Here is a 56,283-nt window from a genome sequence, read left to right on the forward strand (position 1 = left end):
TCCGACCACAGTTTATGCCTTCATGCAGGCAATGGGTCTCGTCAACGATCACGTCGAAGGTTGCTACTGTCGCGCCGAGGTGGAAGCGATGCGCGATGCGCTGGTGCGCCCATGAAGGGGCTCGCGGCAACCGTCGCGTTGTGCCTGCTGGCGTCCGCTGCGTTCGCGCAGTCACCTGAGCTGCAGCCTGGCGAACGACTGGAGAAACTGCAGTTTCCGGCCGCCACTATGGAACTCAAGGGCTGGACGAAATTCGGCAACGGACGCGTCTACACGCTTCCCGTCAAGGCTGGCCAGCATGTGAAGATCAGCTTCTCGACCAAGAGCAAATTTGCTTTCCTCTCGATCTTTAATCTCGCGACACCCGATGAGGAGGCGATCTTCGGGACGGACGAGGATGGCGAAAGCTATAATATCACCGTGAAGGACAGCACCACCTGGCTGCTGCGGCCCTACTACTCCAAGGTCTCGCCACGCAGGGGGCTAGGCGCGCCCTACAGCATTCTCGTCGAGCCTCAGGCGGCAGCACCGCCACCGGCTGCTCCCGCCGACAAGCAATCGCCGTCGCCGCTCTTTCCTCCAAGGTGACAGCAGGTTAGCCGAGGCCTTCGATCAGGCCGCGCAGTTCCCCCAGATGTTCGATCTTGCGGAAGCGCGGCGCATCTTTCGGCTCCTCGACATGCTCGACCACCCAGGTGAGCTCGTGCGGCACGAAGACGCCGTAGCTGCCGGCGGCGATCGCCGGGACGATGTCTGATTTCAGCGAATTGCCGACCATCATCGCCCGTTCCGGGCCACCCCCGACCTTGGAGAAGATCCGGCGGTAGGTTACAGCAGTCTTGTCGGAAACAATCTCGACCGCGTGAAAGAAATCGCCGAGCCCGGATTGCGCCAACTTGCGCTCCTGATCGAACAGGTCGCCCTTGGTGATCATCACCAGCAGGTAGTTCTCCGAGAGTGCCGCCAGCGTCTCCTGAACGTGCGGCAGGGTCTCGACCGGGTGGGAAAGCAGGTCTCGGCCGGTGTCGAGAATGCTGGCAATGACGCTGGCAGGGACCTTGCCTTCAGTGACTTCGATCGCCGTCTCGATCATCGACAAGGTAAATCCCTTGATGCCGAAGCCGTAGTGGCGGAGATTGCGCTTCTCGGCCTCGAGCAGTCGCTCCGACACCCTCGGGCCGTCTGCAAAATCAGCCAGCAGTTCGGTGAAATGCGCCTCGGTCAGCCGATAATATTGCTCGTTCTGCCAGAGCGTGTCGTCGGCATCGAAGCCGATGGTTGTCAGCGCGCGGGTCGTCATCCGTCATCTCCGAGTCATCAAGTAGAATTTATTGGAGGCCGGGCGCGAAACAAGGGGATGCGAATGGTCGGATGGTAACGGACACGTTGAAATACCGTCGGTTCGCCTTACATCGATAGGGCCTCTCGCACAGCCGCATTTTGGCTGTTCCTGTCTCGACCAGGCCAATAACCAAAAATCAATTCAACCGTCTTTAGGTCGCGCTCGCGGCCGTCACAAGGAAATCTCCGACCATGCGTTACAATCAACTTGGAAATACTGGACTGTTCGTCTCGGAAATCTGCCTCGGCACGATGACATTCGGTGCCGCCGGCGAAAACAATCTCTGGGGTTCCATCGCTGACGTCGACCAGAAGGCTGCCGATCAAATCGTCGAAAAGTCGCTGGCATCAGGGGTCAACTTCATCGATACGGCAGATGTCTACTCCTTCGGTGAGTCCGAAAAACTGCTCGGCCAGGCACTGAAAAACCTCGGCGTTCCCCGCAAGGACGTCGTGATTGCCACGAAGGTCTATGGCACCATGGGCGACAAGCCGAATGATCGTGGCGCTTCGCGCGGGCACATCATGGATTCGGTCGAGGCCAGCCTGAAGCGTCTTCAGACCGATCATATCGACCTTTATCAGATCCACGCCACCGACACGGTCACGCCGATCGACGAGACGCTGCGCGCCTTCGACGATCTCGTTTCTCGTGGTTTGGTGCGCTATGTCGGCGTTTCCAACTGGCAGGCATGGCGCATTGCCAAGGCGCTTGGCATCTCCGAGCGTCGCGGCTTCGCTCGGTTCGAGACGGTGCAGGCCTATTATTCCATCGCCGGCCGCGATCTGGAACGCGACATCGTGCCGATGATGCAGGAGGAGAAGCTCGGCCTGATGGTCTGGTCGCCACTGGCGGGCGGCCTACTCTCCGGCAAGTATGGGCCGGGAGCGCCTGGCAACGGCGAAGGTCGCCGCGCTGCGTTTGACTTCCCGCCAGTCGACAAGAATCGCGCCTGGGCCTGCGTTGCCGTGATGCGCGAGATCGCCGAAAAGCACGGCACGAGCGTCGCTACTGTCGCGCTTGCCTACATTCTCGCGAAGCCGTTCGTGACAACCGTCATCATCGGCGCCAAGCGGGTCGAGCAGCTCGACCAGAACCTGGCGGCGGTCAACCTGAAACTCGATGCGGACGATTTGAAGAAACTCGATGAGGTCAGCGAGCTTGCGCCTGAATATCCGGGTTGGATGCTTTCGCGACAGGGTGCCGGCCGTCGGCCGGAGCCATTCCAGCCGAAGGCCTGATTGAAGTTTCGTGAAACGGACGCCGGGGCTTGCTGCTCCGGCGTCCTTGGCTATTACTTGCCGTGCGCCTTCAGCCAGGCCTGCATGTCGGCGATTTCGGCCTCCTGGGCCTTGATCACGGCTTCCGCCAGCTTGCGGATTTCCGGATCCTTGCCGTATTGCAATTCGATCTTCGCCATGTCGATCGCGCCCTGATGGTGCGGGATCATGCCCCGGACGAAGTCGACGTCGGTATCGCCGCTATATTTGAGCATCATGTCCTTGTGCATCTTCGCGTTCGCCTCCGCGAACGCGTGGCTCGATGCACTGTGATCGCCCATCGGCTTGCTCATGTCCATCGGCGCATCCTCCGCGAAGAGGGGCGTGGCAGAGAGGGCAAGCGTTGCAGCAAGAGCGAGAGTTTTCAGAGACATGGGATTACCTTCCTCTGTCTGATACTGGGGTTCAATGCGCGGCCGAAGCCGCGGCGTTTCATGAAAACCGGTCAGACAAGCCGGGGAGGCGGCGCCAGGGGCTGAGGGCGTGCATCCCGCATCGCATCGGCCGGTCCAGGGGCAGGATAGGAAAATACGTGCTTTCCGGCTGCCGCGAACACCATCGGCGGCGGCACGACGAGACAGGCTGAGCAGAAGGGCATGTGCACCATGCCGCTGGCTGAACACGGATCCTGTTGCGCAGGCGCGGATTTCGCGTTCTCGCCCATGTCCATTCCGGCCACATGATGGTGTTCGACACTGGAGGTCGCTGCGACGGTCTGCATCGACAGGCATGTCGGACAGCCAGCCCAGGCGGACATGGTGCCGTAGGCCATCCAGGCAAGTGCCATCGCGATGATTGCAAAAAAGCGCATGCCGTCAAAATAGGAACACGACGCAAAGAAGCCAAGCTGCATTTTGCGGATTTGGCAGACACTGGTCGCGTGGGCCACATCGGCCCGAGGCGAACATCAGATGGCGGTCCGAAAGACATCGGAGGATGCGCGGCCTTGAAGGCCACTCCTTCCGGCAGGGCCACCCACCAAGCACGGCGAGCTGACACTAGTTCCTGTATTGGTAGACTCTCCCGAAGCGATTGGGCATCAGGAATATTTGTTCAGCTTCGGAGAACCCGGCTTCACGGCCCATCGCCTTCCATGTGTCGGCCTTTTCCGGGAAGTCGGCGAGCCTCATATGCGCGTCCATCGCCGCAAATTCTTCGTCCGTTAATGCAGCCCACACATTACGATAGGCCGAGAACCGATCAAAATGTTCTTCCCGGTTTTCCTCGTCGAGAAGGGTGGGTTCCCAGATCAAAAACAGGCCGTCACGGCTCAATGTATCGCGCACATCTTTCATCAATCGGACCTTTCCGTCCGGCTGGAGATGATGCAGCGACATGCCAATCCATACGAAGTCCACGGTGTCGGACCAGTCGGCCATTGCTTCGGCAAAATCGCCACACCGCAGGTCGATAGGGCACGGCAAGTCCTTCAGCGATTCCCTCGCGAGATCCAACGACTGCGGAGAGAGGTCGATCCCGTAATAGTGGCCGATGGCACTCCCCTTCAACGCACCCGCCGAGGCAACTGCATCCCCGCAAGCGATATCGAGAAATTTGAACGGCTTGGGCATCTCCTGGGACAACAGTGTGCGCAGCAAGCCATAGACCTCGCGGTGAAACATGAGGTTTTCGCCGACGATCTTCCGGTAAGTTGCCAGATGTTTATTGAACATGGCTTGTGCATCGTCGGTGGCCGCCGAAGCAGTGCCTTCAGCCTGATTTCGCAAGGTCTCCATTCGTTTCCCTCCCAGAAAAGCCGTCAGCCGTGGAGTTGAGTGTACCCTTCGCGTAGAGATGCAGCGCGCGATAAACCGCCGTGTGTGATGGCGTCGGTATGCCAAGGCCGTTCCCAAGCGCGTGCATTCGCCCTGAAAGCCAGGCAAGTTCCAGTGGTTTTCCGTTCAAGAGATCATTGGCCATCGATGAGCACGTATCGGGCGGCAGGTTCTGCCAGATCGATTCAGCGTACGCTTCATATTCGTCCTGCATCGGGTGACCGGCTGCCTTCGCCACCGCCATGCCCTCATCCCGCAACTGGGCAAGCAATGTGCGAGACTCAGGATCTGTCAGGATCGATCCAATTCCGGATCGAATTAAGCTGGTCGCACCCGAGAACGCGCAGAGCGTCACGAACTTGGTCCAGAGCGTCTGATCGATATCTTCGACCGTCTGCAGCCCAATGTCTCCGGCCTGGATGGATGCCGCGAGCAACGCACTGATCACCGGGTCACGATGCCCGCCGATATAGAACTGCCCTGCACCACCGAGATGCACGATCAGGCCGGGCTGTTTTATGTATCCCGAAATGTAGGCAGCGCCGCCGACAACCTGTGACGGCGGCACCAGCCGACCCAGGGTCTCGACGCTGTCGATGCCGTTTTGCAACGTCACCACTCTCGTTTCCGGCCCGACCATCGGCACGATTGCCGCAGCCGCCGTGTCGCTGTCATAGAGCTTAACGGCGAAGAAAACGATGTCGACATGGCCGACCTCGCCGGGCGTCGCAGTCGCCTTCACATGTGGCAGGCTGAGATTGCCGAGCGGACTTTCAAGCTGCAGTCCGTTGCTTCGCATTGCCTCGAGGTGGGGCCCCCGGGCAATAAAAGTGACATCATGGCCCGCGACAGCGAGCCGTGCACCAAGATAGCCGCCGATGGCGCCCGACCCCATGATCGCGATCCGCATGGCCGCCCCCTCCGACGACAAACCTGTGGCTGCAAAATCAATATAGCCATTGCTACCTTAGACCACAATCAAGTGGTTCGCATGACAGCGTCGCAGGGACGCTGCTGGCTCAAGATGGTCTTCCCTTTCGAAGTCGCTCTTCGCACCGTCCGCCCAAGCGCCCATCCTCCCAAATAGACGGGCCGTACGCTTCGCTCCGCATTTGATATCAATCGGGCACATGCTCCATGATGATTTGCGTGTGCAGCATCGGTGCCGCCTCCGCTCCGAAATAGCTTTCCAGCAGCGGCAGAAAATCGTCTGACAGGTAGAAAGCCGTCAAGGCACGATCGGCCAGCAAGCGGAAGTCGGCGTCGTCGCGACGCAGCCCTATCGCATAGGGTTCGTGCGTAAACAGGCGATCGCCGATCTCAAGCGAGGACGGATCGCGCGCCCGCGAAGCCAGGCTGGCGAGCAGCGCCTGATCCGCGATATAGGCATCGATCTTGCGATCCTCGAGTGCGGCGAGCCCGTCCTCATGCGTCTGGAAATCGGCAAGCTTGGTCTTCGATACCTGGGTTGCCAGCGCCTCGCGCAGTGTCACTCCCGTCGTCGTATTGGCACGCACGCCGATGACGCGCGTCGAGGCGACATGCTCGCTAACGGCGCGAACAGCAGGCTTCTCGAGAAAAAGCGTTTGCAGATAGTTGGGCGAATCCTTGCGGAGCAGTGCAGTCGCCCCGGTCAGGAAGATGGGCTGCGAGAAGTCGACTATTTCGCGCCGCTTCAAATTGACGGTGATCGCGCCGCAAAGCAGATCGACCTCTCCATTTTTCACCGCGTCGAAGCCGCTGGCGAGAGTCGTCTCGATGTATTCGCGCTTCAGCTGCGGAACCTGGTGTTCTATTTCATCGGCGATCTTGCCACAGAGGTCGATGGCGTATCCCGTCGGATTGGCGCCCGCCTTGCTGGAGGAAAAGGGCGCTTCGTCGGCGATGTAGCCGATGCGCACGCTGCTGCGCTCAGTGATCGTATCGAGCGTCGCAGCGGCCGCCGCGAAAGCCGTAAGGCAAAGAGCAAGATGCGCTAGCAGAAACCGTCTCATGCACTTCGTCATAGGCATGATCCTCATCCTCGAGCGGTTGCGATTTCAAAGGCGTACACGCAGACTATGGGCTGCCTGCCATTTGTCAACCAAGGACACGTCGGCGGTGCTCGAACTGGCGACATCGCCCCGAGCGAGACCCGGGCTCGGACGAGCCGACGCTCAATATGCCGCAACAACCTTGTGCACGATCTGATAGTCGGCGCTTTCCTCGCCGATCGGCGCCACGGGCCATGTCCAGTCGGCTTGAACCGATCGCAGCGACACACCATGCAGCAAGTCGGCCTCTTCATGGACCTTCCCGGTGCGGTCGATGACGGCATAGGAGACATCGGTGATCAGGCAAGTCTTGCAAGGCGCCGCTTCCAATGCCGACCGGTGCGCCTGGATCAGCTGTGCGACAGTATCGGCGGGCAGGGCGCCTTCCTGCTCCGCCTCGAAGCGTCGTTTCACGCCTCGACCGATCTGCGAGAGGAGATTGGCCGAGACCACGAAGTCGAGATACGGAACGGTTCTCAGGAAGGCGAGGGGTTCCGGCTGCCTGCCCGCCGCGAGGTCGTCATAGCCTGAAAGGTCGCGCTCAATCAGCCGAACGTTCTTGTAGCCTTTCCGCCGCAGCCACAAGCGTGTCGAGGCGAGATGCACGAGATCGACGAGCACGACAGTATCAAACGTCTGGGCCAGCTCCTCGATCGGTACGTCGCGCAGCAAGCCGGATCCCAGGATGACCGCCGTTCTCCTCTGCCGCAGGCCGGTCATGGCGCTCCTTATGGCGTCCTTGCTCCTCTCCTCGTGCTCTGCCCATTGCCGGCTGCAGCGGCCGGCGCGGGACCAGAGATTGACGGAGTATCGGATGAACCGGCGATGCGCCTTCAGCGTCACCGGAACGGTCGCGGCATAGAGAAGCGCCTCCGCGATCATGATAGAGCTCCTGCCATTCGATCCATTCCTACTCGTTCAATCGATTCTGTGTTCCGGATCAAGGGCCTTCGCCCTTGCCGCATCCGGCCCTTTCCGCTAGGAAACCGCCACTGTCACAGCGAGCGGAATACCTTGGAAATGAACGACAAGCAGAAGAAACCACAAAAGCTCAAGGCCAGACTTCCCCGCGGCTTCGTCGATCGTTCGGCAGCCGACATTCGCGCCGTCAACGAAATGACCGCGAAGATCCGGGAAGTCTATGAGCACTATGGTTTCGATCCTGTCGAAACCCCGCTCTTCGAATACACCGATGCGCTCGGCAAGTTCCTGCCCGATGCCGACCGGCCGAACGAAGGCGTCTTCTCGCTGCAGGATGACGACGAGCAGTGGATGTCGCTCCGCTACGACCTGACGGCGCCGCTCGCCCGTCATGTCGCCGAGAATTTCAACGAGATCCAGCTGCCGTACCGCACCTATCGCGCCGGCTACGTTTTCCGCAACGAGAAGCCAGGCCCAGGTCGCTTCCGCCAGTTCATGCAGTTCGACGCCGATACCGTCGGTGCTCCCGGCGTGCAGGCCGATGCCGAAATGTGCATGATGATGGCCGATACGCTGGAAGCCCTCGGCATCAAGCGCGGCGATTACGTCATCCGCGTCAACAACCGCAAGGTTCTCGACGGCGTTCTCGAAGCGATCGGTCTCGGAGGTGATGACAAGGTCGGCCAGCGCCTCAACGTGCTGCGCGCCATCGACAAGCTCGACAAGTTCGGTCCTGAGGGCGTGGCACTCCTGCTCGGCCCCGGCCGCAAGGATGAGTCCGGCGATTTCACCAAGGGCGCAGGCCTCGACCAGAGCCAGATCGACAAGGTCCTCTTCTTTGTCGGCATCAAGGATTATGCCGAAAGCGCAGCCCAGTTGGCGGAACTCGTTGCCGGCACATCCAAGGGTGCTGAAGGCGTTGAAGAGCTGAATTTCATTGGCGCATTGGTCAGAAGCGCGGGCTACCAGTCCGACCGCGTCAAGATCGATCCGTCGGTCGTGCGCGGCCTCGAATATTACACCGGCCCCGTCTACGAAGCCGAGCTTCTGTTCGATGTCACCAACGAGAAGGGCGAGAAGGTCGTCTTCGGTTCCGTTGGCGGTGGTGGTCGCTACGACGGCCTCGTCTCCCGCTTCATGGGCCAGCCGGTGCCGGCTACCGGCTTCTCCATCGGTGTTTCCCGCCTGATGACGGCGTTGAAGAACCTTGGCAAGCTCGGCCAGGCCGAGGCCATCGAGCCGGTTCTGGTCACGGTCATGGACGGCGATGTCGACGCGATGGGCCGCTACCAGCGCATGACGCAGGACTTGCGCTCCGCCGGCATCCGCGCCGAAATGTTCCAGGGCAACTGGAAGAAGTTCGGCAACCAGTTGAAATATGCCGACCGCCGCGGCTGCCCTGTCGCCATCATCCAGGGAGGTGACGAGCGGGCGCAGGGCGTCGTGCAGATCAAGGACCTGATCGAGGGCAAGCGCCTGTCGGGCGAGATCGAGGACAATGCCAGCTGGCGTGAGGCCCGTGTTGCCCAGGAAACGGTTGCGGAAGGCGACCTCGTCGCCAAGGTGAAGGCAATTCTGGCGGCGCAGGCCGAAGACCGGAATAGGGCGGGCTGAGATGGCCCTGATCAATCTGCCGGACTTTTCCGGCGAGCTTCTCTCAGAGTTTGCGGCGCGAAAGACGGAGCGGGTGGATACGCCCGTCATCCAGCCGGCCGAACCGTTTCTTGATATTGCCGGTGAGGATCTTCGCCGGCGTATCTTCATGACCGAAAACGAGACGGGCGCCAGTCTTTGCCTGCGGCCGGAGTTCACGATCCCTGTCTGTCTGCGCCATATCGAGAGCGCCACCGGCACGCCGAAGCGCTATTCCTATCTCGGTGAAGTTTTCCGCCAACGGCGCGAAGGCGGGAGCGAATTCTATCAGGCCGGGATCGAGGATCTTGGCGACATCAACATAGCCGCTGCTGATGCACGGGCGATCGGTGACGCGATCGGCGTCTTGGAGCGCGTCGTTCCCGGCAAGTATCTTTCGGTTACGCTGGGCGACCAGGCCGTCTTTGAGGCAGTCGTACAGGCGCTTGGTCTGCCGCTCGGGTGGCAGAAACGGCTGATCCATGCCTTCGGCAACATGAGTCAGCTCGAAGCTCTGCTGGCGAGCCTCGTCAGCCCTCAGTTCGTGACCGGGCTCAGTGACGAGATCGCGCGTCTGATTGCCGCCGACAATGAAGCAGCGCTTGTTGCACACATCGATGCGACGATGCAGGCGACCGGCTATTCGACGAATGCGAGCCGCTCGCCGCTGGAGATCGCGCGCCGCTTGAAGGAGAAGCTGATCCTCTCCGAAACGCGCCTTGATGATGCGGCCTTCCGCGTGCTGGAGGAGTTCCTGTCGCTGAACGTGCCGCTGATCAATGCCTCGGCCGCGCTGGCCGGTTTTGCCGATGCCGCGGGCCTCAAGCTTGGCAACGCCCTTGCGCGCTTCGACGGCCGTGTGGCCGCTCTGGCCAATGCCGGCGTCGATCTGGCGCTGATCGACTACCGCGCAGCCTTTGGGCGTCCACTGGATTACTACACCGGTCTGGTTTTCGAGATCGGCGTGCAGGGCACTTCGGCCGTTCTCGCCGGTGGCGGTCGTTTTGACCGGTTGATGACCTTCTTGGGCGCCAAGGAACGCATTCCCGCCGTTGGCTTCTCGCTCTGGCTGGATCGCATCGAAGCGGAGAGGGCTGCCTGATGACGATTACCATCGCATTGCCTTCCAAAGGCCGGATGAAGGACGATGCCTCGGCGATCTTCGAACGCGCCGGCATCAGGATCACCGCTGTCGGCAACGATCGCTCCTATCGCGGACGCGTCGAAGGCTGGGACGACGTCGAAGTCGCCTTCCTCTCGGCTTCGGAGATTTCTCGCGAGCTTGGCAACGGCACCGTCGATTTCGGCGTCACCGGCGAAGACCTCGTTCGCGAAGGTTTGGCGGAGGCTGACAAGCGCGTCGAGGTCTGCGCGCGGCTCGGCTTCGGCCATGCCGATGTCGTGGTTGCCGTTCCCGAAATCTGGCTCGATGTCGACACCATGGCCGATCTCGGCGACGTTGCATCCGATTTTCGCGCCCGTCACGGCCGCCGTCTGGCGATCGCCACGAAATATTGGCGGCTGACGCAGCAATTCTTCTCCAGCCAGCACGGCATCCAGCTGTACCGGATTGTCGAGAGCCTGGGGGCAACCGAAGGGGCGCCTGCCTCGGGATCAGCCGATATCATCGTCGACATCACCTCGACCGGCTCTACCCTTCGCGCGAATAATCTGAAGGTCCTGTCCGACGGCGTCATCCTTCGCTCGGAGGCCTGCTTCGTCCGGGCGCGCAAGGAAACCCACGCTGGCGATGCGACTGTTCAGCGGCTGATCGACGCCGTTCGTTCGGCACTCTGAGCGATCGTCAGACCGAAACGTAAAAAAACCCGCCGTCAGCTGACGGCGGGTTTTTTATGCTTGGGAGGAGCCTGATGGCTTAGGCGACTGCGTAGACGCCGCGGCGTGCGTCGAGCGAATAGAGGCCGGGGCCGACGATCGCGAGGAAGATGTAAGCGCCGGCCAGCGTGAAGTTCTTCATGACCATGATCTGGTTCAGGGCATTGATCCAGCCGAGGGCAGCAGCCGGGAAGTCCGGAACGTTGACCGTAGGCAGGTGGAAGACAATGGCGGTGAATGCACAGAACGCGGCCAGCAGCCAGCCGATGATCTTGGTCTGGTAGCCGACGAGGACGGCAAGACCGGTCACGAATTCAAAGGCACCTGCGAGATAGGCAAGCGCGCTGGAGGCCGGAAGACCAGCACCGGCGATCATGCCGGCCGTGCCAGCCGGATCGGTCAGCTTGCCGAAGCCGGCATAGATGAACATGAAGGAGAGGAGAATACGAGCAACAAGAATGATGGCGTTATTGGTATTCGACATGGGACAAAGTCTCCGTTTGTGAATGACGTTTGAGGTCTCTGTGCCCCCGGCACGGTTTCAACCTCGGATGCCGTTTTGTCGCCTTTTTTTGCCGTCGTGAAAAGATAGACGGAAGCGGACGCTTTGTTCTCTATTATTGAACGACGCATCGGTCGCGATGGCGGCTTGCCATTGGCAATAACCCTCTTCTATGGTCGGCCACCCAAGATGGAGACCCCAATGGCAGATCTTTCCGCTTTTCCGATCACGACGCGCTGGCCGGCAGCGAACCCCGACGTTATCCAGCTCTATTCGTTGCCGACGCCGAACGGCGTGAAGATATCGATCGCGCTTGAAGAACTCGGCTTGTCCTACGAGCCGCACCTGATCTCGTTCAACACCAATGACCAGAAATCGCCTGAGTTCGTGTCGCTCAATCCGAACGGCCGCATTCCGGCGATCATCGATCCCAATGGTCCGGACGGAAAGCCGATCGGCATTTTCGAGTCCGGCGCGATCCTGCTCTATCTCGCCGAGAAGACCGGCAAGCTCATTCCATCAGACGCAGCAGGGCGCTACGAGACGATCCAGTGGGTCTTCTTCCAGATGGCTGGTATCGGACCGATGTTCGGGCAATTCGGGCACTTCTACAAGTTTGCGGCCGACAAGGTCGCCAACAACTCCTACCCGATGGAGCGCTATCGCGACGAATCCAAGCGCTTGCTGAGCGTGCTGGAAGCGCGCCTCCAGGGCCGCCAGTGGATCATGGGCGATCTCTATACCATCGCCGATATCGCGACCTTCCCATGGCTGCGCGGCGCCGACATTTTCTATGGCGGACGCGAAGTGCTTGACTACAAGAGCTTTCCGGCGGTCGTGGACTGGCTCGACCGCTGCATCGCCAGGCCGGCATCGGAGAAGGGATTCAACATCCCGGCGCGCCCGGCATAAGCCGAAACATGGCAACGACAAAAGCCGGCCTTTCAGGGGCCGGCTTTTTTGTGCGCGGAAGGTATTACTGGCGCCGCGCGAACTCGCTGCCGGTGTTGGTTTTGAATCGCGGAAAGACAAAAACGCCGAGCAAGCTGCCATGGGAGGCGTCATCATGACCGTTCGACTCGCCCATACAGAACAAGGGCTGGCGGAAGCCATTCGGCATCATGATCGTGGTCGAGAAGCAGAACGATGAAGAGAGAGTCGCGGCCTGCTCGAAGAGGTCCAGGATGTGATCGTGATCCTTCGGGTCGTAGCAGCGCATAAGGCTGACAAGGCCGCATTCACGCGCCGGCAGCCCGTGCAGCATCGCGCTCCATTCCTTCAGGTGGATGATGCCCGTGGAAAAATCTCCGACCCAGGTCTCGGAAATGGAAAACTGCGCCAGCAGGTCAGGGTCGTGATTGCTGACGTCGAGTGAACCCGGCATGAGCGGTGCCGCGGTGGTGGTTTTAGCAATTTTGAACAAATTTTTCCCCAGCTTAGGTACAGCTTCCCCCGCTGCACGTCCGGCAAGAATGGGCAGGTTCATGCTGCGCCGCGCATCATGCTCGGCCACCTGCGAAATGGGGTCTGGATGTCGGCACTGCTAACGGAGCCGCTTCCAATTCCGCGGGAAAAACGCACAACTTATGGTATATTTTCGGGAGGGGTTTTTCCCGAGCTCGCCCTCGCGTTCCCGTGGTCGGCAGCGAATTGGATCGCGACCGTCGGCGGATGAACGCGCGCCGAATGCAGCGCGGATTTATAGGCGCTTTTATGCAAACGGCAATCTGCTTTTTGCATAGTGCCGGTCTCCACTGTGAGTGGAAAAACGGCAGGAAAACTGCTCGAGGGGCGCAGAAAGCACCAAAGGTGGACAATTTTCTGAGGTGTAAGCGGTTTCACCTGCCATTTGTGTGAAAAAACATGCACGAAATTGCGTCAGCGAGGAAAGCAGTCCGCGGTAGAAAAAATGCAAGCGCGCAAGCCTTGCGAAAGCCTCGAATAACGCGAGGCATGCTCACATCGCTGCTTAAACGTTTTTTCTGAGGATTGAAAAACGAACACAGTTGCTGTTCCGCGAATCGCACGCCCAAACCAAAAAGGGCGGTCCGAAGACCGCCCTTCCTGTTCCGGGGAAACCGGAGATAGATCGGTGAAGCTTTATGGACGCTTCAGCGATAGGCTTGCGCCTATCACATCATGTCCATGCCGCCCATGCCGCCCATGCCGCCCGGCATGCCGCCAGGAGCATCCTTCTTCGGCAGCTCGGCGATCATGGCTTCGGTGGTGATCAGCAGCGAAGCAACCGAAGCTGCGTTCTGCAGAGCCGTACGAACAACCTTGACCGGGTCGACGATACCCATGGCGATCATGTCGCCATATTCGGACGTCTGGGCGTTGTAGCCGTAGTTGTCTTCGTTCTTGTCGAGGACCTTGCCGACAACGATCGAAGCTTCGTCGCCTGCGTTTTCAGCGATCTGGCGAACCAGAGCCTGCAGGGCGCGGCGAACGATGTTGATGCCAGCTTCCTGGTCGTCGTTTGCACCCTTTGCAGCGATCTTCGTGGAAGAACGGAGCAGGGCGATACCGCCGCCGGGGACGATGCCTTCCTGAACAGCAGCGCGCGTCGCGTTGAGCGCGTCGTCGATGCGGTCCTTCTTTTCCTTGACTTCGACTTCCGTGGAGCCGCCAACGCGGATGACGGCAACGCCGCCAGCGAGCTTGGCAAGGCGTTCCTGCAGCTTTTCGCGGTCATAGTCCGAAGTGGTTTCTTCGATCTGAGCCTTGATCTGTGCAACGCGGCCTTCGATGTCGGACTTGGCGCCAGCGCCGTCGACGATCGTGGTGTTTTCCTTGGAGATCGAAACCTTCTTCGAACGGCCGAGCATGTCGAGCGTTACGGATTCGAGCTTGATGCCGAGGTCTTCGGAAATGACGGTGCCGCCAGTGAGGATAGCGATGTCTTCGAGCATGGCCTTGCGGCGATCGCCGAAGCCAGGAGCCTTGACAGCAGCGATCTTCAGGCCGCCGCGCAGCTTGTTGACGACGAGCGTAGCAAGCGCTTCGCCTTCGACGTCTTCAGCGATGATGAGGAGCGGCTTGCCGGTCTGAACGACAGCTTCGAGAACCGGCAGCATGGCCTGGAGGTTCGAGAGCTTCTTCTCGTGCAGGAGGATGAAGGCGTCTTCGAGGTCCGCAATCATCTTTTCCGGGTTGGTCACGAAGTACGGGCTGAGGTAGCCGCGGTCGAACTGCATGCCTTCGACGACTTCGAGTTCGGTTTCAGCGGTCTTGGCTTCTTCGACGGTGATGACACCTTCGTTGCCGACCTTCTGCATGGCCTCGGCAATATCGAGACCGACCTGCTTTTCGCCGTTTGCGGAGATCGTGCCGACCTGTGCGACTTCTTCCGACGTGTTGATCTTCTTGGCCTTGGCCTGGAGATCCTTGACGACTTCAGCGACAGCGAGGTCGATGCCGCGCTTCAGGTCCATCGGGTTCATGCCGGCAGCAACTGCCTTGGCGCCTTCGCGAACGATCGCCTGGGCCAGAACCGTTGCGGTCGTCGTGCCGTCGCCGGCGATGTCGTTGGTCTTCGAAGCAACTTCGCGGACCATCTGGGCGCCCATGTTTTCGAACTTGTCTTCGAGTTCGATTTCCTTGGCGACCGAAACGCCGTCCTTGGTGATGCGCGGAGCGCCGAAGGACTTGTCGATGATGACGTTACGACCCTTCGGGCCGAGCGTTACCTTCACTGCGTCAGCGAGAATGTCGACGCCCTTGAGCATCTTTTCGCGCGCTGTGCGGCCAAACTTGATTTCTTTAGCTGCCATGATTGAAACTCCTGAATTCGAGTTGTCCGGGCTTTGGGCCCGTGGCTAAAATCGGAAAGGGAAAACGGCTGATTAGCCGATGATGCCCATGATGTCGGCTTCCTTCATGATCAGAAGGTCTTCGCCGTTGATCTTGACTTCGGTGCCGGACCACTTGCCGAACAGAACGCGATCGCCAGCCTTGACGTCGAGAGCGACGACCTTGCCGGACTCGTCACGAGCGCCGGAACCGACGGCGACGATTTCGCCTTCCTGCGGCTTTTCCTTGGCGGTGTCCGGAATGATGATGCCGCCCTTGGTCTTTTCTTCGGACTCAACGCGGCGAACGACGACGCGATCGTGAAGGGGGCGGAAGTTGGTGCTTGCCATTGTCTAATCCCTCGATCAAATGACACTCGCAGGCCGAGAGCGGCCCGCACGGATGGGTGTTAGCACTCGCCATTGGGGAGTGCTAGCGAGGCAGCATTTAGGAGTGGCCCATCGGGGAGTCAAGGACGGCCTGAATTTTTCTTCGCCGTCTTCTCAAGCAGGCTTAACAGCATATCCTTGTCGGAAGTGCGACAGGCAGTGCGGTGACCACCGTTCCCTAAGCTTCTTTCCTCGAAAGAGATCACTGCCGTCCACCTGTCGCTAGGATTGTCGTAAGGACGTGCCAATGATATCGAGCGCCTTGGGGCAAGAGGGGCGGCAACCGTGAATAAGGCGATCGCGGCAGAAGACATCGTGGCGGCACCAGCGCTGCGAGAGGCGGTTCGCGTCTGGGCGTGGATCGGCTGCCTGAGCTTCGGCGGGCCGGCCGGTCAGATCGCCCTCATGCACAAGACCATTGTCGACGAGAAGCGCTGGATCTCTGAGGAACGCTTCCTGCACGCGCTTAATTTCTGCATGCTGCTGCCCGGCCCCGAAGCCCAGCAACTGGCCACATATATCGGCTGGCTGATGCACGGTGTCCGTGGCGGGCTGATTGCCGGCCTGCTGTTCATACTACCGGGCTTTCTGCTCATCCTGATCCTGTCGAGCCTTTACGCCGTCTTTCAGGAAGCGGCCTGGCTTCCCGCGCTTTTCTTCGGAGTGAAAGCTGCGGTCCTGGCCATCGTCATCGAGGCCTTGCTCCGGGTGAGCCGCCGGGCTCTGAAGGAGCGCTTTCACTACTATGTGGCCGGCGCCTCGTTCCTGGCGCTTTTCATGCTGAACCTGCCGTTTCCTCTCATCATTGTCCTCGCCGGCGCAGCAGGACTGCTGTGGATGAAGTATCGCCAGCGTGGGTTGGCAACGCCGATGCCGCAAACCGCCCGCCGCGGACGACTTCCTGCAGTCACGCCGCATGCGATCGCAAGGCCGCTCGTGGTATTGGTGTTCTGGATCCTCGTCTGGCAGTCACCGCTCTTCTTCATTCGTGGCCTCGACGCGCCGATGGACCTGATCGCCGAAACGTTGAGCGGCGAAACCAATGTATTCGGCGCCGTCTTCATCTTCTTCTCCAAGATGGCCGTCATCACTTTCGGAGGCGCATACGCCGTGCTTTCCTATGTCGCGCAGGTTGCCGTCGGCCACTACGCGTGGCTTCAGCCCGGCGAGATGCTCGATGGACTGGCGCTTGCCGAGACGACGCCTGGGCCGCTTGTCCTCGTCCTCTGTTTCGTCGGTTTCCTCGCTGGCTATCGCAATCCCATTGCGATGGCGCCCCTTGCCGGTGGCGTTCTCGGCGCCTTCCTCGCTGCCTGGGCGACGTTCGTGCCGAGCTTCATCTGGATTTTCGCCGGGGCTCCCTACATCGAGAAGCTGCGCAACAACGAGAAGCTCTCTGCCGCCCTTTCGGCGATTACGGCTGCGGTCGTCGGCGTCATTCTCAATCTTGCGCTCTGGTTCGGCCTGCATGTGCTCTTTGCCGAAGTTGGCCGCGTCGCACTCTTTTCCGGCAAGACCGGCCTGCCGATCATCAGCGTTGCCTGGCCGCAGTGGGGGACGCTCGATGCCGCCGCGCTCGTGATCTTCTTGCTGGCGTCCGTTCTGCTGTTTCGCTTCAAGAAGGGCATCCTGACGGTGATTGGCATATCCACCGCCGCAGGCCTGTTGGCCAAGGCTGCCGCCGCCGTCCTCTAGTCGGCTCGTTTCGGTTTTTTACAGCCGCAGCGCAAAATGCCTTGCCATCCCGGCAGGCCTTTGCGATGTCACCCGTGACTTAACGACATCGGGACATCGGAATGGCCAAGCGGATCGAAAACTTTGCGGAAATCACCAGCCAGTATGACGCGGTGTTCTGCGATGTCTGGGGTGTCTTGCACAATGGCGTCGATCCGTTCCCGAAGGCGGCTGCCGCGCTGGAAGCGGCCCGCGGCGAGGGGTTGACCGTTGTTCTCATCACCAATTCGCCGCGTATTGCTCCGCAGGTGGTGGCACAGCTCCGGCAGATCGGCATCCAGGATGGCGCCTACGATCGGATTGTCACGTCGGGCGATGTCACGCGGGGCCTCATTGCCGAGGGGCCGAAGAAGGTATTTCTTCTCGGGCCGGAACGTGATCTGGCGATCATCGAGGGGCTTGGCGTGGAGCGCGTCGATGCGGGGGATGCCGACTCCGTTGTATGCACCGGCTTCTTCGACGACGAAACCGAGACGCCCGAAGACTATACCGAGATGCTGAAGGCGTTTCAGGTGCGCGGCGTGCCGATGATCTGCGCCAACCCCGATCTGGTTGTCGAGCGCGGCCACAAGATCATCCCCTGCGCCGGCGCGATGGCGGCATACTACAATCAGCTCGGTGGGCAAACCCGCATTGCCGGGAAGCCGCACAAGCCGATCTACGACGCCGTATTGTCCGTTGCCCGCGACGCCCATGGGGAATTTCCGAAGGGCCGTGTCCTTGCAATCGGGGACGGAATGCCGACCGATGTTCGCGGTGCTCTCGATTACGGCCTCGACCTCCTCTATATCAGCGGCGGCATCCACGCGAAGGAATACACGCTGAACGGAGAGACGGACGAAGCCATCCTGACGGCCTTTCTGGAGCGCGAAAAAGTATCACCGAAGTGGTGGATGCCTCGTCTCGCATAAAGACCTCAGCACAAGAAAAGCCAGCCGATGACCGTTTTTCACCGCAACGAAACCCGTGAACCACTGCCGGCCCAGCTGCGTGGCGGCGTGGTCGCCATTGGCAACTTCGACGGCGTGCATCGTGGGCATCAGTCCGTGCTGAACCGGGCTTTGGAGATTTCGCGGCATCGCGGCATTCCGGCGCTTGTCCTCACCTTCGAGCCGCATCCGCGTACGGTCTTCCGGCCCGATCAGCCGGTCTTTCGCCTGACGCCTGCGCCGCTCAAGGCTCGGCTTCTCGAAGCGATCGGCTTCAACGCCGTCATTGAATACCCCTTCGACAGGGAGTTTTCGCAGCGTTCGGCCGACGATTTCATCCATTCGATCCTCAAGGACTGGCTTGACGCCTCAGAGGTCGTGACCGGCTTCAACTTTCATTTCGGCCGAGGCCGGGAAGGCGGTCCGGCCTTCCTGATGGAAGCCGGCCAGAGATACGGCTTCGGCGTTACGCTGATCGACGCGTTTCGTGACGAGAATACTGACGTCGTCTCCTCGAGCCATGTGCGCGAATTGCTGAAAGACGGCAATGTCAGCGAGGCAGCGGCGATGCTCGGCTATCACTATACCGTCGAAGCGGAAGTGATCGGCGGCGAGAAGCTAGGGCGCCAGCTCGGCTTCCCGACTGCGAACATGCGGTTGCCGGCCGAAGCCGATCTCAAGGCGGGCATTTACGCCGTTCGCTTCCGTCTTGATGACGGTACGCTGCACGACGGCGTCGCCAGCTACGGTCGGCGGCCGACGGTCACCGACAATGGTGCGCCGCTGCTCGAAACCTACCTCTTCGATTTCAGCGGCGACCTGTACGGGCAGATCTGTTCCGTATCCTTCTTCGGCTACCTGCGCCCTGAACTGAAGTTCGACGGCCTCGATCCCCTTGTCGAGCAGATGAATCGAGACAAGGAAGAGGCAAGGGCGCTGCTAACAGGTGTGCAGTCGCTCGGAGAGCTTGATCGCAAGATCTGCTTCGTCTGAGGCTCTAGCGACCTTCGAAAATTGTGGCTCTTACGGGGCGGCGATGCTTGTCGTGTGCGCTCGCAGGGATATGTCATCTATTTGATAAGACGCGGATTCGCTGCGCCCCCCAGCATCGAAAGGCATTCTTCAAATGGATAAGAGGTTTGGAACGGCGGTCTGCTGGCTGCTCATCATTCCCTATATCGGGCTCCTATGGGTTCCCTTCTACAACTTTCACGACCCTGTCCTCTTCGGCTTCCCCTTCTTCTATTGGTATCAGCTGGCCTGGGTGCCGGTTACCGCCTTTCTAACCTGGATCGCCTACCGGAGCATGCGCGATGACGACTGATCTCAACGCCACCGCGCTTGCCGTTTTCATCTTCTTCTTCGTGCTAGTCACGGTCATGGGCTTCGTCGCCTCCCGCTGGCGCAAGCCGAAAACACTTGACCATCTCGACGAGTGGGGTCTTGGCGGCCGCAGCTTCGGTACCTGGGTCACCTGGTTCCTGGTTGGCGGTGACTTCTATACCGCCTACACCGTCATCGCCGTTCCGGCTTTGGTTTATACTGTCGGCGCCTACGGCTTCTTCGCGCTGCCCTACACGATCGTCGTCTATCCGTTCGTCTTCATGGTCATGCCCGTGCTTTGGAAGCGGGCGAGTGATTTTGGCTACGTGACGGCCGCCGACGTGGTTCACGGCCAGTACGGATCGCGGGGGCTGGAGCTTGCGGTCGCCGCCACCGGCGTGATCGCCACGATGCCCTACATTGCCCTACAGCTCGTCGGTATGACGGCAGCCCTGAAGGCGCTCGGTCTCCACGGAGAGGTGCCGCTTGCGATCGCCTTCATCGTACTCGCGCTCTACACCTATTCGGCGGGCCTTCGGGCACCGGCGCTGATTGCCTTCGTCAAGGACATCATGATCTACATCGTGGTCATCGCCGCCGTGGCGCTGATCCCATCGAAGCTTGGCGGCTATGCCAACGTCTTTGCCGCCGCCGATGCGGCGTTCCAGGCCAAGGGTTCCGGCAGCCTACTTCTTCTGCCAAACCAGTATGTCGCCTACGCGACGCTGGCGCTCGGATCGGCGCTTGCAGCCTTCATGTATCCGCACACGCTGACTGGCATCTTTGCCTCGAAGAGCGGCAACACGATCCGCAAGAATGCGGTGCTGCTGCCGGCCTATACGCTGCTGCTCGGCCTTCTGGCGCTGCTCGGCTACATGGGACATGCGGCTGGCTTGAAGCTCGAAAGTGCCAACGATGTCGTGCCGGCGCTTTTCCAGACGTTGTTCCCGAGCTGGTTTGCGGGCTTCGCCTTCGCGGCGATTGCCATTGGCGCGCTGGTGCCGGCGGCAGTGATGAGCATCGGCGCTTCCAACCTCTTTACCCGCAATTTCTGGAAGGCCTATGTCAATCCTCAGGTGACACATGCCGGCGAGGCCAAGGTGGCGAAGGTGACCTCACTCGTGGTCAAGGTCGGTGCGCTGCTGGTGATCCTCTTCCTGCCAACCCAGTTCGCGCTTGACCTCCAGCTTCTCGGCGGCATCTGGATCCTTCAGACGCTTCCGGCGCTGATCTTCGGCCTTTATACCAATTGGTTCCGGGCACCGGGGCTGCTCGCCGGCTGGTTCGTCGGCTTCTTCGGCGGCACCTATCTGGTTTGGAATGCCGGCTGGAAACCGCTACAGCCGATCGCCATGGGAGAGACCGCTTTCACGGTCTACATCGGTCTGTTGGCATTGGCGTTGAACATCATCGTCGCGGTCGTGGTGAATGTGCTGACCCCGGCAAAGGTGACGGCACGCGCCTGACCATTGCTTCAAAACGGAAGCCGCGGACCGAGGTGTCCGCGGCTTTTCTGTGCCGCGCGGCCATGAAATCCCTCTTCCTTTTCCCTGTAAAAGCGCCTATGAACCGGCGCGATGAACAAGTTCCGGCTGGCGATCACGATACGAATTATCGGCCCGGCCTTCCGCGCGCGCTGAGCGGCCGGAAGGTCCGGGTTTTTGGCGCTTGGACGACGAGCGCCTCCGTCACCATTTTTCAAGCCCGTTGCGCCCGCTTCCGTGGCGCCTAGAGACGATTGCTAGACATGACCGATACAGCCGAAAAGATCGACTACTCGAAGACCCTCTACCTGCCGGAAACCGACTTCCCGATGCGCGCCGGTCTGCCGCAGAAGGAGCCGGAAACCGTTGCCCGCTGGCAGCAGATGGGTCTCTACAAGCAGCTGCGCGCTTCCGCCGCCGGCCGCGAAAAATTCGTGCTTCACGACGGCCCTCCCTATGCCAACGGCAACATCCATATCGGCCACGCGTTGAACAAGATCCTCAAGGATGTCATCACCCGCTCGTTCCAGATGCGCGGCTTCGACTCCAACTACGTTCCCGGCTGGGATTGCCACGGCCTTCCGATCGAGTGGAAGATCGAGGAGGAGAACTATCGTTCCAAGGGCAAGAGCAAGCCCGACCTTTCCGAGCCGGCGGCAATGATCGAGTTCCGCCGCGAGTGCCGCGCCTATGCCGAAAAGTGGATCGGCATCCAGGGCAGCGAGTTCCAGCGCCTCGGCATCATCGGCGATTTCGAAAACCCCTACCTGACGATGAACTTCCATGCGGAGAGCCGTATCGCCGGCGAACTCTTGAAGATCGCCAAGTCGGGCCAGCTCTATCGTGGCTCCAAGCCGGTCATGTGGTCGGTCGTCGAGCGCACGGCGCTTGCCGAAGCCGAAGTCGAGTATGCCGACGTCGACAGCGACATGATCTGGGTGAAGTTCCCGGTCGCCAAGGGTGCGGACGAGCTTTCCGGCGCCGCAGTCGTTATCTGGACGACGACACCCTGGACGATCCCCGGTAACCGCGCGATCGCGTATTCCTCGCGCGTCTCCTACGGCCTCTATGAAGTCACGGCTGCCGAGAACGATTTCGGTCCCCGGCCCGGCGAGAAGCTGATCTTCGCCGACAAACTGGCGGAAGAATCTTTCGCCAGGGCCAAGCTTCAGTACAAGCGCCTGCGCGACATTTCCGCGGCCGATCTTGCGGGCATCAACTGTGTGCATCCGCTGCACGGCCTCGGTGGCGGCTACCATTTCGAGGTGCCGCTCTTGGATGGCGATCATGTGACCGACGATGCCGGCACCGGTTTTGTCCATACCGCGCCGAGCCACGGTCGCGAAGACTTTGACGCCTGGATGGATAACGCCCGGGCGCTCGAAGCCCGCGGCATCTCGTCCGCGATCCCGTTCCCGGTCGATGATGCGGGCTTCTTCACTGCAGATGCGCCCGGCTTTGGTCCGGATGCCGAAGGTGGTGCGGCTCGCGTCATCGACGACAGTGGCAAGAAAGGCGATGCCAACGAGCGTGTCATCAAGGCGCTGATCGGCCGGCATACGCTCTTCGCGCGTGGTCGCCTCAAGCATTCCTACCCGCACTCCTGGCGCTCGAAGAAGCCGGTGATCTTCCGCAATACGCCGCAATGGTTCGTCTACATGGACAAGGACCTTGCCGACGGCACGACGCTGCGCTCCCGCGCCCTGAAGGCGATCGACGATACTCGTTTCGTACCGGGTGCTGGCCAGAACCGCCTGCGCGCCATGATCGAGCAGCGCCCGGATTGGGTGCTGTCGCGCCAACGCGCCTGGGGCGTGCCGATCTGCGTCTTCGTCGACGAGCACGGTGAAGTGCTGAAGGACGATGCCGTCAACCAGCGCATCCTCGATGCCTTCGATGCCGAGGGCGCTGACGCCTGGTTCGCGGAAGGCGCCAAGGAGCGTTTCCTCGGCAACGAGCATGATCCGGCCAAGTGGGCGCAGGTCATGGATATCCTCGACGTCTGGTTCGACTCTGGCTCGACCCACACCTTCACGCTGGAAGATCGTCCCGACCTGAAGTGGCCGGCCGATGTCTATCTGGAAGGGTCGGACCAGCATCGCGGCTGGTTCCATTCCTCACTGCTGGAATCGGCTGCGACCCGCGGCCGCGCGCCTTATAACGCTGTCATCACCCATGGCTTCACCATGGATGAGAAGGGCGAGAAGATGTCGAAGTCGAAGGGCAACGTGGTCTCCCCGCAGGACGTCATGAAGGACGCCGGCGCGGACATTCTGCGCCTGTGGGTCATGACGACGGACTACTGGGAAGACCAGCGCCTGGGCAAGACTATCATCCAGACGAACGTCGATGCCTATCGCAAGCTGCGCAACACCGTGCGTTGGATGCTAGGTACGCTGGCTCACGACAAGGGCGAGGTCATCGCGCTTGGCGATCTGCCGGAGCTGGAAAGGCTGATGCTGCACCGCCTGGCGGAACTCGATCAGCTCGTCCGCGAAGGTTATGACGCGTTCGAGTTCAAGAAGATCGCCCGCGCGCTCATCGACTTCGCCAACGTCGAGCTCTCGGCCTTCTACTTCGACGTCCGCAAGGATGCGCTCTACTGCGATGCGCCGTCGAGCCTGCGCCGTCGCTCGGCTTTGCATGTCATCCGCAACATCTTCGAATGCATGGTGACGTGGCTGGCGCCGATGCTGCCGTTCACGACGGAAGAGGCCTGGCTGTCACGCAATCCTTCGGCCGTTTCGGTTCACCTCGAGCAGTTCCCGACCCTTCCGGCGGAATGGAAGAACGACGCTCTGGCCGAGAAGTGGAAGAAGATCCGCGCGGTCCGTACGGTTGTCACGGGCGCTCTCGAAATCGAGCGCAAGGACAAGCGCATCGGCTCCTCGCTGGAAGCGGCTCCCGTCGTCCACGTCACCGACGCGGAGCTTTTGAAGGCGCTGGAAGGTCAGGACTTCGAGGAGATCTGCATCACCTCCGGCATCGTCATCGACCGCACGGAAGGGCCTGCCGATGCCTTCCGCCTGCCGGAAGTGCCGGGTGTCAGCGTTGAGCCGAAACTGGCCGAGGGCACGAAATGCGCTCGCTCCTGGCGCATCACCACGGATGTCGGCTCTGACCCCGAGTATCCCGATGTCTCGGCCCGCGATGCGGCTGCATTGCGCGAACTAGCAGTGCAAAACTGAAGAATATTGCCGGGTGAATTGCCTAAACGCGGTTCATCCGGTAAAAGCTGCCTGAAAATGGCCGGATTTTTGCGTCAGGGGGACGATTGTCCGGTTGGGCGATGATTGCACCGGCATGGCTGGAAGGGTTTTCATGTTATCACCACGTTGGTTCCGTGTGGGCGTCTGCTTGACTGTTGCTATGGCAGGCGGCGCGATGATCACCGGCTGCATGGGGAGCCCGCGCTACGGTACGGACAAGACAGCGATGGAACAGTTGACCGACGACCTTGGTCAGTCCGTTTCGCTGACCGGCGACGGACCGAAGAACAAGGGCGTCAAGTACAGCGCTCGCCCGGGTCTCGTCCTGCCGTCCACAGCCGCCAAGGAAACCCTCGTCGAGCCACAACAGAGCATTGCTAGCACGGCAAATCCGGCGTGGATCGAGTCTCCGGAAGAAACCCGCGCGCGCCTCGTCAAGGAAGCTGACGAAAACAGCGACAACCCGAACTACCGCTCGCCGCTCGCAAGCGACAAGGTGGAAGGTGGCCGGCAGACGACGGAAGCCCAGAGCAAGGCCTATCGCGAAGCTCGCGCCCTCCAGAAGGGCACCTATTCCGATCGCCGCTTCATCTCGGATCCGCCGACCGAATATCGACAGGTCGACGATCCGACAAAGCTGGACGATCTCGGCGAGCCGGAACTGAAGAAGGCGAAGAAGAAGAAGAAGGAAGCCGCGATTGCCGGTACCGGCAAGCAGTGGTGGAACCTCCTCCAGTAAGATTTCAAGCGGGGCTGTCAGCCCCGCTTTGCTTTTGACCGGTTGTCAACCAGCACGCCATGCAGGCCGCCCGGCGCCCACCAGTTCGCATGTCCGGAAAGTGACGTTGCATTGGGATCGATGCGCTATGCGGGGCGATCCTCGTATAGGCATAGACGGCGACCATCACAACGAGTTCGCCGGCGAGCAATGTCATGGCACATCCCGTTTCTGCTGGAAGAATGTCCGCAGGATGTCGGCGGATGTGGTTTCCTGCAAACCGGAATAGACCTCCGGAGCGTGATGACAGGTCGGTTGCGCATAGAAGCGCACGCCATTGTCGACGGCGCCGCCCTTGTGGTCTTCCGCGCCGTAGTAGAGCCTGCGAATGCGCGCGAAGGAAATCGCGGCTGCGCACATCGTGCACGGTTCCAGGGTCACATAGAGGTCGGCGCCCGTCAGCCGTTCCTGACCAAGCGCCTCGCAAGCCATGCGAATGACGGCGACCTCGGCATGCGCCGTTACGTCGTTGACCTCGCGCGTGCGGTTGCCGGATGCCGCGATCACGGTTCCGTCAATCACCAGAACCGCTCCGATCGGCACCTCGCCGCGTTCGCCGGCAGCGCGGGCCTGGTCGAGCGCCAGGTCCATAAATTGATTTGTCTTCACGATCCGACAATTTCCACTTAACCGCAAGGGCGCGACCTGATAGGAAGGCCCGAAAAGGCAGGCAAACAACAAATGACATTCAAAGACAAGCCAAAACGGCCAGGCGGCAAGCCATCTCCGCGCGATGCCGGGCCAAAATCGGCAAAGACGGCCGTCAAGGCCGAGGCGAGCGACGTTGCCGAAGGCGACGCCAAGGCTGAGCGCATCTCGAAGGTGATGGCGCGCGCCGGCGTTGCATCGCGCCGCGATATCGAGCGCATGATCATGGACGGGCGCGTCAAGCTGAACGGCAAGCTCCTCGACACCCCTGTTGTCAACGTGACGCTGGCCGACAAGATCGAAGTGGACGGCGTTCCGATCCGCGGCATCGAGCGCACCAGGCTCTGGCTGTACCACAAGCCGGCCGGCCTCGTGACGACCAACGTGGATCCGGAAGGACGCCCCACGGTATTCGACAATCTGCCGGACGACCTGCCGCGCGTCATGTCGATCGGCCGCCTCGATATCAACACCGAAGGCTTGCTGCTTTTGACCAACGATGGCGGCCTGGCTCGCGCGCTGGAACTGCCGACGACCGGCTGGCTGCGCCGTTACCGTGTGCGCGCCCACGGCGAGATCGATCAGGACGCGCTCGACAAGCTCAAGGACGGCATTGCCGTCGACGGAGTCCTCTACGGTTCGATCGAAGCCACGCTGGACCGCACGCAGGGCTCGAACGTCTGGCTGACCATGGGCCTGCGTGAAGGCAAGAACCGCGAAATCAAGAATGTGCTGGGTGCGCTCGGTCTCGACGTCAATCGTCTGATCCGCATCTCGTATGGTCCCTTCCAGCTCGGCGATCTGCCGGAGCGGGAGGTGGTCGAAGTGCGCGGTCGCACCTTGCGCGACCAGCTCGGTCCGCGTTTGATCGAGGACGCGAAGGCCAACTTCGACGCGCCGATCTACAATTCGCCCGCCGTTGCCGCCGAAGAAGAGGTGGAAGCAAAGCCGGAGCGCCGTGAGCGCCCCCGCAAGCCGGAAGACAAGCGCGAGCGTGCGCTGAGCCGCCTCGACACCAAGCGCGACGATCGTCGTGATGACCGTCGCGAGGGTGGTCGCAATGACGATGATCGTCCGAAGCGCCCCGCGCTCGGCAGTCGCCGCAATGCCAATGTCTGGATGGCTCCCGGCGCTCGCCCGCTCGGCGAGAAGGCAGCTGCGAGGGCCGAGAAGAACGCGAAGACGGCGCAGCGCCGTGGCGAAAAGCCCGACCGCGACAGGCCGCAGGCCGCAAGCTTCGGTGATGACCGCCACCGCGTGCAGATCAACCGAGCCACCGATGAAGAGGGCGAATGGATCCGCTCCAGCGAGGTGAGCCGCGACGACGGTGACCGCAAGCGTTCCGGTGATCGCGGTGATCGCGGTGATCGCGGCCCGCGCGGCGACCGTGGTTTCGGTGATCGCCCGTCCCGTGGCGATAGGTCCTTCGGCGATCGTGGCGACCGTTCCGGCGGCGACCGCCCGGCGGGCGACAGACCTTATGGTGACCGCCCACCGCGCGGCGATCGGCCGTTCGGCGACAAGCCTCGTGGCGAGCGCAAGCCGCGCGAGGACGGCGACCGTCCACGTTCCTTCGGCGACCGCCCGGCGCGCGGTGACCGGCCAGCCGGTGACCGTCCATTCGGCGGCAAGCCGCGTGGCGACCGCAGGCCGCGCGAGGACGGTGATGAGCGTCCCCGTTCCTTCGGTGATCGGCCGCCGCGTGGCGACCGGCCGTTCGGCGACAAGCCGCGCCGTCCGCGCGAAGAGGGCGACGAGCGTCCCCGCGCCAAGCGTTTCTCCGGCGAGGCTCGTTCCGAGCGTCCGGCCGGCGACCGCTCCTTCGGTGATAAGCCCAGTGGGGCGCGTCCCTTCGGCGACAAGCCGCGCGGTAAGAGCTTCGGTGGCAAGCCCGGCGGGGCGAAACCCGGTGGCAAGTCTTTTTCCGGCAAGCCTTCGGGCGATCGACCGGGTGGCGGTGGCAAGCCTGCGGGCGGGCCGTCGCGTGGTGGACCTAAGGGCAAGGGAATAGGACGCGGTGCGGATCGTCGGCGGTGAGTTTCGCGGACGGTCGCTCGCCGTACCTAAATCCAACGACATCCGGCCGACTGCCGACCGGACGCGTGAGAGCCTGTTCAATATTCTGAGCCATGCCTATCCGGAATGCGTCGATGGCACCCGGATCCTGGATCTTTTTGCCGGTACCGGCGCCGTTGGCCTCGAAGCCGTTTCCCGCGGCTGTCGGCATGCGCTGTTCGTGGAAAACAGCGTCGAGGGCAGGGGCCTGCTCTGGGAAAACATCGATGCACTCGGCCTGCATGGCAGGACGCGCATCCTGCGGCGCGATGCGACCGATCTCGGCAGCGTCGGCAACCTCGAGCCGTTCCAGGTGCTGTTCGCCGATCCGCCCTACGGCAAGGGGCTAGGCGAAAGGGCGATGGCCGCCGCTGCCAAGGGCGGCTGGCTGCAACCGGGCGCAATTGCGGTTCTCGAGGAGCGCGCGGACGTTGCCGTTTCGGTCGACCCTTCCTATCTTTTCCTCGAAAGCCGGATATTCGGCGATACCAAGGTTCATTTCTTCCGCTATCAGCCCGAATAGGGCGGCGGAAATCGGGGGCAGCGGTGCAGCAGGTAGAGAAGATCGAAACCGAGTTGCCTGCCCCGACCGACCCCTCCAGCCGTTCGACACCCACAGTTGCGGTTGCCTTCGGCGGTGGTGGCGCGCGCGGCCTGTCTCACATCCACGTCATTGAAACCCTGGATGAGCTCGGCATTCGCCCCGTGGCGATTGCCGGCTCCTCGATCGGCTCGATCATGGGCGCTCGCATGGCGGCTGGCATGACCGGCGAAGCCATCCGCGAACATGTCATGATGACGGTCGGCAACAAGGCCGCTGTCGTCAGTCGCCTATGGGGCCTGCGCCCGCAGACGGTGCGCGATGCGGTCGCCAATGGCGTGCGCATCGGCCAGTTCAATCTCGAGCGTATCCTGAAAGCCTTCCTCCCCGCCGACCTGCCGGAACGTTTCGAGGATCTGCCGGTGCCGATGACGGTGACGGCAACCGATTATTACGGTCAGTGCGAGGTATTGACGAGCCACGGCGCGCTGTTTCCGGCGCTGGCGGCTTCCTCGGCAATCCCCGCGGTCTTCATGCCGGTGAGGCTGCACGGACGGGTGATGATCGACGGGGGGATCAGCAACCCCGTCCCCTATGAATGCCTGATGGATCGCGCCGACATCGTCATCGGCATCGACGTCGTCGGTGCCCCGGAGGGCGATGGCACCCACATTCCGAACCGCATGGAGAGCATCTTCGGCTCCGGTCAGCTGATGATGCAGACAGCCATTTCTTTGAAACTGCGCCTGCAGGCACCGCACATCTTCTTGCGCCCCGCCGTCGGGCGCATCGGCGTGATGGACTTCCTCAAGGCGCGCGAAGTCCTGTCAATGTCGGTCGGCATCAAGGACGAACTGAAATATGCGCTCGATCGGGAGATCGAAGCGCGGATCGCCCCTTAGAGGCTTTGCCTAGGACTAATAGCCGTTGATGCCGGCGCCACGAACCGGGCCGATCCCGGCAGGGGTTGCGTAGGTGGTGTTCCCTGCGCCCGAACCGGTGGTTGCGCATCCGGAAAGGGTAAAGAGCGTGATGGCCACAGCGGCCAAAAGATAGCGTAGAGGCATGGCATTGTCCTCTCATCGGAGACTGCGCGGGCCTCAGGGGCCGAGACCGGATACTCCCTCAAATCTACGGCAATCGCAACGGGTAGCTAAGTGCTTAGGTTCGAGGCTCTGCCCGGGTTGATCGCCGGATGCATCCTCGCGTGCCCGGGCTACGGCTCACAGGAGCGACGAGCTCAAGGCAACAGGCAAGTCCACATTCGCTCAGGCAGTTCGTCGTACATATGCAAAAACACGGATCCTCGCCTATCCTCTTTCCAACAGGCGAGTACAGGTTCACCATGTCATGGCGGTCCGAGCCCGGAACTAGCACCGATTTATTTGGGATCGAAGGTTTCGGCGGTCAGGCTTTGTAGGATCCCCAATTTTGGAGAGTTCTCATGATCCACTTGTACAAGCCAATAGCAGCTTTCGCTTTTCTCTTGCTCGCCGTAATCAGTTCATCATGCACTACCGGTGGCCCGGGGGCCCGCTCGCTGAACGAACCATTGAACCCCGCCTGCGCAGAGGGCTTCCAGCCCAGAGGCGGCGGCTCATGCGACTTTTAAGATCCGAGGTCGATGAAATATCGCCAGCCGCCAGGCGAACTGACGGAATCCCGTAGGGGATATGCCGCCTGATCGGCGGCATCAATGAGGAGCCTTCGGGCGGTCAAGTTCTCAGCCTCGCGAAACAAACGAGAGTGGCGTTTCAGTAGGACCTACTGAGTAGGCGACGGAGGCCGAAGATAGCGGTAGCCGGTCAAGGGTGGGCAAAGCCCTTCTCAGCTTGGCGGCGACCAGGCTTCGGGAATTCGTTCCGCTGGCATCTATGAGGGGCCGCCTCCGGCGATTTAGCTCGGGAAATAAATGGGAGTGGCATTGGTGAGGCATGCTGTAACTATGGGCCCCGCTGCACTCTCTGACGATGATCCTTGCTTGCCTATCCGGCTTCTTTCATCGTTGGAGCCATAAGAGAGTTTCAATTCAACCCTGAAAGGCCTAAGCGTCGGCCGTCACCTCTGCCGTGCCTGCCAGCGGGTCCTCGTCGAAGCTTGCGGCGCGCTTTGGCTTCATGAGCGGCTCCGGTTTGACCGGCTGGGAGAACAGCATGTCGCGGCCGGCCTGCAGGCCTTCCGTGACCTGGAGCACCAGGCGGGCTTCGTCGCGCTTGCGGATATCCTCCCCGATTTCATAGGCCTCCGCCTCGCCGATACCCAATGCCTCGAGCGTGCGCCTGCCGAACAGCAGACCGGATTCCAGCGTTTCGCGCAGTTCATAATCGACATTGAGATTGCGCAGCGCGATCGAGTGAATGCGGTCGTAGGAGCGCACGAAGAGCTTGGCATGCGGATAGTCCGCCTGTACCAGCTCGACGATCTTGTCGGTAACTTCGCGTTTCTGCGTACAGACGACGACGATCTTGGCACGGTCGATGCCGGACGCGCGAAGCACATCCTTGCGGGTGCCGTCGCCGAAGTAGATCCGGAAGCCAAAGGATGAGGCCTGCCGGATGCGATCGGCCGAGAAATCGATGACAGTCACGTCGCGTCCGCCCGCAAGCAGGATCTGGGCGGCGATCTGCCCGAAACGCGAAAAGCCGACCATCAGCACATCGGCACCGGCGCCTTCGAAATCTTCGTCGAGCTGTTCCTCCTCTTTGCCGGAGAGGAGACGCTTGGCCAGCATCGTTCCGATCGGGGTGAGCGCCATCGACAGGGTGACGATCGCGATCAGCAGCGAGGCGGTGCTTGTCGGCATCAGGCCGGCAATGCCGGCGGCGGTAAACAGCACGAAACCGAACTCGCCGCCCTGCGGCAGCAGGAAGGCGATCCTGATGGCGTCGTCATGCGGCGAGCCGGTTGCGCGGCAGAGAACATAGATGACGAGCGCCTTCGCGGCCATGATGACGGGCACGGCAACGATGATGAACAGGGCGTTGTCCCTGAGCACGTCGAGCTCGATCGAAAGGCCGACGGCGATGAAGAAGATAGCGAGCAAGACGCCGCGGAAGGGCTCGATATCGGCTTCCAGTTCGTGCCGATAGGAGGATTCCGCCAGCATCACGCCGGAAAGGAAGGCGCCCATCGCCATCGACAGTCCGGCAAGCTGCATCAGGCTCGCCGACCCCATCACCACGAAGAGGGCGGCGGCGATCATCGCCTCGCGGGCCCCGGTGCGGGCGATGATCTGGAAGAGCGGCGTGAGCAGGTAGCGTCCCATGACGATCATCGCGGCGACCGCCCCAATGGCGACTGCGAAGTCGAGCAGCGGCGTGCCGCTGCCCTTGCCGCCATCGAGAATGCTGATCAGGGCAAGCAGCGGCACGATCGCGAGATCCTGGAACAGCAGCATCGAGAAGGAACGCTGCCCGTAACGAGTATTCACGTCGCCTTCGTCCTCGAGTATCTGCATCGCAAATGCAGTGGAGGAGAGGGCAAGCCCGAAACCCGCAACGATGCTGCCGCGCCAATCCAGCACTCCGGAAAGATAGGTCAGGAGCGTCAGCACCAGACCGGTCGCCACAACCTGCGCGGTCCCGAGCCCGAAAATATCGCGCCGCATCTGCCAGAGGCGCGAGGGCTTCAGCTCGAGCCCGATGATGAACAGGAGGAAGACGACGCCGAGCTCGGCCACGTTCAGGATCTCTTCGCCGTCCGTCAATCCATGAAAGATCGGACCGATCACCACGCCAGCGGCCAGGTAGCCGAGCACCGTTCCCAATCCGAGTCGCTTGAAGATCGGCGCTGAAACAACGGCGCCACCTAGCAGCAGGATCGTCTCGGTGAAAAGAGTATTGGGCTCTGACATCAGGCGAGTCTCTTTCAAATGCGGGGAGGCATGCAGGCGACGGGCAAAAGAATCGATGCGCGCGGCCTTGATGCTTTTGGTAGTGCACAATAAATGGAACGCGAAGGAAAGGCCAAATCATGTCCTCAGAAATCGACTCCTCGACGCTTCTTTCCCGCGCAAGCCAATTGATCGACCTGGCAAAAAAAGCTGGGGCCGACGCTGCTGATGCGGTGGTCGTGCGCTCTCGTTCGCAATCGGTCAGCGTGCGCCTCGGCAAGGTCGAGGGCACAGAGTCGTCGGAAAGCGACGACTTCGCGTTGCGCGTCTTCATCGGCAAGCGCGTTGCCAGCGTCTCCGCAAATCCGGGCTTCGATCTGACTGCTCTCGCCGAACGTGCGGTGGCGATGGCCAAGGTGTCACCGGAAGATCCCTTCGCCTGCCTGGCTGATGAAGACAAGCTGGCGAAATCCTATCCGGACCTCGAGCTTCTCGACACAACCGAGGTGTCTTCCGACCAACTTCGCGAGGCTGCGCTCGAGGCGGAGGCCGCGGCGCTTGCCGTCAAGGGGGTCACCAATTCGTCGGGTGCCGGTGCTTCGGCCGGGATGGGCGGTCTCGTGCTCGTCACCTCCCACGGTTTCGAGGGCAGCTACATGGGCTCGCGCTTCGGCCGCTCCGTCAGCGTCATTGCTGGCGAAGGCACGGGCATGGAGCGTGACTACGATTTCGACAGCCGAATCTATTTCGGCGAGCTGGACGATGCCTCCGAAATCGGCCGCAGGGCAGGCGAGCGAACCGTCAAGCGCGTCAACCCGCGGCAGGTTGATACGGGCAAGGACATCACCGTCGTTTTTGATCCCCGCGTCGCCCGCGGCTTCGTCGGGCACATCGCCGGGGCGATCAATGGCGCTTCCGTTGCGCGCAAGACCAGCTTTCTGCGCGACAAGATGGGCCAGCAGGTCTTGAAGTCGGGGCTCACGATTTCCGATGATCCGCTGATCGTCCGCGGCCCGTCGTCCCGACCCTTCGATGGCGAGGGCATCTCCGGCGAGCGGCTCTTGATGATCGAGGACGGCATCCTCAAGCACTGGTTTCTCTCGACCTCGACCGGCCGCGAGATCGGCATGGAGACCAACGGGCGCGGCGTGCGTGGCGGAAATTCGGTGACGCCATCGGCGACGAATCTTGCGCTCGAGCCGGGCGACATCTCGCCGGAAGATCTGATCCGCAGCGTTGGCAATGGCTTCTATGTGACCGAGCTGATCGGTCAGGGCGTCAACATGATCACCGGCGAATATAGCCGCGGGGCGACCGGCTTCTGGATCGAGAATGGCGAGCTGACCTTTGCCGTCTCCGAAGTGACGATCGCTTCGAACCTCAAGGACATGTTCATGCGGGTGACACCAGCAAACGACATCGACCGCAAGTACGGTGTCGCCGCTCCGACGCTTGCGATCGAAGGAATGACGCTCGCCGGGCGCTGATGGATTGGATTGCTGACATGACTGACGTGGACACAGCCCTCTGGCGGAGCGATCTGGAATTGATCGCCGATGCCGCCAGGCAAGCCGGTCGTGTCGCACTCGGCTATTTCAATCAATCGCCTGAAGTCTGGTGGAAGAACGAGGGGCGATCACCCGTCAGTGCTGCCGACTTCGCCGCCAACCAAAAGCTTGAATCGCTTCTCCGCGTCGCTAGGCCGGACTATGGTTGGCTGTCCGAAGAGACCGACGACGACGCCGAGCGCCTGTCGAGGGAGACACTGTTCATTATTGATCCGATCGACGGCACGCGCGCGTTCTTGGCCGGCCTGGATCTATGGTGCGTCAGTGTCGCGGTGGTGCGCCACGGGCGGCCCGTTGCCGGCGTTCTCTACGCTCCCGCCTTGGACGAGCTTTACGAGGCTATCGCAGGCGGCGTGGCTTTGAAGAACGGCAGGCCGATCACGGTATCGACAGCAAGCGTCGATACGCCCGGGCGCTTTGCCATCGCCGAAGATGTCCTGGCGACGTTCCCCGAGCGCCTCAAGCATCGCATTGAGCGCGTCAAGTACGTACCGTCGCTGGCTTATCGCATTGCCATGGTTGCAGACGGTCGGATTGAAGGCACCTTCATCAAACACAATTCGCACGATTGGGATCTCGCAGCGGCCGACTTGATACTCGAGCGCGCCGGCGGCCAGCTGGTCGATCTCCACGGCGGCGCACCGCTCTATAACCGGACCAGAGTCAGCCACGACGAACTTTGTGCCGCAGCCGCGCCGCGGCTCGCCGACCTCCTGACCGGGATTGGTGAACGACGAGGCAGTTGACGTTTCCGTCAAAATCCCTCAGATGATGCGGCGGAGGAGATTAGAGCAGAAAGAGAAGAAAATGACGGAATCCGGTGGCAAAAAGCAGCTCTTGCATCTCGTATTCGGCGGCGAACTGGAAAGCTTGGACGATGTTCAGTTCAGGGACCTGAAGGACCTCGATATCGTCGGCATTTTTCCGGACTATGCCACGGCCCTGACGGCCTGGAAGGCAAAGGCGCAGTCGACTGTGGATAACGCGCACATGCGCTATTTCATCGTCCACATGCACCGCTTGCTCGACCCGGAAAGCAAGTCCGCGCAGTAACCCTCCCGCGGTCGCGGTCTAAAGGCCGCGAACCGACCGACTGCTGCCTGACGCATTCTGGACAAACTGATTGGCCATTGCGGCCGCAACAATAATTGGGAATGGGTTTATGTCGATCATTTGTGATCGGAGAATTGGCAGATGAGCGGTCGCATGGCGCGATTTGCGCTGGGCGCCTATCAGGCAACGGGAACGTTACTGACACCGTTCGTCGGCGGATACCTTGCCTATCGGGCGGCGAAGGGCAAGGAAGATCGTGCGCGCCGTTTGGAACGCACTGGCTATGCCAGTGCCGACCGTCCGGCTGGACCGCTGGTCTGGTTCCATGCTGCGAGCGTCGGCGAAACCAATGCCGTCATCCCGCTGATCCGCGAAATTCGCCGTCGCGACATTCACGTCATTCTGACGACGGGGACGATGACCTCCGCCAAGCTTGCCGCGGAGCGTCTTGGTGAAGAGGCGATCCACCAATATGTGCCGCTCGACCTGAAGCCGGCCGTCAGCCGCTTCCTCGAATACTGGCAGCCTGACTGCGCGCTGATTGCCGAATCCGAAATCTGGCCGGCGACGATGATGGAACTCGGACGCCGCCGCATTCCGCAGATCCTCGTCAACGCCCGCATGTCCGACCGCTCCTTCGCACGATGGAGCCGGCGTCCGGCGCTTGCCGAGGCTCTGTTTGAGAACCTGGCGCTGGTCATTGCCCAGTCGGATGTCGATGCCGAGCGCTTCCGGGATCTGGGTGCGCGCCACGTCATGATGTCGGGGAACCTCAAGGTGGATACCGACGCTCCGCCTTATGATGCTGCCGTGTTCGCCGGTTACAAGAAGCAGCTCGGCGAACGCAAGACCTGGGCGGCAATCTCCACCTTTGACGGGGAGGAAAAGGCGGCGGGCGTCGTTCATCGTGTTCTCAGAGAACGAAACGGGCAATTGACGATCATCGTCCCGCGCCATCCGGAACGGGCTGACGAGGTCGAAGCCGAGCTCGTCAACCTGGGCCTCAAGGTGGCCCGCCGGACGCGCGGCGATGCGCTTTCTCCTGACGTTGATGTGTTCCTCGGAGATACCATCGGCGAAATGGGTCTGTACCTGCGCCTGACCGAGGTTGCCTTCGTCGGTCGCTCGTTGTTTGCCGAGGGTGGCCAAAATCCGTTGGAGCCGGCGATGCTGGGCTGCGCGGTCCTGTCCGGCAGCAACGTGCAGAATTTCCGTGAAGCCTATCAGAAGCTGGCGCGCCGTGGCAGCGCACGCATGGTGCGCGATACCGAGATGCTCGCCAAGGGCGTCCACTATTTGCTCACCAACGACGAGGCGCGTCGCAAGATGATCGAGGCCGGGGTCGGCGCCGTGCAAGAAATGCGCGGTGCACTGACGGCAACGGTCAAAGGCCTGGAGCCCTACATCAATCCGCTGACGGTGAAGGCGAGGCTGCTGCCGAAGGCAGCTGTACAACGCTGAGTGCGGGAGCGGACATGAAGGCGATCAAGGGAATCCTCTTCGACAAGGATGGTACGCTGCTCGATTACGACGAGAGCTGGCTGCCGGTGAATCGCGAGCTGGCACGGATCGCCGCAGAAGGCGATGTCGAACTGGCCGACCGGCTGCTTCTGGCCTGTGGTATGGATCCAGTTACAGGCCACATTATTCCCGATAGCCTGCTCGCGGCCGGCAACACGCGCCAGATCTCGGAAGGACTGATCGCGGCCGGATCGAAGCTCGACGTGATCGAGCTGACGATCAAGTTGGATGAGCTCTTTTCTCATGCCGCCGAGTTTTCCGTTGCGGTCACCGATCTCGCAGCGTTCTTCAGTCGCCTGCATTCCCGTGGCTTTCGGCTCGGCGTTGCCTCGAGCGACAACGAGCGCTCGATCAGACAGACCGCCCTGCGCTTTGGCTTTGCGCCCTTCATTGACTATGTGGCCGGATACGACAGCGGCTTCGGCACCAAGCCGGAGCCGGGAATGGTGCTTGGTTTCTGCGCGGCGACCGGCCTCGACGCCTCCGAAGTTGCCGTTGTCGGCGACAACAACCACGACCTGCACATGGGCCGCAACGCCAAGGCCGGCATCACCGTGGCCGTGCTGACCGGTACCGGATCGCGAGAATCGCTAGCCGCCGCATCCGACTACTGCCTGAACGACATCACCGAGCTGGAGCGGCTGCTGCCCGACCTTCAGCTTGCCTGATTGACCAAGGGCTTGCTTTTTCTTGAAAATTGCCCTCTCTTTTCGCCCGGTTAAGGACAAGATCCGCCAGCATGATGCTCGGCGTCCAAAGGGCAGGACGGGAAGAATGGTATCCGAAGCGCCGCCGTTTTGGTGGTCGAAAGCCGATTGGCGTGCCTGGACGCTCTATCCGATTTCCTTTCTGTATGGGCGTATCGCTGGCTATCGCATGGCCAATGCGAAGCGCGCCTCGGTCCCGGTGCCGGTTATCTGCGTCGGTAATTTCACCGTCGGGGGTGCCGGCAAGACGCCGACGGCACTGACGATCGCCCGTGCGGCAAAGGCAAAGGGCCTGAAGCCCGGCTTCCTCAGCCGTGGCTATGGCGGCTCGCTTGATGTCACGACGGTGGTCGATCCGGCCCATCACCGTGCGCTTGCCGTCGGTGACGAACCTCTGCTTCTCGCTCGGGAAGCGTTGACGGTGATTTCCCGGCGCCGCGTCGAAGGTGCCCAGCGCCTCGTCAAGGAAGGTGTCGACCTGATCATCATGGATGATGGCTTCCAGAGCGCACGGCTAGCGATCGACTACGCGCTGTTGGTCATCGATGCCACGCGCGGCCTAGGCAACGGTCATACCGTTCCGGGCGGTCCCGTGCGCGCTCCCATCCGTCAGCAACTGCGCTATGCCACCGCGCTTTTGAAGGTCGGCGCCGGCGAGGCAGCCGACAACATTGTCCGGATCGCTGCACGCGCTGCCAAGCCCTATTTCACCGCTTCGCTGAAAGTGTGCGATAGCACCGAACTGTCCGGCCGGAACGTACTGGCCTTTGCGGGGATTGCTGACCCGTCGAAATTCTTCCGCACGGTCGAATCTGTCGGCGCGCATGTCGCGGCTCGCCGCTCGTTTGGTGATCATGAGCATCTGACTGATGACGAGGTCGACGACATCCTCTCGACAGCAGAGCGCGAAGGTCTTCAGATCGTCACGACGTCCAAGGATTTCGTCCGTCTCGCCGGACATCATGGCAAAGCCGAGGAGCTTGCCGCCAAATGCCGGGTGATCGAGGTGGAAATGGCCTTTGCGGATGCGCTGGCACCGGGGCTCATAATCGACCGCGCGATCAACACCTGTAGAGACCGGCGCCTAAAGGAAGGCCGCAAGGCCTAAGAGGCGCGGCAGGCGCGACCGCGGTCGTGTGTTGCGCCTGTGTTTAACGCTTCTGGTTGGGCAAAACGCCAGCACGCTTGTCTGCCTCCAGCGAAGCCACGGCATCGGCGTATGGCTCCTGGCGCGCAACACTCCAGTAGCGCAACTCATCGAGCGGGATTTGTTTGCCGGTAATCGCACAGACAACATAGGATCCCGGCGACAGGATCTGAAAATCCGCATCGAGATAGCGTATCTGCGCTTCGCGGTTTCCATTTCCTTCGAACAAGTTCATGCGCTCCGTTTCCTTACAGGCTGTAACAGGCCCTGCCATAACGCGCCGCCGCGGCCATTTCCAGCTTTTTCAACTGCGGCCGAACAATCGCTCGATATCCGATAGCTTGAGCTCGATATAGGTCGGGCGTCCGTGATTGCACTGCCCGGAGCCGGGAGTGACTTCCATTTGGCGCAGCAGTGCGTTCATTTCCTCCGGCCGTAGTCGCCGTCCCGAACGCACGGATCCATGGCAGGCCATCGTCGCGGCCACATATTCGAGCTTCGCCGACAGACCGGACGCGGTATCCCATTCGGCTATCTCGTCAGCCAACTGCCGCACAAGTCCCACGGCGTCCACCTCGCCGAGCATGGCGGGCGTTTCACGCACCGCGATGGCACCGGGGCCGAAGCGTTCGATCGCCAATCCGAGTTCGCCGAACTCGGTCGCGAACTGCATCAGCCGGTCGCAATCCTCTTCGGGCAGATCGACGATTTCGGGGATGAGGAGAACCTGCGAGGCAAGCCGCTTTGAGTGCAGCGCCTTGCGCATCGTCTCGAACACCAACCGTTCATGCGCGGCGTGCTGATCGACGATGACGAGGCCGTCATCCGTCTGCGCCACGATGTAGTTTTCGTGGATCTGCGCCCGGGCGGCACCCAGCGGATAGCGCAGCGGTGGTTCCTCCGGCGCGACCGGCGTTCTCGCGGTCGGCGCGGTGTCGCCGCGTGCCGTTGGCGTCACGAGGCCGTCGAAGGAAGCCTGCGGACGTTCGCCGAAGGCGCTGGTCGCGGGCTGATAGAAGGGGCGCGAGGGCGATGTCGCCACCGACCATGGCTGTTGCGGCCGCTGCGCGCCCGGCTGGAAGCCGGGCCGGAAAGAGCGCAGCATCCCGTCCGCACCGGTCGTCGCTGCACGGCTACCGTCGCGCGCCAGCGCTTCGCGCACGGCGCCGACGATCAGGCCGCGCACCAGTTGCGGGTCGCGAAAGCGCACGTCTGATTTTGCCGGATGCACGTTGACATCGACAAGTGCTGGATCAAGCCGGATCGACAACACCGCAACAGGATACCGGCCCGTGGGGATCGTTTCGGCATAGGCGCCGCGGATCGCGGACAGGATGAGCTTGTCCTGCACCGGACGCCCGTTGACGAACGCGTATTGATGGGCCGAGTTGCCGCGGTTGAAGGTCGGCACACCGGTGAAGCCGGTGAGCGATATGCCTTCGCGCTCGGCGTCGATTTCTATGGCGTTGTCGCGGAAGTCCTTGCCGAGGATCTGTGCCATGCGCGCCAGATGGTCATCACCTGTCGCCGGTAACTCCAGCGTCGTGCGGTCCGTTCCGGAAAGCACGAAGCGCACGCCCGGAAAGGCGATTGCCATACGCTTGACGACCTCAGTGATCGCCGCAGCCTCGGCCTTTTCGGTCTTCAGGAATTTCAGGCGGGCCGGCGTCGCAAAGAAGAGATCGCGAACCTCGACGATCGTGCCCGGATTGCCGGGCGATGGACGCAGATGGGTAATTCTGCCGCCCTCGATGGCAATCTCGTTGCCGCCGGCGCTGTCCCGGCGGCGGCTGGAAATGCTGAGCCGCGCGACCGACCCGATCGATGGCAGCGCCTCGCCGCGAAAACCGAGCGTTCGGATGTCGTCCAGCGTATCGGAGATCTTGGAGGTGCAATGCCGACGCACGGCAAGCTCAAGGTCGGCAACATCCATGCCGGAGCCATTGTCCGAAACCCGCAACAGGCCCTTGCCGCCGCCCGACGTTGCCACCTCGATGCGCGTGGCGCCTGCGTCGAGGGCGTTCTCGATCAACTCCTTGGCAGCGCTCGCCGGCCGCTCGATGACCTCGCCGGCGGCGATTTGGTTGATGAGTGTTTCTGAAAGCTGTCTGATGGCCATGCGCCTATTCTCTTGGATTCGCGGCACAGAGGGAAGGGTGAAAGCGCTGGCCGGATGCTGTTCTGCACGCTCCAATTCGGGCTGCTTAACGTTAAGCGCGCCTTAAGACAAAGCTGCCATTTTGCAACTTGCTTCCGAGGAGTGGGTTTCAATCGGACAGATGTGGGACGCGTAAGAATGAGTGCCGGCTCCGAAAAGGCGGACGCATCATCCGTGAGTAATGAAATGCCGGCTGATATCAGCCTGCAGACGGCTCTGTTTGACGCGGTTTGCGAGAGCCTCGGCGCGGCTTTCATCGTCTACGACAAGACCGACCAAATGATCTTCGCGAGCCGTCAGGTGCTCGATTTCTTTCCGGTATCGGCGACCGTGCTGAAGCCGGGAACGCGGTTGCGAGACTTCCTGGGTGCGATCTACGACACCGGCATCCGTACGCAGTCGAGCGGCAAGCAGGGATCGCTGAGCCGTGAGGACTGGCTGTCCCAGAAGATCGCCTCGCATTGGCGCGAGCGGTTCGAGGCGGTCGAGCGCCACGGCACCGATCGCTGGATTCGGTTTGGCAAGCGGCGCCTTGCGAGCGGCTACGGTGTCTGCGTCATCCAGGACATCTCCGAAGACAAGAAACGGGAGGAACAGTGGCGCTCCGATCTCGAGCGTGTGCAGCTTACCGAGGACATCCTCGATAACCTGCCATTTCCGCTCTTCGTCAAGGATCGCAACCTGAATTACGTCGCCGTCAACATCGCCTTCTGCGAAAAGTACCAGACGACGGTCGATGAGGTACTCGGTCGCAAGAGCAGCGACCTGTTCTCCGAGGAGGTCGCCCAGCGTTTCGAAGAAAGCGACCGCCATGTTCTGGACACCGGTGAAATGTCGATTTCCCGCCAGCGGCAGGTCGCGCGCGACGGCGTGGAACGCGACATCGTTACGCGCAAGCACCGCATCGGCAAGCCGGGGCGCTATTTCCTCGTCTCGACCATGCAGGACCTGCCGCGAGACGGCGCCGATCTCGATGAGTTCAGGTTCGCATCGAGCGTCATGACCTCGAGCAAGAATTCCTATCGACGCGCCTATGTTCCGATGAATGGCAGCGGCGAGCGGCGCGAACCGGCGGCCATGGAAGCGATCGTTCCGGAGAACTTCTCCGGCCGCAAGATCCTGGTGGTGACGTCGGATGTCGTGGCTGAAGCCGCAGCCTTGCGCACGCTTGCGAAATACGGCTTCGAGGCGTGCTCGGTGCGTGGCGAGGACGAACAGGAGCACTTCCTGGAAATCGCGAGCTCGTCCGGCATCTCGCTCGACCTGCTGGTGATCGACAACCAGCTGGGGATGCGTTGCCTGGAGCTCGCCGAACAGTATGGCATTCCGGTGCTCGTCATGGACGGCTTCCAGCTCGCCAACGAGCTCACCTTCCAGATCGCTCGGCATTTCAATCGCAGCAATCGTGGTCAGCTCGCTGAAAGCATCGACACCGATTGGGAGTTCACCACCGTCGAGGAAGCAAATGCGCTTGACGTGCTCGTTGCGGAAGACAACGACATCAACCAGATCGTCTTTTCGCAGATCCTCGAGGGTCTCGGCTACCGCTACCTGATTGCCCCAAGCGGCGACGAGGCGGTTCGCCTGTGGACCGAGCACCGGCCGAAAATCATCCTGATGGACATCTCGCTGCCGGGCTTCAACGGTTTCGAGGCGGCGCGGCTGATCCGCCAGACAGAAGAAGGCGGCAGTTCGAGAACGCCGATCGTCGGTGTTCTTACCCAGGCTTTCGAGCGCGACCGCGCCGAATGTGCAAAGGCCGGGATGGACGACGTGATCATGAAGCCGGTAAGCCCCGATATTCTTCAGGGGATCTTTCAGAAGTATCTTGCCGAGGATGTGCGGCAGGTCGCCATGTGACGACAAAGCTCGTCAACTCCCTAAATGTGGGGACGGTACACGGTTTCAATGCGGCCGTTCCACTATCGAATTCTTAAGACTTGCCCGCCATCCTTCCAGCGTGTGCAGTCTGGGTCTGAGTGATGATGTCGGCTGAAATGCCTCTGGTGCCCGTAAGTCAGAATGAGCTTCAGACCATGGCCTATACCGACCCGCTGACCGGGCTCGGTAACCGCTACCGTATGCGTGATCGGGTTGCCCAGATTTCTGCGGAACGCGCCAGCGATCCCGCGCCCTTCACGATCGGCATCGCCAATCTCGATTCCTTCAAACCGATCAACGATCTCTTCGGCGCATCGGCGGGCGACGAAATTCTCTGCCAGGTCGCCCATCGGCTGAAAGCCTGCATTCCCGATGGCGCGCTGGTCACGCGTCACGACGGCGACGAATTTGCCTTTGTGCTGCCTCTGGTGTTCGAGCGGGCCAGCGCCGAGAAATTCGGCCAGATGATCCGCGAGGTGCTTTCGGCACCCTATGATCTCGGCGACCGCAACGTCCGGCTTTCGGCATCCTTCGGCTTTGCGATTTACCCCTTTGCCGGCGAGGAGTTCGAGGAGCTGCTGAAGAGCGCAGAGACGGCGCTTTATCGCTCCAAGCGCCGCGGCCGTGGCCAGATCACCGTCTATTCCCGCGAGATCGTCCAGGAAATGAAGCGCGCGACGCAGTTGGAGCAGGCGCTGCGCAATGCCATCATCTCCGACGCGATCGATGTGCATTTTCAGCCGATCGTTGCGCTCTCCAACAGCCAGGTCGTCGGCTTTGAAGCCTTGGCGCGCTGGAACGATCCTGATCTGGGCTTCGTATCGCCAGGCGTCTTCGTTCCGCTCGCGGAAGAACGCGGTTTCATCGACGCACTATCAGAGGCATTGCTGCGCAAGGCCGCGGAAGCGGCCCTTTCCTGGCCACGCGAACTCTTCCTCTCCTTCAACCTTTCCTCGGCGCAGCTGATGGATCCGGGTACGAGTAGCAGCGTCCTGTCGATCCTCGGCCGGGTTGGTTTCGACCCGCACCGGCTGGAACTGGAGATCACCGAGACCGCCGTGATGGGCTCGGCCGATACGGCAAACCGCATCATCGCCGACCTGCGCCAGGCAGGCGTCCGTATCTCGTTGGATGATTTCGGAACTGGCCAGTCGAGCCTTGGTCGCCTGCGCGACTTCATGTTCGACAAGATCAAGATCGATCGCGCCTTCGTGTCGCGCATCAATTCCGACCGTGCCTCCGAGCACATCATCAAGGCGATCCTTGCCATGTGCGAAGGCCTCGACCTTGAAGTGGTCGCCGAAGGGATCGAGGACTATTCGGAAGCCGTCAAGTTGCGTTCGCTTGGTTGCGGCATGGGGCAGGGCTATCACTTCGGCAAGCCTGCCGACAGTATCGCGACGCTTCGCTTCCTGCACGAAAACTATTACGATACGGCTGACCGCGTCAGCGCCTGAAACGCCGATGGCGCCCCGTCGGACGCCATCGGTTACGCTGTACTCACTGCGCAGTATTCTTACTTGTTCGTTGTCGAACCCGTCGCCGTGGTGTCTGTTGAGCCCGGTGCTGGAGCCTTCTCGGCGGCGAGCATCTGCAGCGTTTTGAATTCCGGAGCCGCCTTCAGCGTTTCCGCGGTTTCGGAGGTTGTCAGCTTGACGCTGCCGTCCTGCGTGTTTTGAGCAACGGTGATCTTATCCATCGGAACGGCGACATTCTTCTCGCCGACGCCGAGGAAGCCGCCGACGCCAACAATTGCGGCAACTAGACCGCCGTCTTTCTTCATGATGAGGTCGTTGACGTTACCGATGCTTTCGTTTTGGCCGTTATAGACCGACTGGCCGATATAGGTGTTGGCGCTAATCTGGTCTGCAGCCTGCTCGGTCAGGTACCCGCCGCCCGCTTGCGCAGTGTCGGTCGTGGCGGCCGGTGCTGGCGCCTGAGCCGCGTCACCTGCCGGGGCCGGAGCTGTGACATCCGGGACCTTCGGCGGAGCAGTCGGATCGCTCGGCGCTGCCTGCGTTGTCGGGGCGCTCGGATCAGCCGGCTGGGTCGAGCTCTGCGAGAATGCCGCCGGTGCGAAAGCCGTGGCAAACAAGGCACCAGCGGCAACGGTTGTGAGGAGTTTGCGTGTCATTTCGAACCTACCTTTTCAGTTCAAATAGTGATCTCTAGCCCGTGTCCCGCCAGCTTGCGCAGGCGGTAGCCACCGGCCGGCTCCCTTTTGAAATGAATGGCATTTCTATTGGTTCCCGAAAAAAATCGCGCAAAAATTGCTAATTTTGCGGAACTTTTAGCGAAAATGCTACAGGCATCTCAGCTATCAAATGAATCGAAAACAAAAAGGGCGCCCGCGGAGGACGCCCTGGTGACTTCGACGTGTGTCGCGTCAGATCGCGTAAACGGGATCAAAAATCCCCTTCACCGTGACCTCTAGCTCGAGCAGCGAACCGGCCTGCGGTTGCATGGACCGCGCGTCGTCATCCAGTCCCTCCCATGCCGTGGTGACGGCAAGCCGATCGCCATTCTTCCCGATGAAAGCGGGACAGGAGGGCTGGGCGGCGGGTACCTTGTAGCGGGAGATGCGCAGTCCATCCGGGCTGTATCGATCAACGGCGCCCGCACCCCACCGCGCATTCCAGATGTATCCGTCGGCGTCGACGACCGAACCGTCGAGTCCACCCGGCTCATCCATAGTATCCACCAGCACAATCGGCTCCCCGGTCGGCAGACCCGTCTGCGGATCAACCATCACCCTCATCAGGCGGCTGAGGCGTGTGTCGGTGAAGTAGCCAATCGTGCCGTCCGGCGAAAAGCAGATTGAATTCGGAATGCTGATGCCGTCGAAGATCCTGGTCACGCGACCACCGGCCACGTGATAGATGGCGCCCGCGCGATTTTCCGCGCGCTTGCTCATCGTGCCGATCCACAATGCACCGGAAGAATGTGTACGGCCGTCGTTCGAGCGGTTATCCAGATTGTCGTTTTCGAGGGCCGCATAAAAGGTGAGATTGCCGCTCTTGGTATCACGAATGAAAAGACCCTGTTCGGTGGCAAGCAACTGCCGCCCAGCATCTATGCGAGCGAGCACGCTCGCCATCATCGGCAGTGCGTGCACTTTCTTCTCCTCGGTGGAGAGGTTCAGTTCGTGCAACTCCTTGCCGATGATATTGAACCACCAGACCGTGTTCGTGTCCGGATCGTAGGTGGGGCCTTCTCCAAGCACGGAGTTGGTGCTGCAAAGGGTCTTGCCTGCGAACTCGTGAATTTCCGTCATACGCCTTAAGCTCCTACCGCTGCGTCATAGGCGTAAATGGTCGCCTTCGCACGCTCGGCAACCTCCGCTGCGGTCATTCCCGGCTTGTAGAGGCTGGTGCCGAGGCCGAACGCATGAATGCCAGCCTTGGTGTACTCGGAGAAATTCTTGTCTGAAACGCCGCCAACGGCAGCGATCACCAGCTCCCGCGGCAGAATTGCGCGGATCGCGGTGATGCCGGCAGGGCCGAGCACGCTGGCGGGGAAGAATTTCAAGCCAGTCGCGCCTGCACGGGCTGCCGCCAGCGCTTCCGTCGGCGTGAAGACACCCGGCATGGTGACCATCCCATAGTTGCGCGCAAGAATGATCACTTCGGGCTCGACGTTTGGGGTGACAAGCAGCTTGCCACCGGCGGAATGGAGGCTGTCGACCGCCTCCGTGGTCAGCACGGTGCCGGCGCCGATCAGGCAATCGGCCGGCGCCATCTTCGCTGCGATTTCGATCGACTTGAAGGGTTCCGGCGAGTTCAGCGGGATCTCGATGGCGGTCAACCCGTTTTCGATCAGCGCGCCGACCACGCTTTCGGTTTCTTCGGGTTTGATGCCGCGCAGAATGGCGATCAGTGGACGCTTCATCGTGGGGAAGGGGATGCGGTTCATTGCTTCGGTGCTTTCTTAATTCGGCCAAATGGCTTTGGCGGCGGCAGCAAGGCCGCCACGGACTGCCGTATCAGCGTCAATGGTCTTATAGGACAGAGATAGTGCCTTGAAGGCCGCTTCATAAAGGCCTTGCAGCCGGCCCGCGGCAACGAGCGTGATGCTGACGCCGGCTCCCGCATTTGTCATGGCGCCGGCGATTTCCAGCCCGATGAGCGTTCCGGAGATCTTGGCCTGTGCTGCGGCAGCGCTCAAACTATGCAGCAGCTGGCCGGAGCGCGCCGTAAAGAAGAGGTTGGTCGCCATTGCCGGCTGCTCATAGGCAGCCTTGATCGCACTTTCGAAGGCGACCTCGTCTGCCGGCGACTGATCGGCCCCGGCGACGGCGTGCGACAGGATCGTGTGCTTGGAGATCGCGTCGAAAAGCTCACCGGTCATGAAGCTGGAGAAGCCGGTAACCCGCCCATCCCTTACGTGGACCCACTTTGAATGCGTGCCCGGCATGCACACTGCCTGTGATCCGGTGCTTGCCGGACCAAGCGTGCCGAGAAGCTGCGTTTCCTCTCCGCGCATGACGTCGGGCCTTGCCTGATCTCTCTGGGCAAGGCCTGGAAGGATACGGACATCGCGGCGTTGGCCGGGCACAACGACTGCGCCCGTCAGAATTGAGGACAATGATGCCGGAACGTCGATATAGCCCGCCTCGACCCATCCCTGCTTTGCACCTGCCATGCCGCAGATGATGACCGGAAGATTTTCCGGCGCACTCACCTTGGCCAGATGCGAGGCGAGAACCTCGGCGAAGCCGGTTTTTGCAGCCGTCGTCATACCCTCATTGCTGCGGCTTTCGCCCAGGATGCTGCCATCCTTGGCGATCAGCCAGAGCCGAAAACTGCTTGTTCCCCAATCTACCGCGACATAAGCGGGATCCGTCATCAGAAAATGCCTCCATCGACAATAAGAGATTGTGCGCTGATTGCTGCCGCGCAGCTTGACGCCAGAAACAGGCACGGTCCGATGATCGCGTCGGCGTGCAGAACTTTCTTGATGCACTGGCGATGCACCGTCCGCGCAATGCCTTCCTCGGTGAGCCAGAGTTTCATCTGACGATCCGTCACGATCATGCCCGGCAGGATGCAATTGACGCGGATGTTGTCAGGCCCAAGCTTGCCGGCCAGGCTCTTTGTCAGCCCGATCACGCCGGCTTTCGCCGTCGAATAGGCGGGAAATTCCGGCATGTTGAGCAGAAAAGCAATCGACGACATGTTGATGACCGCACCGCCGCCTGCTTCGCGCATCGAGGGCGCAACAGCCTGGGTCGTGAAGAAGACATGGCGCAGGTTGGTCGCCTGGTTGTCGTCCCAGTATTCCTCGGTCACGGCCTCGAAATCGTGCCGGTCGTCGCGCGCGGCATTGTTGACGAGAACGCTGATTGGGCCGGAGTGAGCGACGACCTCATCGACCGTCCTGCGGATCTCTGCAACGTCACGCAAATCCGCCTTGTGGAAGCGAACCGGGTGAAGGGTGTCGCGCGACAGCCGTTCGACGAGGTCATGGCTTTCCGCCTCGGCGACGTCAATGAACGAAACCTTGGCCCCTTGCCGGGCGAACCCCTCGACAATCGCTGCCCCGATGCCGGACCCGCCTCCGGTAATCAGCACGCTTCGATCCCTGAATTCAGGAAACTGCGCAAGCATAGCCGTCACTACGTCCTCCCGACGCTATTCTGTTCTATTATTTGGAACTCTATTTGACTATGTGGAATTATCCGACTAGCGTGGCCTCTCTGTCAAGGTATTTGGGGCGACGATGAGTGCGGCAAAAGAGAATGAGCTCGGGCGGCGCGACACCGGCACCCTCGGCAAGCTGATGGTCCTTCTCGACGTGGTGACCCATGCCGACGGTCCCATGCGGTTCACGGACATATTGGCGCTTTCAGATCAGCCGCGCGGCACGCTTCATCGTCAGCTAAGCCATCTCGTCGAAGAAGGTCTTCTTGAGATCGATGCCGACGGCCGCTACTCATCTGGCTTGCGGCTTTTGGATCTCGCCTCTCGCAGCTGGGCGCGCAACGAGTTTCGCCTCATAGCCGAGCCTCACCTCAGGGCCCTCCAGGATCTGACGGGCGAAACGGTTCATCTTGGTGTGCTTCGCGGCAGCTCGATCATCTACCTCGACAAGTTCGAAGGCCAGCAGCCTGTCAGAATGTACTCGCAGATTGGCAACACCTCGCCGGTTTACTGTACAGGTGTCGGCAAGGCAGCCCTGTCGATATTGCCGAGAGAGCGGGTTGCGGCACTGGTGGCCGACCTTGCCTTCCACCAGTTCACCGCAAATACGCATACGGCGGACACTCTCCTTGCCGAGATCGAGGAAATACGCAAGCAAGGTCATGCCTTCGACCGTGAGGAGCACGAAGTCGGCATTCGCTGTGTCGCCGCCCCTATCTGGTCCGAAAACCTTTCGCTTGTCGGTGGTGTATCGGTAACCGGGCCGGCTTATCGGCTTACGATGGAAAGGCTTTCGGAATGGGCGGCCCCGATCCGGAAGACGGCAGAACAGATCAGAGAAGCCATGCGCATTGGACTTGGTCCACGCCGCTAAACCTTACTCAATGTCGCCCAATACAAGGTTGAAGCTTAAAATATTGTGATTTTCTGACGAATCATCACAATTTACGCTCGTCAATCCCCCGTCTTGGGGTGTATGTGCTGGGTTAATCGTTAACCGGCGATGCAAACTTAGCTGCGACGACGAGACGACATCCATCAGACATTCCATCTATTCGAGTTGAATAAATAAATGAATCCATCGCAGCCAGGATCTTCCGTGGACGTCCACGTTAGCGAGATCGCCGGACTGAAAACGCAGTTCGATATTTTCCGCTTCATGAAGAAAGTGACGGAAGCCTATCGAGCGCGGGCCTTCATGGTCTTCAACATTCCCTCGGTGACAGCCGTCAATCTGCAGAACAGTACAGTCATCTCGAGTTGGCCAGTGGAATTGCTGGCGGCTTACGACCATGAGGGGCTGGTGGCCAATAGTCCGGTCATGAAGCGGCTGCGGACCTCGACCACGCCGTTCTTCAACGACGTGTCGCAGGTAAAGCTGGAAAGGCCCGATGGCAAGGCAGGGATCGTCAAGGCCCTCTTTGAACGTTTCCGCATGATGCGTTGTGCCTATTTCCCGGCGCATGAGCCCTCTGGCAGCCGGGGTGCTGTATCGTTTTCGGGTGACCGTGAGGCATTCAGCGCGGAGGAAATGCGCGAACTCCACTATATTTCCATCCACGTCTTCGACCGATTGGCGGAAATTCGCAGCCACGACAACAGGGTCACGGAAACCCTGACTGACAGAGAGATTGACTGCCTGAACTGGACTGCCGCCGGCAAGACCAGTGTCGAGATTGCGGAAATCCTCACGCTGTCCGAGCACACGGTGAACCACTATCTCAACCGTGCGACCAAGAAGCTCGATACTGTGAACCGTACGCAGGCCGTCGCCAAGGCATTGCGGATCGGACTCATAAAGTAGAGTGGGCAAATTCTGGGCTCGCGCGCCTAAAACTTCACCAATGCGCACGACTTTGTCCCCGGTGCACATCGGCTTTCGCGGATGTTTGCCATCTGGCACGTTTTCTGCTTCTTTGTTTGCAGCGGTCCAGAGGGGACCTGGTCACGACGCCGGATAAACGGCGCGACCCGCACACCGTCGGCCGACGCTACTATGTCTGATCTCGGGCTAAGGCGTCGGCGGCGGTTGTTGCTTTTGGGACACGCCGCCGCCCGCAAACCCTAAACCTTCAGCGCCCGATGCACGTTTTATACTGGCCTTTTGCCGTGCTTGCTCTAGGTGGCAAGGCTTGCCTCGGTATCCCGGAAGGCTGTTGTAACCATCAGGGCGAAAGCCCGGCGGACTTGATGGACGCATCGGCCTTCCGGTTGAACTCGCTCCTCATTTGCTGCGTCGACCGCCGATTTTGTTTGGCGAAGACGCGGCGCTCCTCTATCTAGAATGCCAACATAGGCAGTGAGGATGGAATGACCGGCGTCACCAAGGAACAAGTTCTCGAAACGCTGAAGACGGTCCGCGGACCCGATCTCGAACACGATATCGTCGAGCTCGGCATGGTCTCTGATGTCTTCATTTCCGACGGCAAGGTCTATTTCTCCATTACGGTCCCTGCGGAGAACGCCAAGGAGCTGGAGCCTCTTCGTCTCGCCGCCGAACGGGTCATCAAGGAAATGCCGGGTGTCAAGGGAGCCTTGGTTGCGCTGACGGCGGACAAGAAGGCTGGTGCGGGTTCGGCGCCGGTCTCGCGCCCGCAGCCGCAGGCTGGACATGAGCATCACGGCCATGCCCACGCGCCGCAACAGCAGCCCCGCGCCGGCAAGCTCGGCGTTCCCGGTATTGGCTCGATCATCGCCGTTGCCTCCGGCAAGGGCGGTGTGGGAAAATCCACGACCGCCGTCAACCTTGCGCTCGGCCTCCAGGCCAATGGCTTGCGGGTCGGCATTCTCGACGCCGATATTTACGGCCCGTCGATGCCGCGCCTGCTCAAGATCTCCGGCCGCCCCACCCAGATCGATGGCCGCATCATCAACCCCATGGAAAATTACGGGCTGAAGGTGATGTCAATGGGCTTCCTCGTCGACGAGGAGACGGCAATGATCTGGCGTGGCCCCATGGTGCAATCGGCGCTGATGCAGATGCTGCGTGAGGTTGCCTGGGGCGAACTAGATGTCCTTGTCGTCGATATGCCGCCGGGCACAGGCGATGCGCAGCTGACGATGGCGCAGCAGGTACCGCTCGCGGGCGCCGTCATCGTTTCGACACCTCAGGATCTCGCGCTCGTCGATGCCCGCAAGGGATTGAACATGTTCAAGAAGGTCGAGGTTCCCGTGCTCGGCATCGTCGAGAACATGAGCTATTTCATCGCCCCCGACACGGGCACGCGTTACGATATCTTTGGTCATGGCGGCGCTCGCAAGGAAGCTGAACGCATCGGCGTGCCTTTCCTCGGCGAAGTGCCGTTGACGATGAACATTCGCGAGACCTCCGACGCCGGAACGCCGCTGGTTGCAACGGAGCCCAACGGCATCGTCGCCGGCATCTATCGCGAGATCGCCGCCAAGGTCTGGCAGCAGCTCGACGTGCAGCCGCAGAAGGCCGCGCCGGCCATCGTTTTCGAGTGAATGCTTCGCCGCCGCTAGACTCCCAATTGCGGAGGAAATGTGGTCAAACGGCGCGGTGAACGTAAGATGTCTTGATTCTTTCGCAGCTTTCCGTCATATGGCGCGCCGTCGCCATGAGGGCGGCGTGTTGCGAATGCTCGATGATGGCCGGTGGGACTGGCCGCCCGCATACTCGGAGTTATCTTGGTCGAAGGATTGGTGACTGCGATGCGGTTGAGCACGTTGCATATCTCGGCGGTCGCCGGATGTGCCGGGAGTCATATGAACTTTCTTCAATCGCTTTCGTTACAATCTGGAACTTGCATCCCACGCGCTCTCGCGGGCAGCGCGCCGTGGAAGGGCGTTCGATGAAGACAGCGATGTGCGCAACACGCCCGGATTACCGGAGGTCCAACCGGTGATCGCGGCCTACTGTTCCGATTGCAAGCCGGTTGAAATTCGCGATTTGTCGCAAGGTTCCTTGCGCGACGACGTCATGTGGATCGACCTGGTCGAGCCATCGCGTGACGAGGAGATGTTCGTCGAAAGGGTGCTGGGCATCGAAGTCCCGACACGCGATGATCTCAAGGATATCGAACCGTCGGCCCGCCTCTACGTCGAAAACGATGCCGTGTTCATGACGGCGTCTCTCGTCTGGAAGGTAGAAACGGACGCGCCGACCCTGACCGACGTTGCCTTCATCCTGGTTGGCAAACGGATGGTCACGATCCGCTACGCACAGCCGAAGTCCTTTTCACTATTCATCGCCGCGCTTCATCGCGTACCGCAACAGTGGCGGAGCGGTGCGGCACTGCTGGCTAAGCTCTTTGAAACCGTCATCGATCGCACCGCGGAAATCCTGGAGCTTTCGGTTGCCCGTATCGACATTCTGTCGACGCATGTGTTTGGCGACCGTGCGAGGAAGGTTCGCAAGCCGTCGAACTATCTCGAAGAGAAGCTTAGGGACATTGCCGGCCATCATCGCCTCGTCAGCAAGATCCGCGATAGTCTCGCGTCGCTGTCGCGGCTGATGACGTTTTTCTATAATGTCCCCGCGGTCCAGCAGGATCGTGACACCAAGGAACTCTGCCGGACGGTCTCTCGCGATATTCAGTCGCTCAACGAGCATGCGTCCTTCATCGCTGGCAATATTACCTTCCTGCTCGACGCCTCGCTTGGCCTGATCAACATCGAGCAGAACTCGATCATCAAGATTTTTTCGATCGCGTCCGTGGTGTTCTTGCCGCCGACCCTGGTCGCCTCCATCTACGGTATGAATTTCGAATTCATGCCGGAACTGCACTTCGCCCACGGATATCCGTATTCGATTGGGCTGATGGTGTTATCCGCCATCATTCCCTTCTTCTTTTTTCGATGGAAAGGCTGGCTCTGAAGAGCCTGTTTTCATTTCATGCACGAAGGCAGCCATTCACACGAACGTAAAATGAAGCCGCGCAAGCTGTTCTACCTTGCGCTCGGCTCCGTTGGCGTCGTCTATGGCGATATCGGTACCAGCCCGCTCTACGCATTCCGCGAAGCGTTGAAGCCCGTCGCGATCGACGGCCTCACTCGCTTCGAGGTCATCAGCCTCATCTCGCTGATGATCTGGGCCCTGACCATTATCGTCACCATCAAGTACGTGCTCTTCCTGTTGCGCGCCGACAACGAAGGCGAGGGCGGTACGCTTTCCCTGCTTGCGTTGTTGATGAAGACCGCAAACGGGCATACCGCGATGCTGATGCTGCTCGGCCTTGTTGGGGCGGCGCTGTTCCTTGGCGATGCGATGATCACGCCGGCGCTCTCGGTATTGTCGGCCGTCGAAGGTCTGAAGCTCGTGGCGCCAAGTCTGACCAGTTACATCGTGCCGATTTCCGTTTTCATCCTGGCGTTGCTGTTTGCAGTCCAGTCGCGGGGGACCGGTGCCATGGCCCGTTTCTTCGGACCTATCACCGCGCTCTGGTTCATCGTGATGGCCGCCGCGGGCATTTCGCATATCTCCGATGACTTCGGCATCCTCGCCGCCTTCAATCCTTACTATGCAGTCAGCTTTCTGCTGCACGAAGGATTCTATGGTGTCGTCGTGCTCGGCGCGGTGTTCCTGACCGTGACGGGTGCGGAAGCGCTTTATGCTGACCTTGGCCACTTTGGCCGTCGGCCGATCCAGTGGGCCTGGTTTGCGTTGGTCTTCCCTGCGTTGACGCTGAACTATCTGGGGCAGGGCGCTCTCGTTCTCGGCAATCCCGCAGCGATGTCGGATCCCTTCTACTTGATGTACCCGCAGTGGGCGTTGCTGCCGGTCGTCATCCTGGCGACTGCCGCCACAATCATCGCCAGCCAGGCCGTCATCACGGGTGCTTTCTCGCTCGTCCGCCAGGGCATCAACCTCGGCTTCCTGCCGCGGATGGAGGTTCTCTTTACCTCCGAGACGAATACGGGGCAGATTTTTGTCCCGTCTGTAAATGCGGTGCTTTTCTTTGGCGTCATCTTCCTCGTCATCAGCTTCAAGACATCGGATGCGCTGGCAATCGCCTACGGCATCTCGGTGACAGGCGCGATGGTCGTCACCTCGATCATGGCCTTCGAGTTTGTCCGCGTCCGCTGGAATTGGTCGATCCTGGTTGCAACTGCGGCGCTTGCGCCGCTGCTTTGTCTGGAAATGATCTTCCTGGGCGCCAACCTGCTGAAGATTCACGATGGTGGCTATATTCCGGTGCTGATTGCGGCCGTGTTTACGATCATCATGTGGACGTGGCGCCGCGGCTCGGCGCTTCTCCTCGAGAAGACTCGCCATACCGACATCCCGCTCGCGTCTTTCGTCAGTTCAATCGAGCGCAAGAGCGACCATTCCCCGGCGCAGGTGCCCGGCACCGCGATCTTCTTGACCAGCGATCCGGAATCGGCACCCGCGGCGCTGCTGCACAATCTGAAGCACAATCACGTTCTGCACGACAAGAACGTCATCCTGACCATTCGCACGATCAACAAGCCGCGCGTGTCGAGCGCCGATCGCTACAAGGTCGAGCAGATCTCAGAGCGCTTCTCGCGCGTCGAGTTGCTGTTCGGCTTCATGGAATCGCAGAATGTCTCTCAGGCGCTTGCGACGCTGCGGAAGACCGGGCTGAAGTTCGACATCATGTCGACGTCTTTCTATCTCGGTCGCCGCAAGCTGGTTCCCGATGCCAAGTCCGGTATGCCCTACTGGCAGGACCGCCTCTACATCGCGCTTGCCAATGCCGCGGCAAATCCGTCGGACTACTTCCGGCTGCCCGCAAACCGCGTCGTGGAGCTCGGCTCGCACGTCATTATTTAAGCGAGCAAAATCATTTCAATAGGAGCCCGGCATCGACCGGGCTTTTATTTTGCCTGTTGCTAATGCTTTCGCCGTCGCGCGGCATCCGCATTAACCAAGCATCAAGGTTAATGAGACATTTTCAACGGCATGTTCATGCGTCTCATGCCGGAGTCTTCGCGTTGCGTCGAAATAGCCGTTCCCGTGGCAAGCTGCGCCTCTTGCTTCAAAATTGGAGTTCCCCCGCGCTCTTCGGCGTCTGCGGATGGCTGATGTCGCCGACTGTGGCGTCTCATGCGGACCTCGCTGCCTTGCTTGCCGGCCTCGATCAGGGTCGGGAGAACTGGCGGATGGTGCTCACCAATTCGCCGGCCGGCTCGATCCATCAGGCGGAGCTGACCTTTGCCGATCCTGTTGTGACCGGCACGATCGCGGCCGGGGCAGGCATGGTTCTGCCCGACGGCCGCAAGGTCGCCTTCATGGCGAAGGAGAAGGGGCATGGGGCCTCGCCGGACGAAGACCGCGTCAATCGCCCACTCAAGAAGGGCCGCGTCGTCGCTGTTGAAAAGGTGCAGCCGCCCAAGGATTTTTCCGCCGGCTCTATTCTCCAGAGAACACGCCTGCTCTTTCAGCCGAGCTTGGACCTGAAGGATCGGTCGGCTTTCGTGAAGCCTAAGATCAAGGGTAAGGAAATCCAGATCGCCACGAATTTCTACAAGAAGGAGCCGCCGAGACCGGATCGCGGCGTCTCACCGATGCTGGCCGGTCTCGTGACCAACTCCAAGGCCGATGTCCTGGCGACGGCATATGCGCCGGCCGCTCCGGACTACGCTCGCCAGTCGCCGTTCGATTCGATTTTGACCGACAAGGCCGACGATGGCCGCTTCGTGCCGCAGATCGGTCCGCGCGATCACGCTTGGGCGGCAAGCATTCTGCCGCCTTCAGTATTCTCGGCAGCCGAGCAGCAGTGCTTGGCGTCCGGTATTTACTTCGAAGCGCGTGGCGAAACGGTGAAGGGACAAGCGGCTGTCGCCCAGGTCATTCTCAATCGCGTTCGCAATCCCGCCTACCCGAAGACCATCTGCGGCGTCGTCTACCAGAACGAGGATTGGCGCAATCGCTGCCAATTCTCCTTTGCCTGCGACAATATCAAGGATCGTGTGAACTCGCAGTATCATTGGAGAATCGCCCGCGAAGTCGCCATGGCTGTTACCGCCGGCAAGATCTGGTTCCCGCAGGTAGGCTCGGCAACGCATTATCATGCTGTCTACGTCCGCCCGAAATGGGCAAAGACGATGGAAAAGGTCGGCCGCATCGGCCTGCACGTCTTCTACCGCACCTACGGCGGCGGCTGGAGCTGAGGAAAAGCCGATCTCAGCGCGATTTCGCGTCTCATCGCTGCACGCGAAAGCGGATTCTTTCGGTCGATTTTGGCTAACCTCGCCAGGATCGGCCTAAGCGTATGTTTTCTCTTGTCTATTTTATGGCTGGACATCGACTGCCTACGCCTTGACTATGCTTTTTGCTAAAACTATGTTGCGCGCGACTTCAGAACGGGCCGAAAGGTTCTCAAACCTTGGGGTCGTTGTCCGGAAAACCGGGGTAGCGGGATCGCGGACAGCGGCTGGCGGAGGAGAGCACCATGACGGACGACCGCGAGGAAGGTCTAGAAAAGCGCCGGGCGCAATTGGGGGCGGAGCTCGCAACCAAGCGTGTTGAAGCGGGGAAGGAAGAGGCTATCGAAGCCAGCGCCGAGGCGAGCCGCAAAGGCTATGCCCAGGCGATGAAGCTTTCGAGCGAATTCATCTCCGCTATCGTTGTCGGTGCCGTTCTTGGCTATG

The 56,283-nt window shown here is 60.9% G+C and carries 53 protein-coding genes (2 of these 53 only partly in view); 32 read left to right on the forward strand and 21 right to left on the reverse strand.

What is annotated here, in order from left to right:
- Both FHX16_RS04130 and FHX16_RS04135 read left to right on the forward strand, forming a co-directional pair.
- Positions 1 to 115 carry the end of a DNA-3-methyladenine glycosylase I gene (locus tag FHX16_RS04130; protein WP_183752466.1) on the forward strand. Its footprint begins 515 nt before the window's first position, so the window shows 115 of its 630 coding nt (coding positions 516-630); its start codon lies beyond the left edge, outside the window; the stop codon is at positions 113 to 115.
- Entirely contained in the window at positions 112 to 588 is a 477-nt protein-coding gene (locus FHX16_RS04135) for a hypothetical protein (RefSeq protein WP_183860063.1), read from the forward strand. The genes FHX16_RS04130 and FHX16_RS04135 overlap by 4 nt, the downstream gene beginning before the upstream one ends.
- Positions 589 to 595: 7 nt before the next feature.
- On the opposite strand, the gene FHX16_RS04140 is transcribed toward FHX16_RS04135, so the two are convergent.
- Positions 596 to 1,300, reverse strand: a complete 705-nt coding sequence (locus FHX16_RS04140) for an HAD family hydrolase (RefSeq protein ID WP_016552882.1) — start codon at positions 1,298 to 1,300, stop codon at positions 596 to 598.
- A 233-nt stretch (positions 1,301 to 1,533) separates the two neighbouring features.
- Here FHX16_RS04140 and FHX16_RS04145 point away from each other — a divergent pair, with 233 nt between their 5' ends.
- Positions 1,534 to 2,583 (forward strand): aldo/keto reductase, encoded by a 1,050-nt coding sequence (locus FHX16_RS04145; protein ID WP_183860061.1) that lies wholly within the window; start codon positions 1,534 to 1,536, stop codon positions 2,581 to 2,583.
- A 53-nt stretch (positions 2,584 to 2,636) separates the two neighbouring features.
- Here FHX16_RS04145 and FHX16_RS04150 read toward each other — a convergent pair whose 3' ends face one another.
- From FHX16_RS04150 to FHX16_RS04175, 6 genes are all read right to left on the reverse strand, one after another.
- Positions 2,637 to 2,996: a DUF305 domain-containing protein gene (locus FHX16_RS04150; RefSeq protein ID WP_183752460.1), complete on the reverse strand. Its 360-nt coding sequence runs from the start codon at positions 2,994 to 2,996 to the stop codon at positions 2,637 to 2,639.
- A 71-nt stretch (positions 2,997 to 3,067) separates the two neighbouring features.
- Complete coding sequence (locus FHX16_RS04155) at positions 3,068 to 3,433, reverse strand: hypothetical protein (RefSeq protein ID WP_183860059.1); 366 nt, start codon at positions 3,431 to 3,433, stop codon at positions 3,068 to 3,070.
- Positions 3,434 to 3,620: 187 nt separating this feature from the next.
- Positions 3,621 to 4,358: a class I SAM-dependent methyltransferase gene (locus FHX16_RS04160; RefSeq protein ID WP_183860057.1), complete on the reverse strand. Its 738-nt coding sequence runs from the start codon at positions 4,356 to 4,358 to the stop codon at positions 3,621 to 3,623.
- Positions 4,333 to 5,307, reverse strand: a complete 975-nt coding sequence (locus tag FHX16_RS04165; protein ID WP_183860055.1) for a ketopantoate reductase family protein — start codon at positions 5,305 to 5,307, stop codon at positions 4,333 to 4,335. Before FHX16_RS04165 ends, FHX16_RS04160 begins: the two co-directional genes overlap by 26 nt.
- A gap of 208 nt (positions 5,308 to 5,515) precedes the next feature.
- Positions 5,516 to 6,403: an amino acid ABC transporter substrate-binding protein gene (locus FHX16_RS04170; protein ID WP_183860750.1), complete on the reverse strand. Its 888-nt coding sequence runs from the start codon at positions 6,401 to 6,403 to the stop codon at positions 5,516 to 5,518.
- Positions 6,404 to 6,553: 150 nt separating this feature from the next.
- On the reverse strand, positions 6,554 to 7,312 hold the full coding sequence (locus FHX16_RS04175; protein WP_183860053.1) for a hypothetical protein: 759 nt from the start codon (positions 7,310 to 7,312) through the stop codon (positions 6,554 to 6,556).
- 138 nt (positions 7,313 to 7,450) lie between these two features.
- Here FHX16_RS04175 and hisS point away from each other — a divergent pair, with 138 nt between their 5' ends.
- From hisS to hisG, 3 genes are read left to right on the forward strand one after another with little or no spacing between them, the layout of a single operon-like run.
- On the forward strand, positions 7,451 to 8,965 hold the full coding sequence (gene hisS / locus FHX16_RS04180; protein ID WP_183860051.1) for a histidine--tRNA ligase: 1,515 nt from the start codon (positions 7,451 to 7,453) through the stop codon (positions 8,963 to 8,965).
- 1 nt (position 8,966) lies between these two features.
- On the forward strand, positions 8,967 to 10,085 hold the full coding sequence (locus FHX16_RS04185; protein WP_183860049.1) for an ATP phosphoribosyltransferase regulatory subunit: 1,119 nt from the start codon (positions 8,967 to 8,969) through the stop codon (positions 10,083 to 10,085).
- Positions 10,085 to 10,780: an ATP phosphoribosyltransferase gene (gene hisG, locus FHX16_RS04190; RefSeq protein ID WP_183860047.1), complete on the forward strand. Its 696-nt coding sequence runs from the start codon at positions 10,085 to 10,087 to the stop codon at positions 10,778 to 10,780. Before FHX16_RS04185 ends, hisG begins: the two co-directional genes overlap by 1 nt.
- A 79-nt stretch (positions 10,781 to 10,859) precedes the next feature.
- Here hisG and FHX16_RS04195 read toward each other — a convergent pair whose 3' ends face one another.
- The gene (locus tag FHX16_RS04195; RefSeq protein ID WP_183752443.1) at positions 10,860 to 11,303 is read right to left on the reverse strand and encodes a DoxX family protein; all 444 of its coding nucleotides are present in this window, start codon (positions 11,301 to 11,303) and stop codon (positions 10,860 to 10,862) included.
- A gap of 219 nt (positions 11,304 to 11,522) precedes the next feature.
- On the opposite strand from FHX16_RS04195, the gene FHX16_RS04200 reads away from it, so the two are divergent.
- A complete protein-coding gene (locus FHX16_RS04200) occupies positions 11,523 to 12,233 on the forward strand; it encodes a glutathione binding-like protein (RefSeq protein ID WP_183860045.1) in 711 nt (236 codons plus the stop codon).
- A 64-nt stretch (positions 12,234 to 12,297) separates the two neighbouring features.
- On the opposite strand, the gene FHX16_RS04205 is transcribed toward FHX16_RS04200, so the two are convergent.
- The 3 genes from FHX16_RS04205 to groES all read right to left on the reverse strand — a co-directional run bounded on the left by FHX16_RS04205 (position 12,298) and on the right by groES (position 15,463).
- Positions 12,298 to 12,744, reverse strand: coding sequence for a hypothetical protein (locus tag FHX16_RS04205; protein ID WP_183860748.1), 447 nt, complete (start codon positions 12,742 to 12,744; stop codon positions 12,298 to 12,300).
- 709 nt (positions 12,745 to 13,453) lie between these two features.
- A complete protein-coding gene (groL, locus tag FHX16_RS04210; protein ID WP_183752439.1) occupies positions 13,454 to 15,094 on the reverse strand; it encodes a chaperonin GroEL in 1,641 nt (546 codons plus the stop codon).
- Positions 15,095 to 15,166: 72 nt separating this feature from the next.
- Positions 15,167 to 15,463, reverse strand: a complete 297-nt coding sequence (groES, locus tag FHX16_RS04215; RefSeq protein ID WP_004675403.1) for a co-chaperone GroES — start codon at positions 15,461 to 15,463, stop codon at positions 15,167 to 15,169.
- Positions 15,464 to 15,787: 324 nt separating this feature from the next.
- On the opposite strand from groES, the gene chrA reads away from it, so the two are divergent.
- From chrA to FHX16_RS04250, 7 genes are all read left to right on the forward strand, one after another.
- Positions 15,788 to 17,197 (forward strand): chromate efflux transporter, encoded by a 1,410-nt coding sequence (gene chrA, locus FHX16_RS04220; RefSeq protein ID WP_183860043.1) that lies wholly within the window; start codon positions 15,788 to 15,790, stop codon positions 17,195 to 17,197.
- A 101-nt stretch (positions 17,198 to 17,298) separates the two neighbouring features.
- On the forward strand, positions 17,299 to 18,147 hold the full coding sequence (locus FHX16_RS04225) for a TIGR01459 family HAD-type hydrolase (protein WP_183860041.1): 849 nt from the start codon (positions 17,299 to 17,301) through the stop codon (positions 18,145 to 18,147).
- Between the two features lie 27 nt (positions 18,148 to 18,174).
- Positions 18,175 to 19,158: a bifunctional riboflavin kinase/FAD synthetase gene (locus FHX16_RS04230; protein WP_183860039.1), complete on the forward strand. Its 984-nt coding sequence runs from the start codon at positions 18,175 to 18,177 to the stop codon at positions 19,156 to 19,158.
- Positions 19,159 to 19,291: 133 nt separating this feature from the next.
- Positions 19,292 to 19,489 (forward strand): DUF3311 domain-containing protein, encoded by a 198-nt coding sequence (locus FHX16_RS04235; protein WP_114711644.1) that lies wholly within the window; start codon positions 19,292 to 19,294, stop codon positions 19,487 to 19,489.
- A complete protein-coding gene (mctP, locus tag FHX16_RS04240) occupies positions 19,479 to 20,954 on the forward strand; it encodes a monocarboxylate uptake permease MctP (protein WP_259126605.1) in 1,476 nt (491 codons plus the stop codon). The genes FHX16_RS04235 and mctP overlap by 11 nt, the downstream gene beginning before the upstream one ends.
- 281 nt (positions 20,955 to 21,235) lie before the next feature.
- Complete coding sequence (ileS, locus tag FHX16_RS04245; RefSeq protein WP_259126606.1) at positions 21,236 to 24,160, forward strand: isoleucine--tRNA ligase; 2,925 nt, start codon at positions 21,236 to 21,238, stop codon at positions 24,158 to 24,160.
- Positions 24,161 to 24,293: 133 nt separating this feature from the next.
- On the forward strand, positions 24,294 to 24,920 hold the full coding sequence (locus FHX16_RS04250; protein ID WP_114711652.1) for a hypothetical protein: 627 nt from the start codon (positions 24,294 to 24,296) through the stop codon (positions 24,918 to 24,920).
- A gap of 192 nt (positions 24,921 to 25,112) precedes the next feature.
- Here FHX16_RS04250 and FHX16_RS04255 read toward each other — a convergent pair whose 3' ends face one another.
- The gene (locus tag FHX16_RS04255; protein ID WP_259126822.1) at positions 25,113 to 25,550 is read right to left on the reverse strand and encodes a nucleoside deaminase; all 438 of its coding nucleotides are present in this window, start codon (positions 25,548 to 25,550) and stop codon (positions 25,113 to 25,115) included.
- A 90-nt stretch (positions 25,551 to 25,640) separates the two neighbouring features.
- Here FHX16_RS04255 and FHX16_RS04260 point away from each other — a divergent pair, with 90 nt between their 5' ends.
- Genes FHX16_RS04260 through FHX16_RS04270 form a run of 3 tightly spaced genes read left to right on the forward strand, consistent with a single transcriptional unit; the run spans position 25,641 to position 29,105 of the window.
- Complete coding sequence (locus FHX16_RS04260; RefSeq protein WP_259126608.1) at positions 25,641 to 27,644, forward strand: pseudouridine synthase; 2,004 nt, start codon at positions 25,641 to 25,643, stop codon at positions 27,642 to 27,644.
- Entirely contained in the window at positions 27,625 to 28,185 is a 561-nt protein-coding gene (gene rsmD / locus FHX16_RS04265; protein ID WP_183860027.1) for a 16S rRNA (guanine(966)-N(2))-methyltransferase RsmD, read from the forward strand. Before FHX16_RS04260 ends, rsmD begins: the two co-directional genes overlap by 20 nt.
- A 23-nt stretch (positions 28,186 to 28,208) precedes the next feature.
- Entirely contained in the window at positions 28,209 to 29,105 is an 897-nt protein-coding gene (locus FHX16_RS04270) for a patatin-like phospholipase family protein (RefSeq protein ID WP_259126610.1), read from the forward strand.
- Between the two features lie 15 nt (positions 29,106 to 29,120).
- Here the strand turns inward: FHX16_RS04270 and FHX16_RS04275 are convergent, their stop codons facing one another.
- Both FHX16_RS04275 and FHX16_RS04280 read right to left on the reverse strand, forming a co-directional pair.
- The gene (locus FHX16_RS04275; protein ID WP_183752417.1) at positions 29,121 to 29,270 is read right to left on the reverse strand and encodes a hypothetical protein; all 150 of its coding nucleotides are present in this window, start codon (positions 29,268 to 29,270) and stop codon (positions 29,121 to 29,123) included.
- A 977-nt stretch (positions 29,271 to 30,247) separates the two neighbouring features.
- Entirely contained in the window at positions 30,248 to 32,056 is a 1,809-nt protein-coding gene (locus tag FHX16_RS04280) for a monovalent cation:proton antiporter-2 (CPA2) family protein (protein ID WP_259126611.1), read from the reverse strand.
- 119 nt (positions 32,057 to 32,175) lie between these two features.
- On the opposite strand from FHX16_RS04280, the gene FHX16_RS04285 reads away from it, so the two are divergent.
- The 6 genes from FHX16_RS04285 to lpxK all read left to right on the forward strand — a co-directional run bounded on the left by FHX16_RS04285 (position 32,176) and on the right by lpxK (position 37,992).
- On the forward strand, positions 32,176 to 33,522 hold the full coding sequence (locus tag FHX16_RS04285; protein ID WP_183860021.1) for a TldD/PmbA family protein: 1,347 nt from the start codon (positions 32,176 to 32,178) through the stop codon (positions 33,520 to 33,522).
- Positions 33,523 to 33,539: 17 nt separating this feature from the next.
- Positions 33,540 to 34,349, forward strand: coding sequence for a 3'(2'),5'-bisphosphate nucleotidase CysQ (locus FHX16_RS04290; RefSeq protein ID WP_183860019.1), 810 nt, complete (start codon positions 33,540 to 33,542; stop codon positions 34,347 to 34,349).
- A gap of 61 nt (positions 34,350 to 34,410) precedes the next feature.
- Positions 34,411 to 34,656: a DUF4170 domain-containing protein gene (locus FHX16_RS04295; RefSeq protein WP_113571286.1), complete on the forward strand. Its 246-nt coding sequence runs from the start codon at positions 34,411 to 34,413 to the stop codon at positions 34,654 to 34,656.
- Between the two features lie 141 nt (positions 34,657 to 34,797).
- A complete protein-coding gene (waaA, locus tag FHX16_RS04300; protein ID WP_183860017.1) occupies positions 34,798 to 36,117 on the forward strand; it encodes a lipid IV(A) 3-deoxy-D-manno-octulosonic acid transferase in 1,320 nt (439 codons plus the stop codon).
- A gap of 14 nt (positions 36,118 to 36,131) precedes the next feature.
- Entirely contained in the window at positions 36,132 to 36,845 is a 714-nt protein-coding gene (locus tag FHX16_RS04305; RefSeq protein ID WP_183860015.1) for an HAD family hydrolase, read from the forward strand.
- Positions 36,846 to 36,951: 106 nt separating this feature from the next.
- Complete coding sequence (lpxK, locus tag FHX16_RS04310; RefSeq protein WP_183860013.1) at positions 36,952 to 37,992, forward strand: tetraacyldisaccharide 4'-kinase; 1,041 nt, start codon at positions 36,952 to 36,954, stop codon at positions 37,990 to 37,992.
- A 43-nt stretch (positions 37,993 to 38,035) separates the two neighbouring features.
- On the opposite strand, the gene FHX16_RS04315 is transcribed toward lpxK, so the two are convergent.
- Positions 38,036 to 38,266 (reverse strand): DUF2093 domain-containing protein, encoded by a 231-nt coding sequence (locus FHX16_RS04315; protein WP_007530431.1) that lies wholly within the window; start codon positions 38,264 to 38,266, stop codon positions 38,036 to 38,038.
- Positions 38,267 to 38,335: 69 nt separating this feature from the next.
- Positions 38,336 to 40,150: a DNA mismatch repair endonuclease MutL gene (gene mutL / locus FHX16_RS04320; RefSeq protein ID WP_259126615.1), complete on the reverse strand. Its 1,815-nt coding sequence runs from the start codon at positions 40,148 to 40,150 to the stop codon at positions 38,336 to 38,338.
- 177 nt (positions 40,151 to 40,327) lie between these two features.
- Between mutL and FHX16_RS04325 the strand changes: the two genes are divergently transcribed.
- Positions 40,328 to 42,049: a response regulator gene (locus FHX16_RS04325; protein ID WP_183860009.1), complete on the forward strand. Its 1,722-nt coding sequence runs from the start codon at positions 40,328 to 40,330 to the stop codon at positions 42,047 to 42,049.
- 176 nt (positions 42,050 to 42,225) lie between these two features.
- Complete coding sequence (locus FHX16_RS04330; protein ID WP_246712550.1) at positions 42,226 to 43,527, forward strand: bifunctional diguanylate cyclase/phosphodiesterase; 1,302 nt, start codon at positions 42,226 to 42,228, stop codon at positions 43,525 to 43,527.
- A 59-nt stretch (positions 43,528 to 43,586) separates the two neighbouring features.
- Here the strand turns inward: FHX16_RS04330 and FHX16_RS04335 are convergent, their stop codons facing one another.
- From FHX16_RS04335 to FHX16_RS04355, 5 genes are all read right to left on the reverse strand, one after another.
- Complete coding sequence (locus FHX16_RS04335) at positions 43,587 to 44,204, reverse strand: PRC-barrel domain-containing protein (RefSeq protein WP_259126617.1); 618 nt, start codon at positions 44,202 to 44,204, stop codon at positions 43,587 to 43,589.
- 252 nt (positions 44,205 to 44,456) lie between these two features.
- Positions 44,457 to 45,344: an SMP-30/gluconolactonase/LRE family protein gene (locus FHX16_RS04340; RefSeq protein ID WP_183860005.1), complete on the reverse strand. Its 888-nt coding sequence runs from the start codon at positions 45,342 to 45,344 to the stop codon at positions 44,457 to 44,459.
- Between the two features lie 5 nt (positions 45,345 to 45,349).
- On the reverse strand, positions 45,350 to 45,982 hold the full coding sequence (locus FHX16_RS04345; RefSeq protein WP_259126620.1) for a 2-dehydro-3-deoxy-6-phosphogalactonate aldolase: 633 nt from the start codon (positions 45,980 to 45,982) through the stop codon (positions 45,350 to 45,352).
- A gap of 15 nt (positions 45,983 to 45,997) precedes the next feature.
- Positions 45,998 to 46,915: a 2-dehydro-3-deoxygalactonokinase gene (locus FHX16_RS04350; RefSeq protein WP_183860003.1), complete on the reverse strand. Its 918-nt coding sequence runs from the start codon at positions 46,913 to 46,915 to the stop codon at positions 45,998 to 46,000.
- Positions 46,915 to 47,676, reverse strand: a complete 762-nt coding sequence (locus tag FHX16_RS04355) for an SDR family NAD(P)-dependent oxidoreductase (RefSeq protein ID WP_210296617.1) — start codon at positions 47,674 to 47,676, stop codon at positions 46,915 to 46,917. Before FHX16_RS04355 ends, FHX16_RS04350 begins: the two co-directional genes overlap by 1 nt.
- Positions 47,677 to 47,788: 112 nt before the next feature.
- On the opposite strand from FHX16_RS04355, the gene FHX16_RS04360 reads away from it, so the two are divergent.
- From FHX16_RS04360 to FHX16_RS04390, 7 genes are all read left to right on the forward strand, one after another.
- Positions 47,789 to 48,583: an IclR family transcriptional regulator gene (locus FHX16_RS04360; protein WP_183859999.1), complete on the forward strand. Its 795-nt coding sequence runs from the start codon at positions 47,789 to 47,791 to the stop codon at positions 48,581 to 48,583.
- Positions 48,584 to 48,781: 198 nt separating this feature from the next.
- The gene (locus FHX16_RS04365) at positions 48,782 to 49,513 is read left to right on the forward strand and encodes an autoinducer binding domain-containing protein (RefSeq protein ID WP_183859997.1); all 732 of its coding nucleotides are present in this window, start codon (positions 48,782 to 48,784) and stop codon (positions 49,511 to 49,513) included.
- Between the two features lie 506 nt (positions 49,514 to 50,019).
- Complete coding sequence (apbC, locus tag FHX16_RS04370; RefSeq protein ID WP_183859995.1) at positions 50,020 to 51,174, forward strand: iron-sulfur cluster carrier protein ApbC; 1,155 nt, start codon at positions 50,020 to 50,022, stop codon at positions 51,172 to 51,174.
- Positions 51,175 to 51,571: 397 nt separating this feature from the next.
- Positions 51,572 to 52,546, forward strand: a complete 975-nt coding sequence (locus FHX16_RS04375; RefSeq protein WP_183860744.1) for a magnesium transporter CorA family protein — start codon at positions 51,572 to 51,574, stop codon at positions 52,544 to 52,546.
- A gap of 18 nt (positions 52,547 to 52,564) precedes the next feature.
- A complete protein-coding gene (locus FHX16_RS04380; RefSeq protein WP_016552930.1) occupies positions 52,565 to 54,463 on the forward strand; it encodes a potassium transporter Kup in 1,899 nt (632 codons plus the stop codon).
- A gap of 161 nt (positions 54,464 to 54,624) precedes the next feature.
- Positions 54,625 to 55,803: a cell wall hydrolase gene (locus tag FHX16_RS04385; protein WP_183859993.1), complete on the forward strand. Its 1,179-nt coding sequence runs from the start codon at positions 54,625 to 54,627 to the stop codon at positions 55,801 to 55,803.
- 281 nt (positions 55,804 to 56,084) lie between these two features.
- Positions 56,085 to 56,283, forward strand: the 5' portion of a protein-coding gene (locus tag FHX16_RS04390) for an AtpZ/AtpI family protein (protein WP_183752378.1). 146 nt of this gene lie beyond the right edge of the window; only the first 199 of its 345 coding nucleotides appear in the window; the start codon lies at positions 56,085 to 56,087; its stop codon lies off the right edge, out of view.

It is taken from the genome of Rhizobium sp. BK661, assembly GCF_024808825.1.
Taxonomy (GTDB): Bacteria; Pseudomonadota; Alphaproteobacteria; order Rhizobiales; family Rhizobiaceae; genus Rhizobium.

Coding starts and splice junctions, on each gene's coding strand:
- FHX16_RS04135 (WP_183860063.1), top strand. CDS start 112: ATGAAGGGGCTCGCGGCAACCGTCGCGTTGTGCCTGCTGGCGTCCGCT.
- FHX16_RS04140 (WP_016552882.1), bottom strand. CDS start 1,300: ATGACGACCCGCGCGCTGACAACCATCGGCTTCGATGCCGACGACACG.
- FHX16_RS04145 (WP_183860061.1), top strand. CDS start 1,534: ATGCGTTACAATCAACTTGGAAATACTGGACTGTTCGTCTCGGAAATC.
- FHX16_RS04150 (WP_183752460.1), bottom strand. CDS start 2,996: ATGTCTCTGAAAACTCTCGCTCTTGCTGCAACGCTTGCCCTCTCTGCC.
- FHX16_RS04155 (WP_183860059.1), bottom strand. CDS start 3,433: ATGCGCTTTTTTGCAATCATCGCGATGGCACTTGCCTGGATGGCCTAC.
- FHX16_RS04160 (WP_183860057.1), bottom strand. CDS start 4,358: ATGGAGACCTTGCGAAATCAGGCTGAAGGCACTGCTTCGGCGGCCACC.
- FHX16_RS04165 (WP_183860055.1), bottom strand. CDS start 5,307: ATGCGGATCGCGATCATGGGGTCGGGCGCCATCGGCGGCTATCTTGGT.
- FHX16_RS04170 (WP_183860750.1), bottom strand. CDS start 6,403: ATGACGAAGTGCATGAGACGGTTTCTGCTAGCGCATCTTGCTCTTTGC.
- FHX16_RS04175 (WP_183860053.1), bottom strand. CDS start 7,312: ATGATCGCGGAGGCGCTTCTCTATGCCGCGACCGTTCCGGTGACGCTG.
- hisS (WP_183860051.1), top strand. CDS start 7,451: ATGAACGACAAGCAGAAGAAACCACAAAAGCTCAAGGCCAGACTTCCC.
- FHX16_RS04185 (WP_183860049.1), top strand. CDS start 8,967: ATGGCCCTGATCAATCTGCCGGACTTTTCCGGCGAGCTTCTCTCAGAG.
- hisG (WP_183860047.1), top strand. CDS start 10,085: ATGACGATTACCATCGCATTGCCTTCCAAAGGCCGGATGAAGGACGAT.
- FHX16_RS04195 (WP_183752443.1), bottom strand. CDS start 11,303: ATGTCGAATACCAATAACGCCATCATTCTTGTTGCTCGTATTCTCCTC.
- FHX16_RS04200 (WP_183860045.1), top strand. CDS start 11,523: ATGGCAGATCTTTCCGCTTTTCCGATCACGACGCGCTGGCCGGCAGCG.
- groL (WP_183752439.1), bottom strand. CDS start 15,094: ATGGCAGCTAAAGAAATCAAGTTTGGCCGCACAGCGCGCGAAAAGATG.
- groES (WP_004675403.1), bottom strand. CDS start 15,463: ATGGCAAGCACCAACTTCCGCCCCCTTCACGATCGCGTCGTCGTTCGC.
- FHX16_RS04225 (WP_183860041.1), top strand. CDS start 17,299: ATGGCCAAGCGGATCGAAAACTTTGCGGAAATCACCAGCCAGTATGAC.
- FHX16_RS04230 (WP_183860039.1), top strand. CDS start 18,175: ATGACCGTTTTTCACCGCAACGAAACCCGTGAACCACTGCCGGCCCAG.
- FHX16_RS04235 (WP_114711644.1), top strand. CDS start 19,292: ATGGATAAGAGGTTTGGAACGGCGGTCTGCTGGCTGCTCATCATTCCC.
- mctP (WP_259126605.1), top strand. CDS start 19,479: ATGACGACTGATCTCAACGCCACCGCGCTTGCCGTTTTCATCTTCTTC.
- ileS (WP_259126606.1), top strand. CDS start 21,236: ATGACCGATACAGCCGAAAAGATCGACTACTCGAAGACCCTCTACCTG.
- FHX16_RS04250 (WP_114711652.1), top strand. CDS start 24,294: ATGTTATCACCACGTTGGTTCCGTGTGGGCGTCTGCTTGACTGTTGCT.
- FHX16_RS04255 (WP_259126822.1), bottom strand. CDS start 25,550: ATGGACCTGGCGCTCGACCAGGCCCGCGCTGCCGGCGAACGCGGCGAG.
- FHX16_RS04260 (WP_259126608.1), top strand. CDS start 25,641: ATGACATTCAAAGACAAGCCAAAACGGCCAGGCGGCAAGCCATCTCCG.
- FHX16_RS04275 (WP_183752417.1), bottom strand. CDS start 29,270: ATGCCTCTACGCTATCTTTTGGCCGCTGTGGCCATCACGCTCTTTACC.
- FHX16_RS04280 (WP_259126611.1), bottom strand. CDS start 32,056: ATGTCAGAGCCCAATACTCTTTTCACCGAGACGATCCTGCTGCTAGGT.
- FHX16_RS04285 (WP_183860021.1), top strand. CDS start 32,176: ATGTCCTCAGAAATCGACTCCTCGACGCTTCTTTCCCGCGCAAGCCAA.
- FHX16_RS04290 (WP_183860019.1), top strand. CDS start 33,540: ATGACTGACGTGGACACAGCCCTCTGGCGGAGCGATCTGGAATTGATC.
- FHX16_RS04295 (WP_113571286.1), top strand. CDS start 34,411: ATGACGGAATCCGGTGGCAAAAAGCAGCTCTTGCATCTCGTATTCGGC.
- waaA (WP_183860017.1), top strand. CDS start 34,798: ATGAGCGGTCGCATGGCGCGATTTGCGCTGGGCGCCTATCAGGCAACG.
- FHX16_RS04305 (WP_183860015.1), top strand. CDS start 36,132: ATGAAGGCGATCAAGGGAATCCTCTTCGACAAGGATGGTACGCTGCTC.
- lpxK (WP_183860013.1), top strand. CDS start 36,952: ATGGTATCCGAAGCGCCGCCGTTTTGGTGGTCGAAAGCCGATTGGCGT.
- FHX16_RS04315 (WP_007530431.1), bottom strand. CDS start 38,266: ATGAACTTGTTCGAAGGAAATGGAAACCGCGAAGCGCAGATACGCTAT.
- mutL (WP_259126615.1), bottom strand. CDS start 40,150: ATGGCCATCAGACAGCTTTCAGAAACACTCATCAACCAAATCGCCGCC.
- FHX16_RS04325 (WP_183860009.1), top strand. CDS start 40,328: ATGAGTGCCGGCTCCGAAAAGGCGGACGCATCATCCGTGAGTAATGAA.
- FHX16_RS04330 (WP_246712550.1), top strand. CDS start 42,226: ATGGCCTATACCGACCCGCTGACCGGGCTCGGTAACCGCTACCGTATG.
- FHX16_RS04335 (WP_259126617.1), bottom strand. CDS start 44,204: ATGACACGCAAACTCCTCACAACCGTTGCCGCTGGTGCCTTGTTTGCC.
- FHX16_RS04340 (WP_183860005.1), bottom strand. CDS start 45,344: ATGACGGAAATTCACGAGTTCGCAGGCAAGACCCTTTGCAGCACCAAC.
- FHX16_RS04345 (WP_259126620.1), bottom strand. CDS start 45,982: ATGAACCGCATCCCCTTCCCCACGATGAAGCGTCCACTGATCGCCATT.
- FHX16_RS04350 (WP_183860003.1), bottom strand. CDS start 46,915: ATGACGGATCCCGCTTATGTCGCGGTAGATTGGGGAACAAGCAGTTTT.
- FHX16_RS04355 (WP_210296617.1), bottom strand. CDS start 47,676: ATGCTTGCGCAGTTTCCTGAATTCAGGGATCGAAGCGTGCTGATTACC.
- FHX16_RS04360 (WP_183859999.1), top strand. CDS start 47,789: ATGAGTGCGGCAAAAGAGAATGAGCTCGGGCGGCGCGACACCGGCACC.
- FHX16_RS04365 (WP_183859997.1), top strand. CDS start 48,782: ATGAATCCATCGCAGCCAGGATCTTCCGTGGACGTCCACGTTAGCGAG.
- apbC (WP_183859995.1), top strand. CDS start 50,020: ATGACCGGCGTCACCAAGGAACAAGTTCTCGAAACGCTGAAGACGGTC.
- FHX16_RS04380 (WP_016552930.1), top strand. CDS start 52,565: ATGCACGAAGGCAGCCATTCACACGAACGTAAAATGAAGCCGCGCAAG.